The organism is Nitrospira calida, from assembly GCF_976986435.1.
In genome coordinates this window covers 3,754,177-3,808,725 of the sequence record NZ_OZ335950.1, presented here as the reverse complement: position 1 = coordinate 3,808,725, position 54,549 = coordinate 3,754,177, and the positions used below count along the sequence as shown (strand labels likewise).

62 protein-coding genes and 1 pseudogene (2 of these 63 cut by a window edge) are annotated in these 54,549 nt (G+C 63.5%); 43 read left to right on the top strand and 20 right to left on the bottom strand.

Annotation, left to right across the window (positions count from 1 at the left end; genetic code table 11):
- On the top strand, positions 1-139 hold the end of the coding sequence (locus ACWHTU_RS18620; protein WP_447860904.1) for an alpha/beta hydrolase. 581 nt of this gene lie to the left of the window's left edge; the window shows 139 of its 720 coding nt (coding positions 582-720); its start codon lies beyond the left edge, outside the window; it ends in the stop codon at positions 137-139.
- A 112-nt stretch (positions 140-251) separates the two neighbouring features.
- Here ACWHTU_RS18620 and ACWHTU_RS18615 read toward each other — a convergent pair whose 3' ends face one another.
- On the bottom strand, positions 252-839 hold the full coding sequence (locus ACWHTU_RS18615; RefSeq protein ID WP_447860903.1) for a lipid-binding SYLF domain-containing protein: 588 nt from the start codon (positions 837-839) through the stop codon (positions 252-254).
- Between the two features lie 294 nt (positions 840-1,133).
- Positions 1,134-2,468: an MFS transporter gene (locus ACWHTU_RS18610; protein ID WP_447860902.1), complete on the bottom strand. Its 1,335-nt coding sequence runs from the start codon at positions 2,466-2,468 to the stop codon at positions 1,134-1,136.
- Between the two features lie 155 nt (positions 2,469-2,623).
- On the opposite strand from ACWHTU_RS18610, the gene ettA reads away from it, so the two are divergent.
- From ettA to ACWHTU_RS18595, 3 genes are read left to right on the top strand one after another with little or no spacing between them, the layout of a single operon-like run.
- Positions 2,624-4,306: an energy-dependent translational throttle protein EttA gene (ettA, locus tag ACWHTU_RS18605; RefSeq protein WP_447860901.1), complete on the top strand. Its 1,683-nt coding sequence runs from the start codon at positions 2,624-2,626 to the stop codon at positions 4,304-4,306.
- A 9-nt stretch (positions 4,307-4,315) separates the two neighbouring features.
- Positions 4,316-5,218 carry an SDR family oxidoreductase gene (locus tag ACWHTU_RS18600; protein ID WP_447860900.1) on the top strand — a complete coding sequence of 301 codons (903 nt, stop codon included), beginning with the start codon at positions 4,316-4,318 and terminating at the stop codon, positions 5,216-5,218.
- 55 nt (positions 5,219-5,273) lie between these two features.
- On the top strand, positions 5,274-6,086 hold the full coding sequence (locus ACWHTU_RS18595; protein ID WP_447860899.1) for a DUF1295 domain-containing protein: 813 nt from the start codon (positions 5,274-5,276) through the stop codon (positions 6,084-6,086).
- 137 nt (positions 6,087-6,223) lie between these two features.
- Here the strand turns inward: ACWHTU_RS18595 and ACWHTU_RS18590 are convergent, their stop codons facing one another.
- Positions 6,224-6,559, bottom strand: a complete 336-nt coding sequence (locus ACWHTU_RS18590) for a transcriptional regulator (RefSeq protein ID WP_447860898.1) — start codon at positions 6,557-6,559, stop codon at positions 6,224-6,226.
- 93 nt (positions 6,560-6,652) lie between these two features.
- Here ACWHTU_RS18590 and ACWHTU_RS18585 point away from each other — a divergent pair, with 93 nt between their 5' ends.
- The 14 genes from ACWHTU_RS18585 to ACWHTU_RS18520 all read left to right on the top strand — a co-directional run bounded on the left by ACWHTU_RS18585 (position 6,653) and on the right by ACWHTU_RS18520 (position 19,748).
- The gene (locus ACWHTU_RS18585) at positions 6,653-7,687 is read left to right on the top strand and encodes a glycerophosphodiester phosphodiesterase family protein (protein ID WP_447860897.1); all 1,035 of its coding nucleotides are present in this window, start codon (positions 6,653-6,655) and stop codon (positions 7,685-7,687) included.
- Positions 7,688-7,974: 287 nt separating this feature from the next.
- Positions 7,975-9,519, top strand: coding sequence for a hopanoid C-3 methylase HpnR (hpnR, locus tag ACWHTU_RS18580; protein ID WP_447860896.1), 1,545 nt, complete (start codon positions 7,975-7,977; stop codon positions 9,517-9,519).
- Between the two features lie 321 nt (positions 9,520-9,840).
- The gene (locus tag ACWHTU_RS18575; RefSeq protein ID WP_447860895.1) at positions 9,841-11,298 is read left to right on the top strand and encodes a TldD/PmbA family protein; all 1,458 of its coding nucleotides are present in this window, start codon (positions 9,841-9,843) and stop codon (positions 11,296-11,298) included.
- Positions 11,295-12,635, top strand: coding sequence for a TldD/PmbA family protein (locus ACWHTU_RS18570; protein WP_447860894.1), 1,341 nt, complete (start codon positions 11,295-11,297; stop codon positions 12,633-12,635). The genes ACWHTU_RS18575 and ACWHTU_RS18570 overlap by 4 nt, the downstream gene beginning before the upstream one ends.
- 232 nt (positions 12,636-12,867) lie before the next feature.
- Positions 12,868-13,038: a hypothetical protein gene (locus ACWHTU_RS18565; protein ID WP_447860893.1), complete on the top strand. Its 171-nt coding sequence runs from the start codon at positions 12,868-12,870 to the stop codon at positions 13,036-13,038.
- A 628-nt stretch (positions 13,039-13,666) separates the two neighbouring features.
- On the top strand, positions 13,667-14,014 hold the full coding sequence (locus ACWHTU_RS18560) for a hypothetical protein (RefSeq protein WP_447860892.1): 348 nt from the start codon (positions 13,667-13,669) through the stop codon (positions 14,012-14,014).
- A gap of 220 nt (positions 14,015-14,234) precedes the next feature.
- Entirely contained in the window at positions 14,235-15,110 is an 876-nt protein-coding gene (locus tag ACWHTU_RS18555; RefSeq protein WP_447860891.1) for a hypothetical protein, read from the top strand.
- Between the two features lie 77 nt (positions 15,111-15,187).
- Complete coding sequence (locus tag ACWHTU_RS18550) at positions 15,188-15,892, top strand: tetratricopeptide repeat protein (RefSeq protein ID WP_447860890.1); 705 nt, start codon at positions 15,188-15,190, stop codon at positions 15,890-15,892.
- 112 nt (positions 15,893-16,004) lie between these two features.
- Positions 16,005-16,403 (top strand): secondary thiamine-phosphate synthase enzyme YjbQ, encoded by a 399-nt coding sequence (locus tag ACWHTU_RS18545; RefSeq protein WP_447860889.1) that lies wholly within the window; start codon positions 16,005-16,007, stop codon positions 16,401-16,403.
- A gap of 11 nt (positions 16,404-16,414) precedes the next feature.
- Entirely contained in the window at positions 16,415-16,903 is a 489-nt protein-coding gene (locus tag ACWHTU_RS18540; protein WP_447860888.1) for an SLOG cluster 4 domain-containing protein, read from the top strand.
- Positions 16,900-17,907 carry a S1C family serine protease gene (locus ACWHTU_RS18535; protein WP_447860887.1) on the top strand — a complete coding sequence of 336 codons (1,008 nt, stop codon included), beginning with the start codon at positions 16,900-16,902 and terminating at the stop codon, positions 17,905-17,907. Before ACWHTU_RS18540 ends, ACWHTU_RS18535 begins: the two co-directional genes overlap by 4 nt.
- An 85-nt stretch (positions 17,908-17,992) precedes the next feature.
- Complete coding sequence (gene msrA, locus ACWHTU_RS18530; RefSeq protein WP_447860886.1) at positions 17,993-18,595, top strand: peptide-methionine (S)-S-oxide reductase MsrA; 603 nt, start codon at positions 17,993-17,995, stop codon at positions 18,593-18,595.
- 20 nt (positions 18,596-18,615) lie between these two features.
- On the top strand, positions 18,616-18,951 hold the full coding sequence (locus ACWHTU_RS18525) for a hypothetical protein (protein ID WP_447860885.1): 336 nt from the start codon (positions 18,616-18,618) through the stop codon (positions 18,949-18,951).
- Positions 18,952-19,238: 287 nt separating this feature from the next.
- Entirely contained in the window at positions 19,239-19,748 is a 510-nt protein-coding gene (locus tag ACWHTU_RS18520) for a lytic transglycosylase domain-containing protein (RefSeq protein WP_447860884.1), read from the top strand.
- A 299-nt stretch (positions 19,749-20,047) separates the two neighbouring features.
- Here the strand turns inward: ACWHTU_RS18520 and ACWHTU_RS18515 are convergent, their stop codons facing one another.
- Both ACWHTU_RS18515 and ACWHTU_RS18510 read right to left on the bottom strand, forming a co-directional pair.
- Positions 20,048-21,409, bottom strand: coding sequence for an APC family permease (locus ACWHTU_RS18515; protein WP_447860883.1), 1,362 nt, complete (start codon positions 21,407-21,409; stop codon positions 20,048-20,050).
- Entirely contained in the window at positions 21,406-22,029 is a 624-nt protein-coding gene (locus ACWHTU_RS18510) for a class I SAM-dependent methyltransferase (protein ID WP_447860882.1), read from the bottom strand. Before ACWHTU_RS18510 ends, ACWHTU_RS18515 begins: the two co-directional genes overlap by 4 nt.
- Before the next feature lie 319 nt (positions 22,030-22,348).
- On the opposite strand from ACWHTU_RS18510, the gene ACWHTU_RS18505 reads away from it, so the two are divergent.
- Positions 22,349-22,990 (top strand): lytic transglycosylase domain-containing protein, encoded by a 642-nt coding sequence (locus ACWHTU_RS18505; RefSeq protein ID WP_447860881.1) that lies wholly within the window; start codon positions 22,349-22,351, stop codon positions 22,988-22,990.
- 171 nt (positions 22,991-23,161) lie between these two features.
- Positions 23,162-24,955: a pyridoxal phosphate-dependent aminotransferase gene (locus tag ACWHTU_RS18500; protein WP_447860880.1), complete on the top strand. Its 1,794-nt coding sequence runs from the start codon at positions 23,162-23,164 to the stop codon at positions 24,953-24,955.
- Here the strand turns inward: ACWHTU_RS18500 and ACWHTU_RS18495 are convergent.
- Positions 24,947-25,822, bottom strand: a complete 876-nt coding sequence (locus tag ACWHTU_RS18495) for a phospholipase effector Tle1 domain-containing protein (RefSeq protein ID WP_447860879.1) — start codon at positions 25,820-25,822, stop codon at positions 24,947-24,949. The genes ACWHTU_RS18500 and ACWHTU_RS18495 overlap by 9 nt on opposite strands.
- Before the next feature lie 342 nt (positions 25,823-26,164).
- Here ACWHTU_RS18495 and ACWHTU_RS18490 point away from each other — a divergent pair, with 342 nt between their 5' ends.
- Complete coding sequence (locus tag ACWHTU_RS18490) at positions 26,165-26,641, top strand: FKBP-type peptidyl-prolyl cis-trans isomerase (protein ID WP_447860878.1); 477 nt, start codon at positions 26,165-26,167, stop codon at positions 26,639-26,641.
- Positions 26,638-26,835 carry an FKBP-type peptidyl-prolyl cis-trans isomerase gene (locus ACWHTU_RS18485; RefSeq protein WP_447860877.1) on the top strand — a complete coding sequence of 66 codons (198 nt, stop codon included), beginning with the start codon at positions 26,638-26,640 and terminating at the stop codon, positions 26,833-26,835. Before ACWHTU_RS18490 ends, ACWHTU_RS18485 begins: the two co-directional genes overlap by 4 nt.
- A 232-nt stretch (positions 26,836-27,067) precedes the next feature.
- Here the strand turns inward: ACWHTU_RS18485 and ACWHTU_RS18480 are convergent, their stop codons facing one another.
- The 3 genes from ACWHTU_RS18480 to ACWHTU_RS18470 form a co-directional block, all read right to left on the bottom strand.
- Positions 27,068-27,703 carry a hypothetical protein gene (locus ACWHTU_RS18480; protein ID WP_447860876.1) on the bottom strand — a complete coding sequence of 212 codons (636 nt, stop codon included), beginning with the start codon at positions 27,701-27,703 and terminating at the stop codon, positions 27,068-27,070.
- 102 nt (positions 27,704-27,805) lie between these two features.
- Positions 27,806-29,290 (bottom strand): glucose-6-phosphate dehydrogenase, encoded by a 1,485-nt coding sequence (gene zwf / locus ACWHTU_RS18475; protein ID WP_447860875.1) that lies wholly within the window; start codon positions 29,288-29,290, stop codon positions 27,806-27,808.
- Complete coding sequence (locus ACWHTU_RS18470; protein WP_447860874.1) at positions 29,287-30,162, bottom strand: NAD(P)-dependent oxidoreductase; 876 nt, start codon at positions 30,160-30,162, stop codon at positions 29,287-29,289. Before ACWHTU_RS18470 ends, zwf begins: the two co-directional genes overlap by 4 nt.
- Positions 30,163-30,255: 93 nt before the next feature.
- Between ACWHTU_RS18470 and ACWHTU_RS18465 the strand changes: the two genes are divergently transcribed.
- Both ACWHTU_RS18465 and ACWHTU_RS18460 read left to right on the top strand, forming a co-directional pair.
- Positions 30,256-31,152 carry a hypothetical protein gene (locus tag ACWHTU_RS18465; RefSeq protein WP_447860873.1) on the top strand — a complete coding sequence of 299 codons (897 nt, stop codon included), beginning with the start codon at positions 30,256-30,258 and terminating at the stop codon, positions 31,150-31,152.
- The gene (locus ACWHTU_RS18460; RefSeq protein ID WP_447860872.1) at positions 31,149-31,598 is read left to right on the top strand and encodes a GNAT family N-acetyltransferase; all 450 of its coding nucleotides are present in this window, start codon (positions 31,149-31,151) and stop codon (positions 31,596-31,598) included. The genes ACWHTU_RS18465 and ACWHTU_RS18460 overlap by 4 nt, the downstream gene beginning before the upstream one ends.
- Positions 31,599-31,613: 15 nt before the next feature.
- Here ACWHTU_RS18460 and ACWHTU_RS18455 read toward each other — a convergent pair whose 3' ends face one another.
- The 4 genes from ACWHTU_RS18455 to ACWHTU_RS18440 form a co-directional block, all read right to left on the bottom strand.
- Entirely contained in the window at positions 31,614-32,411 is a 798-nt protein-coding gene (locus ACWHTU_RS18455) for a 3'(2'),5'-bisphosphate nucleotidase CysQ (RefSeq protein ID WP_447860871.1), read from the bottom strand.
- 105 nt (positions 32,412-32,516) lie between these two features.
- A complete protein-coding gene (leuD, locus tag ACWHTU_RS18450; protein WP_447860870.1) occupies positions 32,517-33,134 on the bottom strand; it encodes a 3-isopropylmalate dehydratase small subunit in 618 nt (205 codons plus the stop codon).
- An 82-nt stretch (positions 33,135-33,216) separates the two neighbouring features.
- Positions 33,217-34,620: a 3-isopropylmalate dehydratase large subunit gene (gene leuC / locus ACWHTU_RS18445; RefSeq protein ID WP_447860869.1), complete on the bottom strand. Its 1,404-nt coding sequence runs from the start codon at positions 34,618-34,620 to the stop codon at positions 33,217-33,219.
- An 89-nt stretch (positions 34,621-34,709) separates the two neighbouring features.
- On the bottom strand, positions 34,710-35,171 hold the full coding sequence (locus ACWHTU_RS18440) for a GNAT family N-acetyltransferase (RefSeq protein WP_447860868.1): 462 nt from the start codon (positions 35,169-35,171) through the stop codon (positions 34,710-34,712).
- A gap of 334 nt (positions 35,172-35,505) precedes the next feature.
- Between ACWHTU_RS18440 and ACWHTU_RS18435 the strand changes: the two genes are divergently transcribed.
- From ACWHTU_RS18435 to xth, 7 genes are all read left to right on the top strand, one after another.
- Positions 35,506-36,051: a hypothetical protein gene (locus tag ACWHTU_RS18435; protein ID WP_447860867.1), complete on the top strand. Its 546-nt coding sequence runs from the start codon at positions 35,506-35,508 to the stop codon at positions 36,049-36,051.
- Between the two features lie 101 nt (positions 36,052-36,152).
- On the top strand, positions 36,153-36,623 hold the full coding sequence (locus tag ACWHTU_RS18430; protein ID WP_447860866.1) for an MEKHLA domain-containing protein: 471 nt from the start codon (positions 36,153-36,155) through the stop codon (positions 36,621-36,623).
- Positions 36,624-36,915: 292 nt separating this feature from the next.
- Entirely contained in the window at positions 36,916-37,650 is a 735-nt protein-coding gene (locus tag ACWHTU_RS18425; protein ID WP_447863395.1) for a tetratricopeptide repeat protein, read from the top strand.
- A gap of 43 nt (positions 37,651-37,693) precedes the next feature.
- On the top strand, positions 37,694-37,927 hold the full coding sequence (locus ACWHTU_RS18420) for a hypothetical protein (protein WP_447860865.1): 234 nt from the start codon (positions 37,694-37,696) through the stop codon (positions 37,925-37,927).
- A complete protein-coding gene (locus ACWHTU_RS18415; RefSeq protein ID WP_447860864.1) occupies positions 37,924-38,391 on the top strand; it encodes a hypothetical protein in 468 nt (155 codons plus the stop codon). Before ACWHTU_RS18420 ends, ACWHTU_RS18415 begins: the two co-directional genes overlap by 4 nt.
- A gap of 73 nt (positions 38,392-38,464) precedes the next feature.
- Positions 38,465-39,301: a mechanosensitive ion channel family protein gene (locus tag ACWHTU_RS18410; protein ID WP_447860863.1), complete on the top strand. Its 837-nt coding sequence runs from the start codon at positions 38,465-38,467 to the stop codon at positions 39,299-39,301.
- 64 nt (positions 39,302-39,365) lie between these two features.
- A complete protein-coding gene (gene xth, locus ACWHTU_RS18405) occupies positions 39,366-40,154 on the top strand; it encodes an exodeoxyribonuclease III (protein WP_447860862.1) in 789 nt (262 codons plus the stop codon).
- 218 nt (positions 40,155-40,372) lie between these two features.
- Here xth and ACWHTU_RS18400 read toward each other — a convergent pair whose 3' ends face one another.
- Positions 40,373-40,546 (bottom strand): hypothetical protein, encoded by a 174-nt coding sequence (locus ACWHTU_RS18400; RefSeq protein WP_447860861.1) that lies wholly within the window; start codon positions 40,544-40,546, stop codon positions 40,373-40,375.
- Between the two features lie 162 nt (positions 40,547-40,708).
- Positions 40,709-41,113, bottom strand: coding sequence for a cupredoxin domain-containing protein (locus ACWHTU_RS18395; RefSeq protein WP_447860860.1), 405 nt, complete (start codon positions 41,111-41,113; stop codon positions 40,709-40,711).
- 127 nt (positions 41,114-41,240) lie between these two features.
- Here ACWHTU_RS18395 and ACWHTU_RS18390 point away from each other — a divergent pair, with 127 nt between their 5' ends.
- The 6 genes from ACWHTU_RS18390 to ACWHTU_RS18365 all read left to right on the top strand — a co-directional run bounded on the left by ACWHTU_RS18390 (position 41,241) and on the right by ACWHTU_RS18365 (position 45,763).
- A complete protein-coding gene (locus ACWHTU_RS18390; RefSeq protein ID WP_447860859.1) occupies positions 41,241-41,384 on the top strand; it encodes a hypothetical protein in 144 nt (47 codons plus the stop codon).
- 191 nt (positions 41,385-41,575) lie between these two features.
- Positions 41,576-42,076: a PilZ domain-containing protein gene (locus ACWHTU_RS18385; protein WP_447860858.1), complete on the top strand. Its 501-nt coding sequence runs from the start codon at positions 41,576-41,578 to the stop codon at positions 42,074-42,076.
- Between the two features lie 126 nt (positions 42,077-42,202).
- On the top strand, positions 42,203-42,799 hold the full coding sequence (locus ACWHTU_RS18380; protein ID WP_447860857.1) for a LemA family protein: 597 nt from the start codon (positions 42,203-42,205) through the stop codon (positions 42,797-42,799).
- 88 nt (positions 42,800-42,887) lie between these two features.
- Positions 42,888-43,733 (top strand): TPM domain-containing protein, encoded by an 846-nt coding sequence (locus tag ACWHTU_RS18375; protein ID WP_447860856.1) that lies wholly within the window; start codon positions 42,888-42,890, stop codon positions 43,731-43,733.
- A 1-nt stretch (position 43,734) separates the two neighbouring features.
- Positions 43,735-44,382: a TPM domain-containing protein gene (locus ACWHTU_RS18370; protein WP_447860855.1), complete on the top strand. Its 648-nt coding sequence runs from the start codon at positions 43,735-43,737 to the stop codon at positions 44,380-44,382.
- Positions 44,383-44,395: 13 nt separating this feature from the next.
- Complete coding sequence (locus ACWHTU_RS18365; RefSeq protein ID WP_447860854.1) at positions 44,396-45,763, top strand: flavin monoamine oxidase family protein; 1,368 nt, start codon at positions 44,396-44,398, stop codon at positions 45,761-45,763.
- Positions 45,764-45,808: 45 nt separating this feature from the next.
- Here the strand turns inward: ACWHTU_RS18365 and ACWHTU_RS18360 are convergent, their stop codons facing one another.
- Entirely contained in the window at positions 45,809-46,408 is a 600-nt protein-coding gene (locus ACWHTU_RS18360) for a tetratricopeptide repeat protein (RefSeq protein ID WP_447860853.1), read from the bottom strand.
- Positions 46,409-46,471: 63 nt separating this feature from the next.
- Positions 46,472-47,104 (bottom strand): response regulator, encoded by a 633-nt coding sequence (locus ACWHTU_RS18355; protein ID WP_447860852.1) that lies wholly within the window; start codon positions 47,102-47,104, stop codon positions 46,472-46,474.
- On the opposite strand from ACWHTU_RS18355, the gene murJ reads away from it, so the two are divergent.
- From murJ to ACWHTU_RS18325, 6 genes are all read left to right on the top strand, one after another.
- Complete coding sequence (murJ, locus tag ACWHTU_RS18350; RefSeq protein WP_447860851.1) at positions 47,103-48,881, top strand: murein biosynthesis integral membrane protein MurJ; 1,779 nt, start codon at positions 47,103-47,105, stop codon at positions 48,879-48,881. The genes ACWHTU_RS18355 and murJ overlap by 2 nt on opposite strands.
- A gap of 146 nt (positions 48,882-49,027) precedes the next feature.
- On the top strand, positions 49,028-49,510 hold the full coding sequence (locus ACWHTU_RS18345) for a methylated-DNA--[protein]-cysteine S-methyltransferase (protein WP_447860850.1): 483 nt from the start codon (positions 49,028-49,030) through the stop codon (positions 49,508-49,510).
- A 24-nt stretch (positions 49,511-49,534) separates the two neighbouring features.
- Positions 49,535-49,984 (top strand): D-aminoacyl-tRNA deacylase, encoded by a 450-nt coding sequence (gene dtd / locus ACWHTU_RS18340; protein WP_447860849.1) that lies wholly within the window; start codon positions 49,535-49,537, stop codon positions 49,982-49,984.
- Positions 49,985-50,133: 149 nt separating this feature from the next.
- Positions 50,134-50,700 carry a hypothetical protein gene (locus tag ACWHTU_RS18335; RefSeq protein WP_447860848.1) on the top strand — a complete coding sequence of 189 codons (567 nt, stop codon included), beginning with the start codon at positions 50,134-50,136 and terminating at the stop codon, positions 50,698-50,700.
- Positions 50,697-51,635 (top strand): isoaspartyl peptidase/L-asparaginase family protein, encoded by a 939-nt coding sequence (locus tag ACWHTU_RS18330; RefSeq protein WP_447860847.1) that lies wholly within the window; start codon positions 50,697-50,699, stop codon positions 51,633-51,635. Before ACWHTU_RS18335 ends, ACWHTU_RS18330 begins: the two co-directional genes overlap by 4 nt.
- A gap of 66 nt (positions 51,636-51,701) precedes the next feature.
- Entirely contained in the window at positions 51,702-52,184 is a 483-nt protein-coding gene (locus tag ACWHTU_RS18325) for a VOC family protein (RefSeq protein ID WP_447860846.1), read from the top strand.
- Positions 52,185-52,246: 62 nt separating this feature from the next.
- Here ACWHTU_RS18325 and ACWHTU_RS18320 read toward each other — a convergent pair whose 3' ends face one another.
- The 3 genes and pseudogenes from ACWHTU_RS18320 to sugE all read right to left on the bottom strand — a co-directional run.
- Positions 52,247-52,657 (bottom strand): TonB-dependent receptor domain-containing protein, encoded by a 411-nt coding sequence (locus tag ACWHTU_RS18320; RefSeq protein WP_447860845.1) that lies wholly within the window; start codon positions 52,655-52,657, stop codon positions 52,247-52,249.
- Positions 52,656-54,179 (bottom strand): annotated as a pseudogene (locus ACWHTU_RS18315) (TonB-dependent receptor plug domain-containing protein); the annotation flags it as partial. The pseudogene ACWHTU_RS18315 and the gene ACWHTU_RS18320, both read right to left, overlap by 2 nt.
- A 172-nt stretch (positions 54,180-54,351) precedes the next feature.
- A protein-coding gene (gene sugE, locus ACWHTU_RS18310) for a quaternary ammonium compound efflux SMR transporter SugE (protein WP_447860844.1) crosses the window boundary here: on the bottom strand, positions 54,352-54,549 show its 3' portion. It continues 117 nt past the right edge of the window; 198 of the gene's 315 nt are visible here — the last part of the coding sequence; its start codon lies off the right edge, out of view; the stop codon is at positions 54,352-54,354.

The following is a 54,549-nucleotide window of genomic DNA, read 5'->3' as shown; positions in this document are numbered from 1 at the left end:
GGCCGAGCGGCTGCGAGACGAATTGACAAAGGCCGGGCTCAGGGTTGACTGGCACAGCTTTCGAGGCGGGCATGAAATTCCGGACGGGATCGTGGAACGCCTCGGTGTGTTTCTCCGAACAGTCCTCAGTCGCACATGAGTGAGATCACACCGTTCACGACCAACAGCGCGGACGGCCGGCGCGGATGTTCAGTGATCGGGTCTCCACCGTCAATTCCGAAAGTTTGGCGCTGAACCCTGGTGCCTGACTGCTAGGGGTCTTTTCCCGCCGCGGCCTGCATCACCGCTTCGCGCAGGCCCGCTGAATGGGGATTGTTCACCGCGCGGCGGACGAGGATATCGGCGGGCCGGACGGTCTTGCCGTAATACGAGCTGTTCCACTCGTCCCGGAACGCGATGACCGCGCCTTCCAGCGACACGCCCGCGAAGAGCCCCTTGGCCTTCGCGAAGGAGAGCAGATCGACACTGAGGTTGGGAGCGGTCGCTCCCTCCACGCCGGCGCCCACCGGCCCGACGGCGATGGAGGCATCGGCGCCGAGCTTGAAGGTGCTGGTCAACATCGATTCGACGCCCTTCTTGGTCATGATGAGGAGGATCACCTCGGCCGCCTGCGCGCCGAACTGGAAGCCGAAACTGCCGGCCCCCATCGTATAGAACGCCGGCTCGCTCCACTCGCCGGTCTGCTCATCACGCACCAGCAACACGCCGCTGCCGCCCGCGCCGCCGAAGAAAAAGGCGGCCTTCAAAAACTGGGGCACGATGAACACGCCTTTGGCGTCCTTCACGTGATCCCGAAACCAGCTCATGTTGGAATCGGCCAGAAAGCTTTCCAAGGTCATACGCGCCCGATCCACCAAGTCTCGTTGCTCGCGGTCATCGGCCCACGTCGAATCGGGTGCCGCTCCCGAGAGCGCAGTCAGGACGACGGCGAGGACAAGCTTCGCGACGGGCCGGGCGATGGGTTTTGGAAGAAAGACTCGCAGTGCCTGTCTCTGTGGTCTGAACATGATCCCTCCATTTGCGTGCGCGATGGTTCGCCTCGCGTCACAGGACCGTTGCTTCTCAGCGTTCGGCCATTGTCGCCGACGGCCTGGCCTTGGGCAACCCCGCAGCGGAACAACGCGTTCAAGCGATCATTTCGACCATCGAGACGGAACCGTGTGTGACGGGACCGGAAGGCGCTCGAATTCCGCATCACTACGGAACCCCGGCAGGGCCCAGCGCAGCCCGGCGGCCGCCGCCAGCGTGACCACCCCGCCGAGGGCGACCGTCAGCGGCGCGCCGATCCACGCGCCAGCGATGCCGCCCAACAGGCTGCCGAAAACGGTGAATCCTAGCGAGGCGGTCGTATAAAGGCTGACCACCCGTCCCCGCATGCCGTTCGGCGCGAGCGATTGCAGCAGGGTGTTGCTCCCGGCCAAGGTGCTGACCATGGCGAAGCCGATCGCGATCAGGGCCGGGAGGGAGAGCCACAGCGAGCGGCTGGCAGCGAACAGGACCAGGCTGCCGCCGAACAGGGCCGCGGCGTGGCAGATGGATGAGGGGAGGCCGGTCACCGAGGGCCGGCGCGCGAGCCTGAGCGCGCCGGCCAAGGCGCCCAGGCCGGTCGCGGCCATCAGCCAGCCGAGCCCGGCCGGGCCGATCCGCAGCACCTCCCCCGCAAAGACGGGCAGGAGCGTGGCATAAGGCATGGCGGCGATGCTCACGACGGCGACGGCGGACAGCACCGCGCGGACATGGGGCGTCGTGCGAGCGTAAGTGAGCGCTTCGTGGAACTGGCTCGCGGCGTTCCCCGTCGGATGAGGCGGGGGCGGCGCGATCTGCATGGCCTTCAGGCAGCCCAGGACCGCCAGGTAGCTCAGGGCATTGATCACGAAACACGAGCCCTCGCCCAGCGCCGCGACCAGCACGCCCGCGATCGACGGGCCGACAATCCGGGCGGCGTTGAACATCGAGGAATTCAGCCCGATGGCGGACGGGATGTCCTGCGGCGGGACCAGATCGGTCATGAATGTCTGCCGGGTGGGGACCTCCAATGCGCTGATCAGGCCCATCAGCAACGCCAGCGCAAGAATCCAGGGAACCGTCACGAAGCCGGTCAGCGTGAGCGCTGCTAGGGTCGCAGCCTGCAACAGCAACAGAACTTGGGTGAGGACCATCAGCCGATAGCGAGGAACTCGGTCCGCCACCAGGCCTGCCGCGAGCGACAGAACGAGAATCGGCGCCCGGGCGAGGAATTCCGTCACGCCCAGGAGAAGCGGTGACTCCGTCAGCCGATAGACGAGCCAGGCTTGCGCCAGGCTTTGCATCCAGGAGCCGCACAGGGAAAACCCGTGGCCTGCCGCAAAGAGGGCGAAGTTGCGATGGCGCAGGGCGCGCCAGGGCGACGCGGAAGGCGGATGCTCGTTCAAGAGGATATCTCGGGTTGATGAAACGGAAATGGCCCTGGTCTCGCTCCTGTGTACCATATCACGTGACCGATGGACAGGGGATGCGCCTGCGCCCTGTCGTCTCTGCTGATGCTGTGTTAGACTACCGCGCTGCCGGCTCGGTCGCGAGTCGTCAAACGGTCAAACGAACGCTCTCCGAGCGTACGGCGGAAGAAAGGACTGGTTCGCCATCCATGAGCGCGAACGACAAGCAGGTGATTGTTTCCTTGATCGGCGTCGGCAAGGTCTATCCGCCGAAGAAGCAGGTGCTGCGGGACATTTATCTGGGCTTCTACTACGGAGCCAAAATCGGCGTCCTGGGGTTGAACGGGTCGGGCAAAAGCACGCTGCTGCGCATCATCGCCGGCGTGGACAGCGACTATCTCGGCGAGATCACCAGGTCCAAGGGCTACACGGTCGGACTGCTGGAACAGGAACCGCAGCTCGATCCGACCAAGACGGTCAAGGAGGTCGTCGAAGAAGGCCGCAAGGACGTGATCGCCCTGCTGAAAGAGTATGAGGACGTGAGCAACAGGATCGGCGAGGTCTCGCCTGAGGAAATGGACAAGCTCTTGGAGAAGCAGGCCCAGCTTCAAGAACGGATCGAGGCGGCCAACGGCTGGGAGCTGGAAAACGAGCTGGAGGTCGCGATGGACGCGCTGCGCTGCCCGCCGCCCGACCAGAAGATCGGCACGCTTTCCGGCGGTGGAAAGCGCCGGGTCGCGCTCTGCCGCCTGTTGATCCAGGAACCGGATATCCTCTTGCTGGACGAGCCCACCAACCATCTCGACGCCGAATCCGTTCAGTGGCTGGAGCAGCATCTGCAGCAATACAAGGGCACGGTCATCGCCGTGACGCACGACCGCTATTTTCTCGACAACGTCGCCGGCTGGATTCTGGAACTGGATCGCGGCCACGGGATTCCGTTCCAGGGCAACTATTCGTCGTGGCTGGAGCAGAAACAGGCGCGGCTGGAAAAGGAAGAGAAAGCCGAATCCAAGCGGCGGAAGACCTTGGAGCGCGAACTGGAATGGATTCGCATGTCGCCCAAGGCTCGCCAGGCCAAGGGCAAGGCGCGGCTCAACCGCTACGAAGAACTGGTGAATCAGCAACAAGAGCGGAGAGCCGAGGACCTGGAGATTTACATTCCGCCGGGGCCGCGCCTCGGCGACGTGGTGGTCGAGGCGAAAGGCCTCAGCAAGGCCTACGCCGACAAGGTCCTGTTCGAGAACCTCAGCTTCAGTCTGCCGCGCGGCGGCATCGTCGGCGTCATCGGGCCGAACGGCGCCGGCAAGACAACGCTCTTCAAGATGATCGTCGGCAAGGAGAAGCCGGACGCGGGCACGATCACGCTCGGCGAGACGGTGAAGCTCGGCTATGTGGATCAGGACCGCACGCTCGACGGCAACAAGACCGTCTGGGAAGTCATCTCCGACGGGAACGACACGATCAGGCTCGGCAAGGTCGAAGTGAACTCGCGGGCGTACTGCGCGCGGTTCAACTTCAGCGGCACCGACCAGCAGAAGAAGGTGAAGGACCTCTCGGGCGGGGAACGCAACCGGGTGCACCTCGCGCGGATGCTGAAAGAGGGGGCGAACCTCATCCTGCTGGATGAGCCGACGAACGATCTGGACGTGAACACCCTGCGCGCGTTGGAAGAGGGGCTCGAGTCGTTCGGCGGCTGCGCCGTCGTGAGCAGCCACGACCGCTGGTTCTTGGACCGCATCGCCACCCACATCCTGGCCTTCGAGGGCGATAGCCGCGTCGTCTGGTTCGAAGGCAACTACAGCGAATACGAAGCCGACCGAAAGAAACGGCTCGGCAAAGAAGCTGAACGCCCGCACCGGATTCGGTATCGGAAACTGATCCGCAGTTAGCCGGTCGTCATGCCACGTCCCGCCGGCGAGGAAGGCACGAACTCGATCGCCCTTGTCACCGGAGCCGGCGGCCTGATCGGGAGCTACCTCGTCAAGACCGCCGCGCGCTGGGCACCGGAATGGCGGGTCCAGGGGCTGAGCCGTTCCGAGGTCGATCTCACCGATATGGATCGGGTCCGCGAGCTATGGCGGACTTTGAAGCCGAGCCTGGTCATTCACTGCGCGGCCATGAGCCGGACGGAAGCCTGCGAACGCGATCCGGCTCTGGCCCGCAAGCTCAACGTCGAGGTCACGGCGCTGCTTGCCGACCTCTCCGCAAACCTTCCCTTTGTCTTTTTCTCCAGTGACCAAGTCTTTGATGGCCGCGCAGGCTGGTACATGGAAACAGACGAACCCCATCCGCTCAATGTGTATGCCGAAACCAAGCTGGCGGCCGAACGGCATGTGCTGGCGCATCCGAGGCACACGGTGGTGCGGACGTCGTTGAACGCCGGATGGTCGCCGACCGGGGACCGGAGTTTCGTCGAAGAGATGCGACGGGCGTGGCAAGCCGGGCGGAGGCTCATGCTGTTCACCGATGAATTTCGGTGCCCGATTCCCGCCGGGGTCACGGCGCGGGCCGTCTGGGAATTGACGACAAAGAATCGGCCCGGACTGTATCATCTGGCCGGCGCCGAGCGGCTGTCGCGTTGGGACATTGGCCGGCTACTGGCTGCACAGTGGTCGGAGCTCCGCGCCGAGATGGCGCCCGGGTCGGTTCGGGACTACGCTGGGCCGTACCGTCCTCCGGATTTGTCCTTGAACTGCGACAAGATCCAAGCGGTGCTGTCGTTTCGGTTGCCGGGATTCGGCGAGTGGCTGGCCGGGCGCGCGGGCCGTAATCACGATCCGTGGGACTACGAAAGCCCGTGAAGCGCGATGCGCCAAGCGTGACCGTGAGGCGCAAGTTTGGCAAGAGGAACATGCCGTGACGGGGTCCGATCCGCTTCCGCTCGTCGTGACCGCTTATGTCGCGATGGCCGCGTTCATGGCGGGGCTGTGGGCTTTGCAACTCCGCCTGCGGAACGCCTCGATCGCGGATGCCGGATGGTGCCTGGGTCTCGTCCTCATCGTCTGCTGGTACGCAGGGGCCGCCCACGGGGACACGGATCGCCGATGGCTCGTCGCGATCATGGGATCGATCTATGCCCTTCGCCTTGGGTTCTACATCTTGATCGATCGCGTGCTCGGCAAAGCGGAAGATGCGCGCTATCAGCGGCTCCGGCAGGAGTGGGGGGAGCAACAACATGTCCGAATGTTTTTTTACTTTCAATTACAGGCCGCCGCAATCGCCCTGTTCTCGCTCCCGTTTCTGGTCCTTATGCAGAATCCTCGGCCGACGTTTAGCCTGTGGGAGTTGGCCGGCGCGCTCCTGTGGCTCCTCGCCGTCACCGGCGAGTCGATGGCCGACTGGCAACTGGCTCGATTTCGCGCCAAGCCCTGGAATCGCGATCGAGTGTGCCGCGAGGGACTCTGGCGGTATTCGCGCCACCCGAACTATTTTTTCGAATGGTTGCACTGGTGGGCGTATGTCGTGATGGGTGTGGGGCTGCCGAACTGGGGGGTGACGCTGCTGGGGCCGCTGGTGATGGGATGGGCGCTGCTGAAGGTGACGGGCATTCCGCCGAGCGAGGAACAGGCTGTCGCCGGCCGCGGGGAGGAGTATCGGCTCTACCAGCGAACCACGAGTGCCTTTTTCCCGTGGTTTCCGAAAACCGAGAAAAGGGGTCGGGAACCTTAATTCGCGCTGGCGTGACGTCCGCCCTCAACGCGCCGGATGGACATTGGTCGAGAGTACCGTGGCGAGGTTGTGTGTGGCGTCAATCGGGTGTGCGTCGGCCGCACCCGCGTCGACCGGCGTCCACGACGTGCATCAGCTCACGAACCCTCTGGGCGGGTCTTGCCTCGGGAGGTTAGGAGGTCGATCCCGTACCGAGGAGCCGTGATCGCCTCACTCCGGCATCGTGGGCAACGACTTGGTTTGGTCAAGCGCGACCGGTCCCGAAAGATATAGCCGCAGTCCCGGCACTGGGACGGTTCCAGCATGAAGCGGCGCGACCGGTCGCTGGCGACGGTCTTCGCGATGTGGAGCAGGTGGTCTTCGACCTGGCGTTCAGAGATGCCGACCAGTTGCGCCAATTGCCGCGACGTCAGCCGCGTGTTGAAGAGCAAGTCCGCAATCCGCTGACGAGCGGTCTGTTCCGGCGGAAGCATGGACGGTGATGATACGCGAGACCAAAGGACAAAGCCAAGCCATCCGTTGACGTTTCTCCGCCGGCCGCGGGAACGGGCTGTCAGGAACACGGCATGAAACTGCTGATGACGGTGGTGAGCGCCGCTGTGGCCTTGGCGGGTCTCGCGCTGGCGGTGGGAGCGGCCCTGAGCGCCCCCTCGCGCGGCAAGCGGTTGGCTCAGGCCCTGCGGATGCCTCATCCCGCCGTCATCGCCCACCGAGGCGCGTCCTATTACGCGCCGGAGAGCACTCGGCCCGCGTACTTGCTCGCTCGCGAGATGGGCGCCGATTATCTGGAGCTGGATCTTCAGAGAACGCGAGACGGGGTATTGATCGTTTTTCATGATGACGATTTGTCCCGCACCACCGACGTGGCCGAGGTCTTCCCCGGCCGAGAGCGCGCACCGGTCGGCTCCTTTACGTTCGAAGAGCTGGCGCGTCTGGATGCCGGGTCCTGGTTCAACCGGCGGTTTCCGAAACGGGCGCGGCCGGCGTTTCGCAGCCTGCGCATCTTGCGGCTGGACGAAGTGCTCGCCCTCGCCGAGGGTAAAGACCCGCGCCCGGGCCTGTACATCGAAACCAAATCCGCGCACCGCTATCCGGGGATCGAGCGGCAATTGATCGAGACGCTCGCCGCGCAAGGGTGGATCGATCGGGCGGCCGTCGGTCCGCAATCGCGCGTGATCCTCCAGTCGTTCGAGCTTGACAGCCTCGCCCGGTTGCAAGCTCTGGCGCCGCAGGTGCCCAGAGTCTTCCTGATCGACGAAACGCTGATCGCCCGAGAAGGGTGGAACTCGTTGCTCAAAAAGGCGCAGACGGTGGCATCTGGAATCGGGACCTGGGGCCTTCGTCATGCGCTCAGCCCGCGCTGGGATCGGGCCGCAGCGCCGGTGCGCTACCTCACGACCTGGCCCTGGTACACGGGGGGCGCCCATCGTGCCGGCCTCGTGGTCCATGCCTGGACCGTCAATGATCGATGCGAACTGCGGGCCCTCCGTCTCTTCGGCGTGGACGGATTCTTCACCGATCGTCCCGACTTGGCGTTAGCCATGGGTGGTCGGGGCTCGGCGCTGGAGCCGGGCCGGCTGTGGGAGAAGATCGGCTACTGATGCGGAGAGGGCAGCGAGTCGCTGGTAGCGCGGAGCGAACAGCTCGCCCAACAGTGCGAACAGCGAACGGCAAAGCTCTCTAGGGCTATCGGCTCTATGCCCGCTCCAGGTTCCGCCAACCGAGGGCCTGCGAAGACGGTGGAAGCAATTTCTTCCCGTGAGGACCCCTGTGAGAACCAACCGGCGGACCCCCCTGAGATTCGTCAGTTGAACAAGTCGGCCAGGTCTGGCAGGATCATTCCCCTAAGCCGCTGGTTCTATGGAGTCTTCGAAAGAGGTTTCGACCTATGAAAGTACTTGCGGTTCATCCCGGTCCGCTCATGTACACCAAGATTTATCTCCGGCTGGAGCCGCTCGGTCTGGAATTGGTCGCGCAAGCCGCTCGGCAGGCTGGCCATGACGTCCGGCTGCTGGATCTCCAGGTGGAAACGCACCACGACTATGTGCGAGTGCTCGACGACTGGAGGCCCGACGTGGTTGCGTTCTCCTGCAACTACTTGGCGAATGTGCCGGAAATCGTGGACCTGGCGAAACTGACCACACAAAAGCTGCCTGGCTGTTTTGTGTTCGTCGGTGGCCACAGCGCGTCCTTCATCGCGCAAGAATTGCTGGAACACGGGGCGGGGGCCATCGACTGCGTGCTGAAAGGCGAAGGCGAGGCCGCCGTCGCCAAGCTCCTGCTGGCGGTCGAACACGATCGCCGCGCCATCACCATGGTGCCCGGCGTCGTCGCCCTCACCGGTGAAGGGCCGCCGCCGCAGTTCGTTGAGAGCCTCGATCACCTCCGCCCAGCCCGCGAACTCCTACGCCATCGCCGGAAGTACTTCATTGGCGTGCTCGATCCCTGCGCCTCTATCGAATTCGCGCGCGGTTGTCCCTGGGACTGTTCCTTCTGCAGCGCCTGGACCTTTTACGGGCGGAGTTATCGCGTTGTCAGCCCGGAGCGGGCCGTCGAGGATCTAAAGCGGATCGAAGAACCGGGCATTTTTATCGTCGACGACGTGGCGTTCATCCAGGCGAAACACGGGCTCGACATCGGGGAGGCTATCGCCCGCGAGGGCATCAAAAAGCAGTACTATTTGGAAACGCGCGGCGACGTGCTGCTGCGCAACAAGGAGGTGTTCCAGTTCTGGAAGAGATTGGGCCTCCAGTACATGTTCCTGGGCATCGAGGCGATCGACGAAGAAGGCCTCAAAATGCACCGCAAGCGCATCTCGCTCGGCAAGAACTTCGAGGCTCTGGAGTTCGCCCGCTCGCTCGGCATCACGGTTGCCATCAACCTGATCGCGGACCCCGATTGGGATCGGAAACGGTTCGAGGTCATCCGGGAATGGTGTCTGGAAATTCCGGAAATCGTGAACATCAGCGTCAATACGCCCTATCCGGGAACGGAAAGCTGGCGCACTGAGGCGCGGAAGTTCCAGACGCGGGATTACCGGCTCTTCGACATCCAGCACGCGGTGTTGCCGACGCGGCTGCCGCTTCCCGAGTTTTACGAGGAGCTGGTCAAGACTCAACAGGTCTTGAACAAGAAGCACCTGGGCTGGACCGCTCTCAAGTCCACGGCCAAGATTGCAGTCGGCCATCTCCTGCGCGGACAGACGAATTTCGTGAAGATGCTGTGGAAGTTCAATAGCGTGTACAACCCCATGCTGCAGCTCGCCGATCATCAGAAGCCCGTCAAGTACCAGATGAAGCTGCCCGAAACGACCCCCGAGAGGTTCAGTTCCAAGCTACTCTATATCCTCCCGCCTCCCGGCCGTCGTGGTCGGGCCATCGATGACTCGACCGAGCAGTTTGTGGACGCCACCCGGACGGGAACGGGCGTCTAGCCGACCTCCTCGGGCCTGTTTTGAAAAATAGCCAGCGGCCAATGGTGAATAGCTAATCGCTTCACCCCCTTTCCCTTCGAGGGGAGTGGGGTGGGGGCGATTGTGGGGACACGCTTGCGATTCAGTGGCAACGGGTGAAACAGGGTGGCCCAGAAGGCAATGGAGACTGTGCGAGCCAGACCGATAGTCGGCAGCAAGTCGCTCTGCGGTGCTGGCCGTTAGCTGCGTGCTATGTGCCAGGTCCATATATGGCGAACCCAATGAAGACTGCTATACTAGCTCCCCGGCCACACCTTTTGACGACGCATTGAGTCCGGAACAGTGAAGGCGGCGAACTGGGATGAACTGGCCGAGCTGGCCTTGTCGCGCGTCCGGGCGGTCGGCGCGGAGTACGGCGATATTCGCATTCTGGACAGCGTGACGCAGACCGTTCACGGCGAGGATCGGCGGATTGCGCAGGTGCGGGACAGCCGCGACAGCGGCTTCGGCGTGCGCGTGCTCTACCGTGGCGCCTGGGGATTTGCGGCCAGCTCGATCCTGTCCCTGGAGGAGGTGCCGAAGGTCGCCGAGCTGGCGATCGAGATCGCCAAGGGGTCGGCCGCTCTGCTCAGCGAGCCGGTGCGCCTAGCGGACGAGCCGGTCCATCGAGACCGGGTGATCACGCCTCGGCGGAGCGATCCCTTCTCCGTGCCGCTGGAAGACAAGGCGATGCTGCTGCTGGATGTGATGGAGTACGTCCACCGGCAGCCCGGCATCGTCCGCAGCCGCGCGAACCTCTGGGCCCGTCGCGATCTCAAGTTGTTCGTCTCCACCGAAGGCTCGCGGTTGGAGTTCGATCTTTTGGCGACCCAAGGGGACTTCGAGGCGACCGCAGTCCACGACGGACGCTTCGCTTCGCGCAGTTTCAGCACGCCGCACCTCCGCACCGGCTACGAGCTGATCGCCGAGGCCAACTTCTTGGCCGAGGCGCCGCGCATCGCTGCGCAGGCGGTGGAGAAAGTCAAGGCTCCTCCGGTGGCTCCAGGGTGCTACGATCTCGTGCTCGATCCGGAGCATCTGTCGCTCACCATCCACGAATCCTGCGGCCATCCCAGCGAGCTGGATCGCGCGCTGGGCTATGAGGCGAACTATGCGGGGACGAGTTTTCTCACACCCGACAAGCGCGGGACCTTCCGCTATGGGTCGACGCATGTAAACCTCGTGGCCGACAACACCGAGCCGGAGACGCTCGCCGCCACGGGGTACGACGACGACGGAGTGACCTGCCAGAAGTGGGACATCGTGCGCGAGGGGATCTTCGTCGGCTACTGCACGAACCGCGAAATGGCGCCCAAGATCGGCGAGCCACGCTCGCGCGGGTCGAACCGGGCGGACGGTTGGGGCAGCGTGCCAATCGTGCGGATCGCCAACATCGGGCTGGAGCCCGGCGCAGCCACGCTGAACGATCTCGTCGCCGACGTGAAACGCGGCATCTACATCGAAGGGCACGGCTCTTACAGCATCGACCAGCGGCGGTACAATTTTCAGTTTGGCGGCGATGCCTTCTGGCTGATTGAGCACGGGCGGCGCACGCACATGCTCCGGGATGTGATCTATCACGGCATCACACCGGAGTTCTGGGGCCGGTGCGACGGCGTGGCGGACCGTTCGCACCGCCGCCGCTTCGGGTTCGTCACCTGCGGGAAGGGTCAGCCCGGTCAGTCCGGTTGGATGACCCACGCCGCCGTGCACGCGCGCTTCCGGAACGTGGACGTGATTCGAGGACAAGCTGCGTCATGACCAAAGGCTCGGCCGCCGTACCCAAACTGACCGACCGGGACGAATTCCGATTCCTCGCCGATCTGGTGTTCAAACACTCGAGCGGCGACCACACGTTCGTCTCGCTGCACGATCAACGCGGCGGCACCGTCCGCTTCGCCAACAATCAGGTCGTCCAAAACGTCGACACGCGGCGAATCTCGTTCAGCGTCACGGTCGCGTTCGGCCGCCGGCATGGATCCGCCGGCACGACGGACCTGACCGCGGGTTCGGTGCAGGAGACGCTCAAACGCGCCGAGCGCCTCGCGCGGGTTTCTCCCGAGGACCCAGAATATCTGCCGCCGGTCGACCCGCAATCCTACCCAGCATGGCCTGCGGCGCGGCCGGAAACCGCGGCGGCGGGCCCGGCCGGGCGCTTGGCGTACGCACGGGAGGCGATCGAGTTGTGCCGGGGCGAGCGGCTCACGGCGGCTGGCATCGTGTCGTCATCCGCCGCGACCGTCGGCGTGGCCGCGAACACCGGTCTCTTCGCTCACGAGGAACGGACTGAGGCGCGGTTCAGCCTGACGGCGCAGCATGGCGAAGCGAGCGGCTGGGCCTCCGCAGCGCACCGGTCGATCGATCGGCTTGCCGTGCGTGAACGGACGCAGATCGCCATCGACAAAGCGAAACGGTCCGTTGGAGCGAAAGAGATACCGGCCGGCCGCTATGCGGTCATTCTTGAAGCGCCGGCAGTGGCCGGTCTTCTGACCTGGTTCATCTGGATGTTGGACGCCAAGGCGTTCTACAGGGGAACCAGCCCGTTCAGCGGCAAGCTGGACCGACGGGTCGTCGACCCGCGGCTATCGCTGAAGAACCGGCCGGACCATCCTGATTTACTCGGCTATGGATTCACGAGCGAGGGGCTCCCTGTGAACGCGTCGACGTGGATCGACGCGGGCGTGCTCCGACAACTGTCGTACGATCGGTTCACCGCCAAGGAGCACGGCATCGACCACATTGCGACGTTGGAGTCGCCGCTGCTGTCGGGAGATGGGTCGGCGAAGCCCGGTCTCGAAGACCTGATCCGCAGCACGGCCCGCGGCGTGCTCGTCACCAACTTCTGGTACATCCGTCCAGTGAATCCCACCGATCTGACTTTAACCGGCATGACCAGGGATGGCACCTTCTTGATCGAGGACGGCCGGATCATGACGGCGGTGCGCAACTTCCGGTTCCATGATAGTCCGCTGCGGGCCTTCAACGAGATCGATGCGTTCACCCTCCCCGAGGAGGCGGTCACTGCCGAGACCGGGAAATTGCTTGTGCCTGCTATGAAAATCCGGGACTTCAATTTCTCCAGCGTGACGCGATTCTAATTCGATCTGAGGTCCTCCGGATGGACACCTGACTCGACTTGTGTAGGGTCCTGCCTGCACTGTGCACACATCTTCGCCAGAGCCGCACTTGTGCTCGCCAGTCTGTTGTGCAAGTCCTTGGAACTGCGCCGGGTTGTAGAAACTGTGCGCGATCGGTGCGGCTGATGCTATGGCATAGTCCTTGCCGAATCTCCTTCCGTGGCAGTTCATAACAACAAGGGAGGTGTCATAAATGACACGATCGCTGCTTTTGGTGTTCGCCGTTCTGACGGTGTTGATTTTCGCCACGCCGGTTATTGCCCAAGGCCCGCCGTTCACGCCGCCTGGTCCTCCCAGACCTGTTCCCGCGCCGTTGCCGGATGAGGCATGTGCGCAGGTGCCGGAATTGTGCGTAGCGCAGTAGGTGCGCCGCGAGACCGGCCGCTTTGGCTGCATGGAAGCGGCCGGCCCGCCCCCAGTTTTTCGCCGTCCCGGCGCATTCACGAACGTGTCCGCCGTTCTCCATCCTGGGTTCTGCCGTTCGAACCAGACAACGCGCCTCGTCCCCGGCGGACTCCCATTGACTAAGGCGTCGGGCAAGCGTACACAGAAAGTCAGTCGTGCCTGCAGTCTGCACAAACCCTAGCCGGCTGTTCGCGGCTGGCTTCAGGACGTCATGACGTTCCTCGCTCGATCCCGAGACGGCCTGGCCGTTCCTGAACCCTTTCGGCACGGATACGATCCACCATTCGGGCGCGCAAGCTCCGTGACGTTCCTCTGGTCCTGACCGATTCGTCTCCTTTCATCCTCTTCCAATTCGAACGGCGGCCTGAGACCATTTGAGAAGCTCGCCGCATTGGAGGTGCTGTCATGGCGCGAATGTTCAAAGAGGCTCCCGTGAAACTTGTCCGGATTCTTCTTCCTACGGAACGCCCGTCGCCCGGATGCCATCCGTTTTCGCGAACCCTCGTCTTGTTGAAACTCGAGCGGGGAGCGGCCGCCGCCCGAGGCCGGATGGCGTGCGCCGCTCAGCGGTTCAAACGGGTCGGGACATGGGCCGCGCACGGGCCATGCTGCTCCGAACGATGCGGGAACGGTTTGCCTCCCGATGGGCGACAGCGGTGGAGGCCTTGCGCTTCGCGGCAGCGCTCTGCCGAGCGCAAGCGGTGGCCGCAATGCGGCGCGTGGTATCGACGGCCAGCCGTGGGCTCGCGGCATGGCCGCCGAAGCCGAACGGCATGCGGCGCGGCATCGCGGAGGCGAGCTACGGGCTGATGCGATGGCTTGTGGATCGTGCGCAGGCGATGCGCATGGTGAGAGGCGGCAAGACTCTGATCGCCCTGCGGGAGCGGGTCAAGGCTCAGCAGCGGGAGCTGGCGCAGATCACCGCGCAAGTTTGAGACCTCCAGGCGATGATCCGCTCGCAGCAGGAAGTCCTGATTCGGTTCGGCGACGAACTGGACCAAGTGGCGATGCGCGTGATGCCGTCGGCCCGGGCGAGGCCGCGAAGTCCTGAAAACCGGGCGGTGAGGTGCTCGAAACCCAAGCGGCGCGGCGTAGAGCCAGACGTCGCGGCAGCCAGCGCGGACGTGTCGTTATGAGCATATGGGGAGGGTGAGCGTGGCGTCTCGATCTGTGGTGTGGGGGAGTGGGGCTGTCCTGTTTGCGGCGCTTTTTTCTGGAGCGTGTTCGAGCGCGAGACAGAACGTCTCGGAGCAGGTGTCCGCAGGAGTCCCGCTGTACGACAATCTGGGCGCCCTGCATCACCCGATCACCACGGCATCGGCGAAGGCTCAGCAGTATTTTGATCAGGGACTCCGGCTGGTGTACGCCTTCAATCACGAGGAGGCGATCCACTCGTTCGAGGAAGCGGCACGATACAATCCCAATGCGGCCATGGCCTATTGGGGCATCGCGCTGACGCTGGGGCCGAACATCAACGCCCCCATGGACAGGGCACAGGAACGCCGGGCGTATGAGGCCCTGCAACAGGCCCTGTCGCGGCGCCAGCGCGTCAGCTCAAAGGAGCGCGCCTACATCGAGGCACTCGCCGCCCGGTACTCGTCGGACCCGAACGCGAAACGGGAGACACTGGACCGAGCTTACGCGAAGGCAATGCGGGAAGTCTGGGAGCGAGACCCGGATGACAGTGATGCCGGTACGCTCTTCGCCGAAGCGCGCATGGACCTGCAGCCGTGGAACTTTTGGACTCCTGACGGGTGCCCCAAGGGAAACACGGAAGAGATCGTCGCGATCCTCGAGCGCGTCTTGACGCTGAACCCTGACCATCCGGGGGCGTGTCACTATTACATCCATGCCGTTGAGGCGTCGCAGAGGCCGGAACGCGCACTTCCCTGCGCCGAACGGCTCCCGAGGCTGGTCCCGGGTGCGGGTCATCTTGTCCATATGCCCGCCCACATTTATCTGCGACTGGGGCGGTATCGGGAAGCAGTGGAGCGAAACGTGCATGCGGCGGCGGTCGATCAAGAATATTAAAACACCGGCATCTCACCGGCATCTATCCGACGGGCTACTATCCGTACAACCTCCACTTCCTCTGGGCGGTGCTTGCCATGGAAGGGCGAAGCCGGGAAGCCATTCAAGCCGCTCGCGAACTCCACCGAGTGGTCTCGTGGGACGAGGCGCGCAACGATCCCTCGACGGAAGAATTCACCCCTATGCTCCTCTTTGCGCTGGTCCGGTTCGGGAAATGGAGCGAGGTATTAACCGTGCCGTCGCCTCCGGTCGAGTTGGTATATACGGCGGCGATCTGGCGCTACGCGCGCGGATTGGCCTACGCGGCGATGGGCCGGTTCGACGAGGCGGATGCGAAACAGGCGAGACTGGCCGAAGCGGTCAAGTCCCTGCCTCGAGCCAGAACCCTGGGCGGGAGTCAGGTAGCGGTGTTGGCGCGGATTGTGGAGAAAGTTCTGGCGGGAGAAATTGCCGCCCGACGCGGCGATCGAGGGCAGGCCGTCTCGCGCTTGGCAGAGGCGATCACGTTGGAAGACGCGTTGCGCTACTATGAGCCTCCGCTCTGGTATTATCCGGTCCGCCATTCTTTGGGGGCCGTCTTGCTCGAAGCGAGCCGCCCGGCCGAGGCGGAGCGGATCTACCGGGAGGACCTGGCGCGACACCCGGAAAACGGCTGGGCGCTGTTCGGACTGGCCCAGAGTTTGAGGAAGCAGAACAAAACGGACGAAGCCGCGGCCGTGGAGCAGCGATTCAAGAAGGCCTGGGCGCGCGCCGACGTGACGCTGACCTCGTCGAGATTCTGACTATCGGCTGCTTCTCCGATCGTCGCCCGGTTGACCCTCCCGCCCAAAGCTGCCACCATACGTTCACGCATCGCCCTCGGCGACCGTCTTCGTTTTCGCGCAAGGAACGGAAGTGGGACACATTGTTCGGGTCGCGACGTCGCAGCGTAAGCAAATCGTCGATCTGACCGCTCGGGTGAACGAGCTGATCCGGCAAGCCAAGCTCAAGGACGGCCTGTGCGCATTGTTCCTCGCCCACACGACCGCCGCGCTCACGACCGGCGAAGTGGGAGAGGGGACGGAAGACGATTTGCTCGATGTGGTGGAGCAGATGATCCCGAAGATTCGGTTTCGGCATGCGCATGATCCGGCTCATGCTTGGTCCCACATGGCGGCGTCGATTCTGGGGCCATCGCTCACCCTGCCCGTCAAGGACGGGGCACTGGTGTTGGGGACGTGGCAATCAGTGCTGTTGGTGGAACTGGACGGGCCGAGGCAACGCGAGATCCACGTTATGTGGTCGCCGTCGTGAGGCGCAGACCGGTGATTGGGGTCATGGGGCCGAGCCAGGCCTCCCGGGAACATCTGAGGTTGGCCTCGGAGCTCGGCGAAGGGATCGCCCGCAACGGCTGGGTGTTGTTGACCGGCGGCCGCGCCGCCGGCGTGATGGACGCGGTGAACCGGGGAGCGAAACGGATTCCCGGCAGCTTGACGATCGGGGTTTTGCCGACGGCTGGCACGCGCGTGTCACGCTTCGTGGATGTGGCAATCATCACCGATATGGGCAACGCCCGGAACAACATCAACGTCCTCTCCAGCGATGTGGTGGTGGCCTGCGGACCCGGCGGGCCCGGGACGATTTCCGAAGTGGCGCTGGCGCTGAAAGCGCGAAAGCCGGTGATCCTGCTGGGCGGAGATCCGTTGGAGGTAAAGATGTTCACGAAACTTGGCGGCGGGCTGGTTCGCTCGGCGCGCACGCCGCAGGCGGTCGTCGACATGATCAGACGGCATCTGAATCGGAGGAAGGCATGAGCAGCGTGCTGAACCTGATACTGGCGGCGGGATGCGTGGTGGTCGTGGCGAGCATGGGCGGGGTCGGGGCCGGCATGGCGTCCGCCGAAACGGTCAGCGGGATCGAGCGGGCGAAACGGGCCACGGTCGGCATCTTCGCGCCGGAGCACGAGGCCTACAAGCAGACCGGCAAGGGGCATTTCGTCATGCAGGCCTCGGGAGTCCATCTCCATGACGGCTACATCCTGACGGCGCACCATGCGGTCGAGCGGGACGAGCGGGGGAAGCGCATCGTGCAGGAGGAGATCCGGGTGCTGACGACGGATGTGGAAGAATTGCCGGCCAAACTAGTTGGGGTTAGCGCATTTCTGGACATCGCAGTGTATCGCCTGACGGATGGCGCGGGCCGCTTGCCGAATGTGGGCTTTGCGGAGCGCGAGCCTCAAGCCGGCGACGCCGTTCTGACGATCGGCTATCCGCTGGGGTGGGGCCCGGCCTTCGGTTTCGGCCGGATCGGCAATCCGAACACCTTTCTGCCGACGGCGGAAGGTCGGCTCATGCAACTCGCACTCCCGGCGTGCAGCGGAAACTCCGGCGGCGGGCTCTTCGACGAGCAGGGGCAGTTGGTGGGCGTCATGCACGCCATCATCGAGACAGGAAAGGAGGATGGGCCGGGGCGCTGCAGCCAGTTCGCCTTCGCCGTGCCGGGATCACTGGTGCATCGGGTGGTTGCGGCGCTGATTCGCGGCGAACAGCCGACGTTTTCGCGACTTGGCATCGGTCTCACGGCGGTTCAGATGGGGACCCGGTGGCGGGTGGCGGCCTCCGAAGTGATGGGGCCGGCGCGCGATGCCGGTATTCAGAAAGGCGACGTTATTCTGGCGATCGACGGGACCGAGATCACCGCCGGTGCGCAGTTGAAGAATTATCTAATCGAGCGGACGACGCCGGGCCAGAAAGTGACCGTCAAAATCTTGCGCGGGCAACAAGAACAGACCGTTGTCGTCACGCTGGGGAGATCCTAACCGTTCGAGCGGTTTGGAAAAGGCGAGCTGGAGGGAGAAGAAACGCCTTCGGCCGCCGACCGCCGGGCAAGGGAGGGAGAGACCCATGAAGATCCTGTCGCTGCTGCGGCTCTCGATCGTTGCGGTCGTGGTCGCCGGACCCTTCAACGTGCCGGCGGCAAGCCCGTTGGCCAAGGCCACCTTCGCCGGCGGGTGTTTCTGGTGCATGGAGGAGGTGTTTGAGGCGGTGGACGGCGTCGCCTCGGTCATCTCGGGCTACACCGGCGGGAGGCAAGCCCATCCGACTTACGAGGAGGTGTCGGCGGGCGGAACCGGCCATGCCGAGGCCGTCGAGATTCTCTTCGACCCGGCGAAGGTGAGCTACGAGAAGTTGTTGCAGGTGTTCTGGCGGAACATCGATCCCACCACGCCCGATCGCCAGTTCTGCGATACCGGCCATCAGTACCGCTCCGCGATTTTTTATCACGACGAGATGCAGCGCAAGCAGGCGGAGGCATCGAAGCTGGCGGTCGAACAAACGAAGCCGTTCGAGGAACCCATCGTCACCGAGATTGTCCCGGCCTCGCCGTTTTACCCGGCCGAAGACTATCATCAGGACTTCTACAGAAAGAATCCTATCCGTTACAAGTTCTATAAATTCAACTGCGGTCGAGCTCAGCGGCTCGCCCAGCTCTGGGGCAAGAGGTGACCGGGGGCGGGGAACGGAGTATGTCTCGCACGATTCGGTCCTTCCGATTGTTCGGCTACGCGTGGAACACCGTGGCAGGTATCGTGTGGGCGGTGGAACTGGCGCGCAACGGGTATCTGGTGATCTTCCGGCCGATCCCCGACCTCATTCTCGCCGCCCAGCGGTTGTGCCTGCCTTGGGAAGCGCTCTGGCAACCGCTCGACGAGCTGTTCGGCGTGGCCATCGTGGGCGCGACGATCGGCGTCCTGCTCTTCACGCCGGGATTCGGTGCGCTGATCTTGGCCACGTGGCTTGAAGACCGAACGCAGGCGGCAAAGACTCTCCCTACACCCCACTCTGACACCCCCTCTGTCTGACCGGTGTTCAGATTCCCTCTTTGGAGACCAACGGTGGGGGCAAAAATCTCTACGGTGGTCGCTCCGTGTGCATCTCCGCACTGCGGCGGCATTGCAGGCAACAAAATTTCTCAAGCTGGGTCGAGAGGTTAGCATGAGAACCGGAATCGGCACGAATTTTGAGAAAAAGCGGCTATCAAGCAAGGACAGTGGAGGGATCAGGCGATTGGCGGAGTATGGCCGCAGCAACCCCCAACCACCGACTTTTCAGGGCAGGTTTCAGGCGTGGGTTGTGTGAGTCTCTGGTCGTGGGCGCGCTGCTGCTGGCCTTCCCCACGACGACGCAGTCGGACTTGGACGGACGGCCGCGCTACACCCGCCAGGAGCTTCGCCGCGCCATCAACTGGTATGCGAAACAATATCGGCTCGATCCGGCGCTGCTGTGCGCCGTCATCAAGGCCGAGTCGGATTTTCGTCCTCGAGCGATGTCCCACAAAGGGGCCATCGGGCTCATGCAGCTCATGCCCGGGACCGCTGCCTCCCTCCGCGTCGCTGATCCTCTTGATCCCATCCAGAATATCCGCGCCGGCGCCAGGCAGCTCCGCCGTCTCTTGAACCGCTACGACGGCGACCTGCCACTGGCCCTGGCGGCCTACAATGCCGGCGTGCACCGCGTGAAAGGGCGCACGCTGCCGCGCATCCGCGAGACCCGCGCCTACGTCCGCAAGGTGCTGCGGTACTACCAGGCTTTCAAACCGGGCCGGCTCCACCACGCGGGCGAGCAGAAGGTGCAGGGTTCGCCCGTCAAGCCCCGTTGACCTTGGCCCCGTCCTGTGCTTGGCGATCAGCAGCATAACCGCGCCTGAAACGGTTGCCATGAGATCGCCACGACGGGCATCTGGCCGCCCACAGGATCGAGCCCGAAGCGAATGCCGCTGTGGCAGGCGAAATGCAGTATCTGGCAGATGGGCGAGCAATTCGGCTTGCCGTTCCTTGGTGCGCCTCAGCGCTATGGAAATATGGCGGTCCCGATCGATCGGTGGGAGAGATCTCGATTCAATGCATAATTTTTTTATTACACAAGCTCACGCCGTGTGTGTAAGGTGAGCGGTGGGGTCTATGCCCGCTGCTGCTCGGGTGATATGCGCCAAACAAAGTAGAGCGGAATCCCGGCCAGCACGGTCGCGAAGCCCAGTGCAGACTCGATCGGTCGTTGGATCAGGCTATAGCCGACAATGAGCAGTGAGAGCACGACCAGCAGGCCGGGCAATGCGGGATAGAGCGGCACCCGATAGGGACGCGGCAGGTCCGGTTGCCGGCGTCGGAGCACGATCAGTGCCCCGACGGTGAAAGCCGTAAAGACCGCAAGGACCAGCCCACCGTAGATCACCAGTTGCTCGAAGGTGCCCGTAAGAATCAACAACGAAGCCCAGCCGCTCTGGAGCAGGATGGCCCGCACGGGCACCCCGGTCTTCTTGTCGAGGGCGGCGAACCAGGGGACGAACACTCCATCCCGCGCCATGGCCCAGTACACGCGTGGACCGGCCCACACCATGGCGCTCACCGCGCCGGCGATCGACAGGCAGAGTAGCGCCGCGACGAAGCGTCCGCTCGCCGGACCCCAAAGGGCGGCAGCGGCTTTTTCGGCCACCGGCAGCACCGGCGGCTGCGCCAGCGAGGTGACTGGCAGGGCGTACAGGTACACGAGATTCAGCAGCAGATACATCGCGCCCACAAAGGCGGTGGCGCCGATCATGATCCTGGGAAGGGTCCGCCCTGGCTCGGCGATTTCACCCGCGATATACCCCGCGACGTTCCACCCCAGGTAGCTGTACATCACGAAGATCAGCGCCACCATCACGGTGCCCACGCCGGGATCGGCGTCGGGCGCCCGCACAGCGAAATTCTTCCAGCTCCCTGAGCCGAGCGAGAGTCCACCCAGGGCCAGCGCAAGGATGGCGAGGACCTTCGTTGTCGTCAGCATCCGTTGTAGCCGCCCGCCGGCGCCTACGCCCGCGACATGGACGGCGGTCAGGCTCCACAGCAGAAGCAAGGCGAGTCCTTTGGCCGCCCACCCGTTGTCGTCGGCGATCGGGGCGACGCGCAGGAAGTAGGAGGCGAAGCTCACCGCCGAAGCCGCGATGGCTGCGCCGAAGCCGATGGTCAACGAAGTCCATCCGCTCAGAAACCCGGCCAACGGCCCGTACGCTCGGCGCAGATAGATGTAGTCGCCGCCGGCCTGCGGCAGCGCTGCGCCGAGCTCGCCGTAGGCCATCGCTCCGGCCAGGGCGAAGCCGGCGCCGACCACCCAGAGCGTCAGGATCAGGACCGGGTCGCCCAGGTCGCGTGCCATGAACCCAGTCGTGGTGAAGATTCCGCCGCCGATGATGTTGCTCACCAGCACACAGGCGGCGGTAAACCAGCCGACTTGATGCCGGCCGGCCGGTTCATAGCGGTCGGCTGAAGACGACCGATTCATGAGCGGATCGGGCTGAACACCAGGAAATGCTGCTGGGGCAGAAAGTCGAATTCCTGGATCACGCGATAGCCCGCCGCTTCCATTTCGCGAAGCACTGTCTCCTTCGGCGTCGCATGGCCGAAGAGCCAGCCGCTGTCTTTGTATTCGATCACGGCGATGCGACCGCCGGGCCGCAGGGCGCGTGCGAGCGACCTGAAATAGGCGGTCCGATCAGGAAGGTGATGGTAGGTGTTGCAGGTGAAGATCAAATCCACGCCGGCGGCGGGCAGGCGGGCGTCGGTCGGCGTCGCCCGGATCAGTTCGACATCGGCTACTCCGCGCTGCGCCGTCTCCCGCTCGATGAGGCGAAGCGCAGTCTCGTCCACATCCACCGCGTAGACTTTGCCCGCCGGGCCGACCGCCTCGGCCAAACGCCACGTGAAGTAGCCGCCGCCCGCGCCCAGATCGGCGACGCGCGAGCCGGGGGCGATCGCCAGAGCCTGGATCACCATCTCGGGCTGCTGCCAGGCATCCCGCGACGGATCGTTCATCCGCTGGTAGGTCCACTCGGCACAGCCACCGGCCACGACCAGTAGCCACAAGGTCGCCAGGTGGAACGCAAAGCGCGGTCGGCTGATCATGGAGCGCTTCCCTCCGTGACGGAACAGCCAGTGAACTTGTAACACAGCGAGCGTGCGTCAAGAAACCCGTCCGCGGCCGGGCCGTTGCTGAACGCCTTCTTTCGCGGTGCCAAGGATTGCGCCTACATCTGCCAAAACGCGGTCCTGTGGCGAAACGCCTTCCTCCAAAAGCAGGGGAAGCCCCTCTTCGCAACGTCCTGTTTTTTCGCCGCTGAACATTCTTGTCCCTCCGATCGTTACGGCACGGAATCTGATCCTCTGCCGGGTAGGCCGCACAGGGAGCCGCCATTCAGCGAAGGGAGACCCAGGTATCGGGAATATGGGTAACACCACTCCAGACAAGACGGGCAAGAGCCTGGCCAGGTCGATGGGACGGGGCTGGGGGGTCGCGCTCATGTTGAGTGCGATGGTGCTGGTGCCACCCGCCGTGACCAGCGAGGTGTATCAGGCGCTTCAGCCGGACGGGACGCCCAAGTTGACCAACGTGCCCGCCGATCGACGCGATCAACCGCTTCCCTTCGGAACCACTTCCATCGGAACCCGCATCTCTCAGCGCGAATTGGAACAGGCCATTGCCTGGTATGCCCGGCGGTATGGGTTGCATCCCGCCCTCCTGCGGGCGGTCATCAAGGCCGAATCTGATTTTGACCCCGCCGCCGTCTCTCGGACGGGGGCGCAGGGGTTGATGCAACTGATGCCGCGTACGGCGGCGTCGCTCAAGGTGCACGATCCCTTCAACCCGATCGAGAATATCCGTGGCGGCGCCAAGCATCTGCGCTATCTGCTCGACCGCTTCAACGGCGACCTGACGCTCGCGCTGGCTGCGTACAATGCCGGTGAGTATCGGGTGAAGCGGCATCAACAAGTGCCGCCGATCCGCGAGACCCGCTTCTACGTCAAAAAAGTCCTCACGTACTACCACGCTTATCGGACCGGTAAGGTCCAGCCCGCCTACAGATAACATCGATCGGGTGCGAACCCGCCTGTGCCAACGATTCAGCGTGCCATCGGCCTGCCCAGGGGGCGCAGGGGTTAAGAGCCCTGCACCCCCGCGTCATAGGAGGCCAGGCTTGACCTCTCCGTGCGCGTATGTCAGGAAAGAGGGCGGCCTTAGAGCAAAGGAACATGTCGGATGGCGCGCGAAGGCAATCGGCGTATGGCGAAGCTGACCCAATCGGAGATTCGGGCCATGACCTCGGCCTGCGCGCGGGTACAAGGCATCAACATGGCGCAGGGGGTCTGTGATACCCCGGCGCCGAGCCTGGTGATCGAGGCGGCCGACCGGGCGATGCGACAAGGCATCAACACCTACACCCGCTCTGATGGCCTCCCGGAGCTGCGCCACGCGCTCGCGCGCAAGCTGGCGGAGTACAACGGCATCACGGCCGATCCCGAAACGGAGATCACGGTGAGCGCCGGCGCCACCGGCGCGTTTCACTGCGCCTGCCTGGCGTTGCTCAATCCTGGCGACGAGGTCATCGTGTTCGAGCCCTATTATGCCTACCACATCAGTGCCCTGATCGCGGTGGAAGCGATCCCCCGCGTCGTGCGCACGCAGGCCCCGGACTGGACCTTCTCGCCGGCCGACGTGGAGCGGGCCATCACGAGCCGGACCGCGGCCATCGTGGTCAACACACCGGCCAATCCCTCCGGCAAGGTGTTCAGCAGGCATGAACTGGAAGCGATCGCTGAACTGGCCGGCCGCCATGACCTGTTCGTGTTCACCGATGAAATCTACGAATATTTTCTCTTCGACGACCGGAAGCACGTGAGCCTCGCGTCACTACCCGGCATGGGGGAGCGCACGATCACGATTTCCGGTTACTCCAAGACCTTCAGCATCACCGGCTGGCGGATCGGCTACAGCGTTGCGCAGGCCAAGTGGGCCTCGCTGATCAACGCGATGAACGATCTGCTCTATGTCTGCGCGCCGGCGCCGCTTCAGTTCGGCGTGGCCGTCGGCATTCAGGAATTGGGGGCGTCGTTCTATCAGGGCTTGGCCCGCGAGTATCAGGCGAAACGGGACCGATTCTGCCAGGCGCTGAGCAAGGCCGGCCTGCCGCCCTCCGTACCGCAAGGCGCCTACTATGTGCTTGCCGACGCGTCGCGCCTGCCCGGCGCGACAGGAAAAGACCGCGCGATGTACCTGCTCGAGGGGACCGGCGTGGCCGGTGTGCCGGGCGAAGCGTTCTTCGAGGGACCCGAGGGTCACCGTTTCATCCGCTTCTGCTTTGCGAAGACGGACGCCGATCTGGACGAAGCTTGTCGCCGGTTGGACAAGTTGTCTTGGCTCACCGCTCTGCGACTTCCCGTCAAAAATTCTTGTGTAGGAATGCCGATCATGCTAAGTAGCGAACTTGTCCGGTGCGGCGATATGTCCCGCGGACGATTCGGTCATGGAGAGGGTGAAGTGAAAACTTCTTGGGCTTGGATCACCGGGCTGATGTTGAGCGCGGCTGCGGTGAGCGCCTGTAGCCAGCCATCCGCCATCCTGCGCGCCGACACGAGTTCGAACGTCAGCGAGGCGCCCAACCCGCCGGACCGTTTAAAGGTGCTGGAAGGGGTGTGGGAATACGAAGACAGCGGCGTGGTCGTGACCCTGAAACTCGATGAACAAGGAAACGGAACCTATCCGTGGAACGATGGCGAGCTCCTGACCCTCGCGCTTTCCGATCACACCTGGACGGGGACGTGGAGACAACCGGGAAACGGCCGCGAAGGCGGTTTCGAGGTGAGACTTTCAGACGACTACTCGGAAGGCGAAGGCCGCTGGTGGTACACCCGCATCGCCGATGACACCGCGCCGACGCAACCCGGTGGCGCCTTCCACCTGACGAAAATCGAGGACGCCGGGAGCGAAGATACCGCCGCGGAACCGGAGCCGTTCTCTCCTCAGCCTGTTTTGTTCCCGTCCGATTCACGCTAACCTTCCCGCTTCATCCTCCGGACTCTCGACCGGCGCGTGCGGTGGCGGGTTGTTGTGGTTGGGTCTGGGCGTCACTGTGTAGTGGATGCGATCAGTCGCGCGCACGGCGCGCGGCCTGTTCTTGATCGGGTCCAGGTTGCGGCTGATGTCCGCCTGCGGATCAACCAGCGCATCGAGCGTGGCGAGGGCGTTGCGGTTGATCGGGCACCCGACCGCCAGCGCCTTCTTCAGCATCCACCGCAGCGCGATGTTGTTCAGCCCGAGATTGCCGTTCCCGCCGCTGATGTCGGAATGCACGCCGCGGAACCACACTTCGTAGCCGCCGCGAACCCGGGTCGGCCGGAACGCCTGGCGGCGTTCGTCCAGCGCCAGAGCATGAAAGCAGTAGGTCACGTTGCCGGGCAGGCTGAGCCGATAACCCAAGTTGATCCGACCGAACGGGATGCCGAGATCGATCGGGATGCCGAAGGCCGCCACCACGTCCCACAGACCGAGAAAGCGGATCACAGGTCGCGCTTCGATCACCCGGCCGTCCCGATCCCGCACGCCGCGGCTCGCGATCGTGTTGGCGAAATGAAGAGCCAACGCGGCGCCTCGGCTGAACCCGACGATGTCGATGTCACGATCGCCAGCGGCAAAGTACTGCGCCAGTTGCTCCGCCGCCTGGTTGATCCGGTCCTTACCCCCGACGCCGAACGCGCCGCCGAAGAGTTTCCCGACGAACCCATATCTGGTGCCGACCCCTTTCGTGTAAAACTCAGATCTGCCCTCGTAGGCGTCGCGGAATTTCACCACGTTGGTGTTCTTGCCGTACTCCCCCGCGTCCTTTTCTTCATTCCAGGTCCCGTCGAACGCGTACAAGGCCATCGCGCACCTCCTTTCCAGTCGGGAATAGGGTTAGAAAGCCGGACGCACCCGAGGTTGAATGCGCGCCGAGGATGCGCCCTGTCCATTACTACATCGCCCTAAGGAATTGCCCGATTCTCGCCGGCATGGACGATCATACCGTACTTCGTCCGGGCGGTCATCCGTTGGGTGCTCGGCGACGCCCTGCATCCCGCTTTCCTGTGCGCTCTCGCCTCCCGCAAGCCTGCCCAACAAAGGTGTTGTGGGCGTCCGGGCGGGTGTCCTATGCTAGCGCTTCGTGATCGTGCCGCAGAGTGCCTGCAGCGTTGCCATGCCGAACCTCCTCACAAGAAAGGATGACCCATGCGCGTTATCGGCTTTTCCATCTTAGCCCTGCTGTGCTTCACCGTTTCTGTCGCCATCGCCGCCAGACCGGATCCCGTCACCGATGAGCAGAAAGCGTTGTATGCCATTGGCTTGGCCATCAGCGACTCCCTCGGCAGTTTCACGCTCAGCGAGTCCGAGCTGGAGTTCGTGAAGGCCGGTCTCACGGATGGCGTCCTCAAGCGGCCGCGCAAGGTGGATCTTCAAGCGATGACGCCCAAGATTCAGCAATTGCAGCAGACGCGAGCGGCGGCGGTCGCCGAGGCCGAGAAGAAAGCCGGGGCCGCGTTCCTCGCGAAGGCGGCGGAGTCAGGAGCGAAGAAAACCGCGTCCGGTGCGATCGTCACGACGCTGAAGGAAGGGAGTGGCGCAACTCCGAAAGCGACGGATACGGTGAAGGTTCACTATCACGGGATGCTCCTCGACGGCACGGTGTTTGACAGCTCGGTCAAGTGAGGGGAGCCAGCGACGTTTCCCCTGAATCAAGTCATCACGTGTTAGACCGAGGGCCTGCAACACATCAAAGCGGGGGTAAGAGCCGTCTGGTCTGTCCTGCCGACCTGGCCTACGGGGATCGTGGATCGCCGCCAAAGATCAAGCCCGGCGCCACGCTGATCTTTGAAGTCGCACTACTCGACATCGTGAAGTAGCCGAGCGCGCCGATATCCATCCTGCAGAGCGCCTGTATCCCGATTCGAAAATGCGGGTTCTGACGCCGACCGGCCGGGTTGTGAAGGCTGATAGTAACGGGCGAAAGCGCACACCCGTCCGCTGTAAAGGCCTCGCTGCGGGCCAGGCAGGCCTGAGCTTCGCGTGAAAAGATTCCCGACTTTTTTCTTTACGGCCCCCCTTTTCTTTGCCCCGGATCCTTCATCACCTTGTTCACTCGAACAAGCTCCGAAACGCCCGCTTGATCTGCTCCAGCCTTTCCCGCAGGTCGCTTTCCAGGGCATCGGCTTTGTTCTGGACCATCCGGCGTTTCTCCTTGAGCTGGTCCTTGAAGGCCTGTAGCTTGGCCAGGATCTCCTGCTTTTTCTCCTCCAGCTTGGCCTCCTGCTTCGCCTTCTCGCTCTCAAACCGGTTCTTCAGCGCCTCGAATTCCGCTTCAAGAATGCTGGCCCGGTCCACGAGATTCTCCCACAGCTTGCCCGACTCGAAGGCGGCCCCTTTCAATTTCTCGTCTACGATGGATTCGAACTCGCTCAGGGCCTTGAGAATCCTGGTCCGCTGCTCCTCAAGCGCCTCGCGGGCTTCCGCCTTGCCGAGCGCCAATTGCACTTGAAGATGCTCCAGCTTGGCCTGAACCTCTGTCTTGACCTGTGCAGCGAGCTCTTTCGATTGCTGGATCTCGACCTGCACCTGCTTGAGCAGCTCCCGGAGTTGCTGCTTCCGTTGCTCCAGCCGCTGGAACGCCTGTCCCTTTGTCTGGGTGAGCTGTGATTCCAACGCCAGCGCCTGGTGCTCCAACGCGTCCAGCTTTTTGTCGATAGATACTCTGAGTTCTTTTATGCGAGACATAGGTCCCCCTCTGTTTTGCTGATGGATGAATCGTCACTGCCGCCAGGCAATGTGTTGCCGGCGGTTGCGTCGGCGCACCGGAGGAATGAGGGGCGAGCCCTCTCACCATCCCAACTGCCACTGATGCCCGTACCGCGCCACCAATTCATCGGCCTCGCTGGGGCCCCACGTGCCGGCGGTGTAGAAATGGATAGTCTTCTCGCCTTGCAGCAAGGGGTCATACAGGCGCCAGGCCGTTTCGGTGAATTCTGCGCTCACGAAGAGTGTCTGGTCGCCGATCATGATGTCGCGAAGCAGGGTCTCGTAGGCCTCGGGCAGTTGGCCGAAGGCTTTTTCATAGTCGAAATGCAGCGCATGGTCGGCCAGGCGGAATGGCCGTCCCGGACTTTTGACTGAGAAACAGAGGGAGAAGCCTTCGCTGGGCTGGAGCGTGATGACCAGTTTGTTGCGAGCGATACTGCCCGGTTCGAGTGACCGGAACACCTGCGTCGGCGCTTCACGGAAAGTCACCGCGACCTGGGTCAACTTGCGCGGCAGCCGCTTGCCGGTCCGAAGGTAGAATGGCACGCCCTTCCATCGCCAGTTGTTGATATCGACTTTCAGCGCCACGTAGGTTTCGGTCAGCGAATCTCCCGGCACTCCGGCCTCTTCGCGATAGCCTTTGATCGTATGCCCCGCGATCTGCCAGGCGGTGTACTGCCCGAAAACCACGTCCTCCCGCGCAATGGGTGACACTGAATGGAGCACTTTCAAGCGTTCCGCCTGAATCGCGCCGGCCTCGAAGGAGACCGGCACCTCCATCGCGACCACCGTCATGAGCTGGGTCAGGTGATTCTGGACCATATCGCGGAGCGCGCCGGCCTGTTGATAGTAGGCTCCGCGGTGTTCGACCCCGATGTCTTCCGCAACCGTGATTTGCACGTTCTCCACCGTGTTGCGGTTCCACAGCGATTCGAAGATCGGGTTGGCGAAACGGAACGCCAGGAGGTTCTGCACCGTCTCTTTCCCCAAGTAGTGATCAATCCGATAGATCTGGGGCTCTTCCAGGTACCGGTGCAGCAGCGTGTTCAAGGCACGGGCGGAGTGGAAATCATGGCCGAACGGTTTTTCGACCACGACCCGGACCCAGCCGTGACTCTTGAGGAGTACGGCGTGGTCTAGCCCTTCAATCGCGTCGGGCACGGCAGCCGGAGGCAAGGCCAGGTAAAACACGCGATTTTCCGGCAACCCGTGCATCCGCTCCAGCCGGCGCACGTAGGCCGCTAGCGCTTCATAATCCTGCTCATTCCCGGTGGGCAGCGCGTGATAGTACAGACACTCCTCGCACCATGCGCGCAATGCTTTGTCGCTCGGCCAGCCTGCTTTGCGCAATCCCTCGAATGCCCAGAGCCGGAACCCCTCTTCCCCGATCTCGGGCAACGCGGCGCCAACGATCAAGGTATTGCGCTTTTCCAGGACTCCCTGATCTCGCAGGCGGTACAGCGCGGGCAAGAGCTTGCGCCGTGTGAGATCACCGGTCGCGCCCAAGATGATGAAGATGTGGGGTTCAACGGGCTGATCGGCCATGCCGAAAGGTCCCCGAATCACGCACCATTCCCCTGAGCGGGGTTCACGGCCTCGTACACGGCGGAGTAATCCGCCTCGGCCAGGCCCAAGCCGACCGTCTTCTGCAACAAGCTGCGAATCCCGTCCAGGTTGCCCGTGTTGAGCCGGCAGCCCTTCGCCTCGCCCAGAAAGAGCTCGACGTCCTTGAGCAAGTGTCGCGTCGAGAAGTTCGGATTGGCATACTCGCGATGGAGCAATCTGGGGAGTTTCTTGTCATAGGTGGGCGCGAACAGCGCGCTCTCGCGGAGAATAGCCATGAACGTTTCCACGTCGATCCCCTGCCGCTGCACGAATCCCAGGCTGAGAGCGAACGCGGCGATTTGGGCGGCGATCAACTGGTTCAGCGCCAGCTTGAGCGCAGCTGCCTTGCCGACGGGGCCGATCAATCGCGGTTCGCGGCTCAGCGACCGGAATAGGTCCGCCCACCGGACAAATTGCTCCTGGCTGCCGCCGACCATCACCTGAAGCGTCCCGGCCTTGGCCTCCGCGATGCTTCCCAAGACCGGCGCTTCAAGATAGTCGCCGCCGATCGCACAGACCTCTTCTTTCAGCGTCTGGCTCTCCGATGGGCCGATGGTCCCCATCTGGATGACGGTGCGGCCGGCCAGTTCCTTCCTCACCGGGTCGGCCGACAGGACGCTCCGGATCGCCGCCGCGTCCGCCAGCACGAGCACGATACACTCGGCGGCTCGAACGGCCTCTTTCGGTTGCAAGGCGACCTGGATTCCCAGCTCGCGCAAGGGCTCAGCCCTGGCCCGAGTACGGTTGTACACGACGACCTGGTGGCCGGTCGCCTTGAACCGTTCGGCAATCGGCCCACCTAGGAGTCCGGTTCCCATTACCGCGACACGCATGCGTGTCGCCCTCCCTATGAAGACGGATCATGTGATAGTACCATAGGCCAGCCGATTTCCCATGCCGGCGCGGCAAGACGGAGGCGAGTGGCTATGCAGATTCGGGAGATTCCCACCGGAACCATTCTGAATCCCACCGGCGGCTATCTGGGAGAGGGTTTCACCCATACGATCAACTTGTACCGCGGGTGCGCCTTGGGGAACTCGCTCTGCGGCCTCTACTGTTATGCGCAATGGAATCCGCATCACACGCTGGGCCGCGTGTGGGGACGCTTCTTGGACGTCAAGACTGGCTTCGTGGAGGCCTATCGGGCCCAGTACAATCGGCTGAAACAGCCGGTCCGCGGCGAACCCAAGCCCCTTCGGATCTTTCTCTCCAGCGTGACCGAGCCCTATCCGCCGCAGGAGCGCACGGCGAGACGGATGCGCCGCCTGTTGGAGGAGATGCTCACGCGGCCGCCGGATCGGCTGGTAATCCAATCCCATACTCCGCTGGTCATCGAGGATCTCCCTCTCCTGCTCGCGTTGCGCCAACGGTGCCGGCTGGAGATCAATATCACGGTGGAGACGGACAAGGAGGCCTTGCCGCCACCGTTCCCCCGTCATGCCTACCTGCCGGCCGCGCGGATCGCGGCTCTCCGCGCCCTACGGCAGGCGGGACTCCTCACCGTGGCCGCCGTGAGTCCCCTGCTCCCGCTGGACGATCCATTGACCTTCGCGCGACAACTCGAAGCGGCCTGCGACCGTGTGGTCCTCGATCACTATCTCCTCGGCGACGGCAGTCGCGAGGGACAGCGGACCAAGCAGACGAAATTGCCGATGCTGCTGAACGCCAACGGGTGGAACGCCTGGACCGGGCTGGCACCGTTTGACGAGGTCGTCAAGACGTTCCGCCAGGTCTTCGGCGACGCCCGGGTCGGCATCAGCCGGGCGGGATTCAATGTCGCACACCGCGACTTGCCGGATATCCAGGTGCAGGATTCCTCATGAAGGCGACTCCGCTCCAACCGTGCATCACGCTGGTCACATGGGAGGAATTGGAATCCATCATTCGCGGCATCCGCGAACTCGTGTTTGTGCGCGAGCAAGGCGTGCCGGAGGAGTTGGAATGGGACGGCCTCGACCCGGCTTGTCTCCATATCCTGGCTCGGAATGACAGCGGCATCGCGATCGGCACCGCGCGCCTGCAGCCGGAGGGCAAGATCGGCCGCATGGCGGTGTTGAAGGAATGGAGAGGCCGCGGCGTGGGTCGGGCAATGCTCCGGGCGCTGCTCAAGGTTGCGAGTGAGCGCGGCCTCACGAAGGTCGAATTGGCCGCGCAGACCCAGGCGATCGGCTTCTACGAACGGGAAGGCTTTCGGGCGATCGGCGAGGTCTTCCTGGACGCAGGCATTCCGCATCGGAGAATGGTGCTGGACTTATTTGCGCGTTCATGAAGCGGGAAGGGAGGATTAGGTCCGTGTTTTGCTGCGTTGCAGAGCCATCAGCCTGTGGATGAGGACCTCCACTCGCCCGGCCGACCCGGGTGCCACGGCCACTGTGCCTTGCATCGACGGCCGCGGCTGGTTGAAACGGAACGGTTTGCCGGCTCCGTCCGTCACGGTTCCGCCGGCCTCTTGGATTAGCAGCACGCCGGCCGCCAGGTCCCATTCATGCTCGCGCTCGAACGTGAGTGCCGCGTCGACCCGCCCCGCAGCCACCAGCACTAACGCATAGGCGATCGAGTGCATCGGGCGGCACACAGCGACTTCCCGCAAAGAGTCGAACCGGCCGGTCGAGAGTTCCCAGGGATTGACCAGAATGACCGGTCGCCCGGCAGGCTTCGCCGGTGGTGGTGGATTTCCGTTCAGCCGGAATCCCTGTCCGCGGACGGCGGTGAACAGTTCATTCGTCACGGGATTTAAGACGGCGCCAACGATCGGCTGATCGCCTTCCACCAGAGCGACCGAGATGCAGAATTCCGGCAACCCCTTGATGAAGGCGTTGGTGCCGTCGATCGGATCGACGATCCAGACCCGCTTCTTCTCCAAGCGGGCCGGACTGTCGGGCGTTTCCTCCGAGAGCCAGCCGTCGTCTGGGAAGGCTCCTAGCAGCCTTTCTTGCAACAGCCGATTGACTTCCAGGTCCACCGAGGTCACGGGGGACCGGTCGGCCTTCCGGTGTGTGTCGAACCCGTTGCGCGCCAGTTCGAGAGCTCGTGTCCCGGCGAGCCGAACCGTGTCTAGGAGCAGGTCAAGTTCTCGTTGCATCGGGATTGGGTTCCCAGGTGAAGGATGTTCGCTCGGCTCCTTCGGCGACGGCGCGATCCATAAAAAGATGGCTCATGGGCTCGTCGGCCGTCGGCGCCTCGAAGGTCAGAGATCCGTAAATAGCCAGGGCGCCTCGGTCTTGCGACGGGCTTCGTAGGCGGCGATGGCCGGCTCGTGCTGCAAGGTGAGGCCGATGGCGTCGAGTCCTCGGTAGAGGCAGTCCTTGCGGAAGGGATCCACGTCGAAAGAGTAACGCGCGCCTTCTGGAGTGGTGACGGTCTGCGCGGCAAGATCAACGGTGATCTGATAGCCGGGCCGGGCGAGGACGGATTGGAACAACGCCTGCACTTCGTCGGGTTTGAGCACCACCGGCAGGATGCCATTCTGAAAACAGTTGTTGTAAAAAATGTCGGCAAAACTGGGCGCAATGATGCAACGGAAGCCCTGATCGAGCAGCGCCCAGGGCGCATGTTCCCGCGAAGAACCGCAACCAAAATTGTCGCGCGTGAGCAGGATCGTCGCCCCCTGATATCGCGGCTGATTGAGGAAAAAGTCGGGGTCTGGGGAGCCGTCGCGCTTTCTCCGCCAATCGTAGAAGAGGCCTTCCCGCAGTCCTGTCCGCTCGATCGTCTTTAGGAACTGCTTCGGGATGATCTGATCGGTATCGACGTTGACCCGATCCAGCGGGGCGACGAGGCCGGTGTGCGTCCTGAAAGGCTGCATCCTCAAAGTCCAATAAATATTATAAGTTGTGAGTGCTGAGTTCTGAGTTCGGCTCGATCAACTCCTCACTCAGCACTCCAGGTCATGGCCAGTTTCGTATGTCCACAAAGTGCCCTTCGATCGCGGCGGCCACGGCCATCGCCGGCGACACCAGATGGGTGCGGCCGCCCGCCCCCTGCCGGCCTTCGAAGTTACGGTTGCTGGTGGAGGCGCAGCGCTCGCCCGGTTGCAACACATCGGCGTTCATTGCGAGACACATGCTGCAGCCCGCCTCCCGCCATTCGAAACCGGCATCCTTGAAGATCCGGTCAAGTCCTTCCTGCTCGGCCTGTTGCTTCACGAGCCCAGACCCGGGCACCACCATGGCGTGGACACCTTTCGCCACCTTCTTGCCTTTGGCAAAACCGGCGGCCAGCCGGAGATCCTCGATGCGGGAATTAGTGCAGGAACCGATAAAGACCTTGTCGATTCGGATCTCGGTGATCGGCGTGCCGGGTTTGAGCGCCATGTATTCCAACGCCCGTTCGGCGGCCTTGCGGGTTTTCTCGTCGGGCATCTCGCTCGGGTCCGGCACTCTGCCGTCCACGCCGACCACCATGCCGGGGCTGGTGCCCCAGGTCACTTGCGGAGCGATATCCTCGGCCTGTAGGAGGACCGTCCGATCGTACACCGCGTCGGGGTCGGTCACCAGCCGGCGCCAGGCCTCGACGGCCTGGCGGAATAGGGTGCCCCTCGGCGCCATCGGCCGCCCCTCGATGTACCCGATCGTCTTGTCATCCGGTGCAACCATGCCTGCTCGCGCCCCGGCTTCGATCGACATATTGCACAGGGTCATGCGGCCTTCCATACTCAGATCGCGGATCGTCGAGCCGGTGTACTCCACCACGTAACCGGTGCCGCCCGCCGTTCCGATCTTGCCGATGATCGCCAGGATCACATCCTTCGCCGAGCAGCGATCTGAGAGTTTCCCGTCCACCCGGATTTCCATCGTCTTCGGCCGTTTCTGGACCAAACACTGGGTCGCCAGCACATGTTCCACTTCGCTGGTCCCGATCCCGAAGGCGAGCGCGCCGAACGCGCCGTGTGTGGAAGTGTGAGAATCGCCGCAGACAATGGTCATGCCAGGAAGCGTGAAGCCCTGCTCAGGCCCGATCACATGGACGATGCCCTGGCGCACATCGTTCATGCCGAACAGCGTGATGCCGAACTCTTTGCAATTCTTCTCCAGCGTGTGAATCTGTTTTGCGCTGACCGGATCGGCGATCCCGAAGCGGCGGTCGGTAGTCGGCACATTGTGGTCGGGCACGGCCAGCACCGCCCCCGGACGGCGAACGCGGCGACCCGCCAGTCTCAAGCCGTCAAAGGCCTGCGGCGAAGTCACTTCGTGGACCAGATGCCGGTCGATGTACAGCAAGGTCGTGCCGTCCGGTTCTTGCCGCACGACATGCGCATCCCAAATCTTTTCAAAGAGGGTCTTGCCGGACATATGAAAAACCTCGACACGCGAACCGATCAAGCAACGAGAACGGTAGTATAGCAGCTTCACCGCAGAGTCTGGAAGCGGCGGCCGGGCGGTTATAGGCCTTGGGGATACTTGGCGAAGCAGATCATGTCCATCCGGTTGTAATGGTTCGGCAGCAGCGACTCGGGCCGGTACCCGAGCTTCAAGAACAGGTGCACGTTGCGGGAGGTGCGGAGCATCGTGCAGACGTAGAGTTTGTGGGCGCCCGTCGCCCTTTGCTCGATTTCCCTCATCAGCGCCTGACCGATCCCACGTCCTTGGTGGGAAGGCTTGACGGATAGCAGCCGGATGACGCAGACGCCCCCAACCACCCAGAAGCGCACCGAGCCGACCACGGTCCCCTCCCATTCCGCGACGAGAATCTTCTTCTCCTGCGCGTCCCGCTTCAGGTCGTCCAGGGTCTCGGTCGTCCAGGCGCTGGTGGCGTAGAGTCCGGCGTACTCGCCGAAGGCTTCCCGTTGGATCTCGAGGATGGAGTCGAAGTCCTTCTCCATCGCCGGGCGAACAGTTAGCATCGCTTCTCCTGCCTTCTGAACACGGTGAACGGCAGGTCGTGGTCGTGGCCGCAAGGCGGCCACCGCCGACGGCGGCTCCATGATGGTGCGCATCGGAGCCGCTCGACGTCAAGTCGTCTTGTGCACCCGGCGCCCGTGGGCTGCCCGGATCGTTCAGCGATCGCGCGCTTTCTACCCAGCCCGCCTGTTCCCCGGTCCAGACTCCGTTCGGCCGCCGAGCCCGGCTGATTCAATGCTCGCCCTGATTTTCCGACGGCTTAGATTCGTTTGCTATTTTTGATAGCGACGGCCAGCGAACGATCGGTCGCTGGCGGGACCGAAGGGAGGAGTGGCAATGCGAACACGAATGACGATAGCTGTTTTGTTTGTCGGTGTCCTGTTGATACCGGCGTTCGCCGGCGCCGGTGAGAGTCGGGCGACCAAGCCGGCGACCGGACGGGCCGCTGCGGGCAACCCTTTTTCCCGCTTCTGCAAGGCCCATGATCTCGTCGGGACGTGGCACCTGGTGAAGTACACAACGCCCTATGAGTTCAAGGACCCGAATGCGCCCTATCTGCTCCCGTATCAGGTGTTTCAGTTCACTGCCGACGGGAACATGAAATCGGCGCATTCCCCCAAGCCGTTCCGGGAAAATCCCGGCAAGATGTTCCAGGCGATTCCGGCGGTCGTGACGTACGGCTTCGAGCGTGACGGCCTGGTGACGGTGCGGGCCAAGGGAGCCGCGGCCGCAGCGGAGACTTGGCATTGCGTCGCGATTACGCAGGATCGGAACGACGAAGAGCACCAGGTCTTCATGAAGCGCGGAGACCTCGTCATGACCCTGGTGGGCAAGAACGGTCAGCCGTTGTTTGTGCGGCAGCTCCGCAAGAGCGGAACGTGACAGGGTGTTGAATCCGCCGCTCTGCGCGTGCTACGTACGACGGCCGCGTGAGCGCCAGGGCTCACGCGCCCATCGCTTTTTCGGTTCGCGAGACGGCGACCATGGGGACTGCTCTGGAGTGGAGATCGCCTGCCCTCATCAACTGGTGCCGGTTGCTGCTGGATAGTTTTTACCGGTGGACCGGACGCGAGTTACTGGAGCGGGTGGGCACGGCGGAGGATCAGGCGCGGGCCTTGTTCACGGCCCCGTTCGTGGTTGTCTCACACGGGACGGAGGACGATCCGGTCCTCAATTATGGAAACCAAGCGGCCTTAGACCTCTGGGAATATACGTGGGAGCAGTTGACAAAGACTCCGTCGCGGCTCACGGCCGAGCCTGGCGAGCGGGCCGAGCGGGAACGCATGCTCGCCGAAGCGGCGTCACGGGGCTACATCGACGACTATCGAGGCGTGCGTATCTCCCGCAGCGGCCGCCGGTTCCTGGTCGAGCACGCCGTCGTCTGGACCGTCATCGACCAGGCGGGTGTGTGCCGGGGTCAGGCTGCGACTTTCTCTCGCTGGAGCTATTTGTGAGCCATTGAACTTAAAGCGCCAACCGTCCCTCCACCGCACCGTTTCGAGAAACATCGTCTTCGGCCTGACCGACGGATCGCACTCTCCGTCCGGCGCGCGAAAGAAGCCGAATCTCTCGTCCGTCTCCGGGCGCCGGTGCGCCCGATGACCTCTAGCGCTTGTCCTTCGAGCAGCGATAGCGACCGGGGTTGACTATGGTGTACCATGCTCGCCGGAAGCGAGGCGCGCCGTTCTCAAAAAAGGATCCTTGTCTGCCCGAAGGCAGCGAGCGGAAAAGGCGTTGTTCGTGTCTATGGAGAACCTCGCATTATGCGCGCGACCGAGCACGGCGTTTCTGTTTTACGCGGTTTGGCTGCTGGCGTGCACTCTGTCCGCCTGCGCCCAGGAAACCTGGGAGTCCGCCATGCAGGCCGGCCACCGGGCTATTCAGCGCGGCGATTACGCCGAGGCCGAGCGCATTTATGCCGCCGCCGTCGTGAAGGCTGAGGCGTTCGGGCGCAAGGATCGCCGCGTCGCCGTCACGCTGAGTCAGTTAGCGCAGGTCTATGCGGCGCAGGGCAAATATGTGGAAGCGGAACCGGTCTATCTCCGAGCGCTCGAGATTTACCAGGACGTGCACGGGGAAGAACATCCCGACGTGGCAGCGACGCTCAATAACCTGGGCGTGCTGCACCGGATGCACGGTCAATACGCTCAGGCGGAGCCGCTCCTCGAGCGGGCCCTGACGATCAAGGAAAAAGTCCTCGGTCGGGACCATCCCGATGTCGCCTTGAGTTTGAGCAACCTGGCGAGGTTGCACATGGCCCAGGGGCATTATGCGCAGGCCGAGCCGCTGTATCAGCGGGCCCTGGCGATCAGAGAAAAGGCTCTGGGGGGGGACCACCCCGATGTCGCCAAAAGTCTGGAGGACTATGCCGCTCTGCTGCGGAAGGCGCGGCGAGAGGAAGAGGCAGTGAAACTGGAAGAGCGGGCGGCCGCGATCCGGAGCAGGCAGAGCCGGGCGTCCGTGGCCAAGCCGCTGGGTTGAAGTCCGGGAGGCACCCGGTGTAGCGTACCGGCGCGGCCGCGCCATGGATGAAGAGCCAAAGCGACACTTTCGGCAACGCGCCGCGATCGCCCGTTCAGTCGGCGTTGTCGCGATCGCCCTGGGATTCGTCAGCGGCATGCACGGATTGGAACATCCGGATTCCATCTGGCTCAGAACCGCCCTGGGGTTGCTCGTGACCGGCATGATGGCGCAGGGGTACGCCCTGTACTGCACGCTTCGACGGATGAGGGAGAAACACGATTCGAACACGCCATGACGCGACAGCGATCCAGCAAACCAGTGAAGCGAGCGAGTTGGCCGGTGGCCCTGTGGGCCTTCATTCCCTTTCTGTGCCTGATCCTGGCCGCCTGTGGAGGGCCATGGCGTGACACCTATTTGAAACGGGGGATCAACCGGCTCACCCAGGAAGAGATCGCCGAGAAGCTCGGGCCACCTCATACTGCCAAGACCCCCGTGCTGGGCGGCGAGAGTGTGTGGACCTATCGGTTTCCCATGAGCGATAAGGAGTTGCGTCCCTGGAGCCTCGACACCATGACCAGGGGAGCATTGAATGTGACCCAGCAGGCCGCCGCACTCATCGGCAAGGGCGGCGGCGAGGGTGCGCGTGAGACGCTTTACTGCTACCGCTATGTCCTCACCTTTGACGAAGCGAAGGTCTTGAAGAGTTGGAGACGGGAAGATTGCGTGCCGAGAAACCACGAGAAAGCGGCGTCGCAATAGGAGGAGACGCTCGCCGCGGCAGGCGGCCGTCGCCCTCTCGTTCGCTGAATCGCCCTGCCTGAATGATTTGATTATGGGTCTCCTCCAACAATGGTTTCCGAACCTCGACAGTGCCTTCCTGGCCGACGTTGCGAAATCGCTGGCTCTCTTGTTCGTCCTTCTGATCCTGCGGGCCGTCCTGGTTCGGTCCATCACCAAAAATCCCCGCATCTCGACGGACTCCAAGCTGCGATGGATCGTGACCGTCCGCAACACGGTCGCGTTCGTCTTCGTGATGGGGTTGTTTTTCATCTGGGCCCACGAGCTGCAGGCCTTTGCAGTGTCCCTGGTCGCCATCGCGGTGGCGCTGGTCCTGGCCACCAAGGAACTGATCCTCTGCGTCAGCGGGGCCGCGTTGCGTGCAGGAGCGAACGCGTACTCGGTGGGCGATCGCATTCAGATCGCCGGGTATCGCGGCATCGTGCTCGATCAGGACCTGTTTGCGACGACCCTGTTGGAGATCGGGCCGGGTCAGGCGTCGCATCTTTCCACCGGTCGAGCCGTGGTCTTCCCCAACAGTCTTCTCTTCACCCATCCGTTGGTCAATGAGACCTACACCGAGGAGTATGTGTTGCATGTGACAACGGTTCCGTTGCGAAGCGAGGACGAGTGGCAGAAAGCGGAACAGGTTCTGCTGGAGGTCGCCAAAGCCGAGTGCGCGCCGTATCTCGAAGACGCGAAGCGGCACATGCAATCTTTGGAGGAAAAGAACCTGTTGGAAGCGCCGTCGTTGGACCCGCGCGTGATTGTGCAGATCCCCGAGCCGGGCCGCATCAACCTGCACCTGCGTTTCCCGGCGCCGGCCCGCGGCCGGTCGCGCATCGAACAGGCGATCCTGCGGGGGTATCTCTCGGCGATGGCCAAGAAATGAACGCTCGCCGCGGCCATCTTCCCGCGCGCTATCCAATCACTCCTGTTTTTTAGCAGATCGGTGCATGAAGATCGCCACGTTCAACGTCAACTCGATCCGGAAACGTTTACCGATCGTCCTGGACTGGCTCGACCGGCACAAACCCGACGTGCTGTGCCTGCAGGAGACCAAGGTGCAGGATGCAGAATTCCCGCTGCTGGCGCTGACGGAAGCCGGCTATGCGGTCAGTTTTCGCGGGATCAAGGGGTACAACGGCGTAGCGGTGCTGAGTCGCACCAAGCCGGATGCGGTCTTCTACGGGTTCGACGACAACGGAGATCCGGACGACTCACGGCTCATGCGAGTCATCGTCCGTGGCATTCCGATCATCAACACCTACGTACCCCAGGGATACCAAATCGACTCGCCGAAGTACGCCTATAAATTGCGATGGTTCGACCGGCTCCGTCGCTACTTCGCCAAGCATCTGTCGCCAGAGCAGCCGGCTATCTGGTGCGGAGACATGAACGTCGCGCCGAGGCCGATCGACGTGCATAGCCCGGAAAAACATCTCAAACACGTCTGCTATCACCAAGACGCGCGGAAGGCGTATGAGGAAGCGGTGAAGTGGGGATGGCAGGACGTGTTCGTCAAGCTCTATCCGGAGCGCCAACAGTACACGTTCTGGGACTATCGGGCGCCGAGTTCGCTGGAGGCGAACAAGGGGTGGCGGATCGATCATATCCTGGCCACGGCGCCGCTCGCCGCGACGTGCGTCAAGGCGGACGTGGACATCGCGCCGCGGCGCGCGAAGGATCCTTCGGATCACACCTTTCTGTGGGCGGAGTTCTCCCTCTCGCACGTCCCGCATTGACTGGCTGCAAGTCCTGAACGAGCAAGAGGCGATCGGCCGGCGCGGTTTGGCGGAAAGAAAAAAAGAAGTGGACATCGGGCTCAGGGGAGCGAAGGACTCCTCGGATCGCACTATCGTGTCGGGAGAGGAGTTCGGTCTTTCCAGAAGCGCGATGTCCACGCAGAGAGGAGGTCTTCGGCAGGGCCGACGGCGTTCGTCGCCGGCCCCGATCCGTCATCTCAAGCCGCGCTCAAGGTTGGCTGCTTGACCATGCGCTGGCTCAACAAGCGGTTGTGCTCGATCAACGGATCAGTGATCGCCCCGCAGTTGATGCACCGCCAGATATAGGACTCGGGTGAGAAGTCCGGACGCCATTCCTCTACCATCAGCCCCTGGCAACGTTCACAGGTCATGGCAGCCACCTCCTTGGGTTGTGCCCAGGTCCCCTCGGGGCCCGTCCTCACGCTTAGGAGGCTAACATCGCAAGATTAGAGCGATGTTAAGGGTAGGTTAAAAGTGTCTAATCTGGAGATCGACGACGAGGCGCCGGATGATGGTGGGAAGGGCTCGCGCTTTCAATGAGATAAGGGCTCCTCAACGAGCAGGATCCCGGTCATGCCTTTGTGCCCGCGGACTCGGCAATGAAACGGATAGGCGCCCGGAGGCAGCCGGAGCGTGAGTTCCAGGGACTGGCCGGGCAGAATTCGAATCCCGTCCGGACGAGCGACGGCGTCTGAGGACGAATCCATGGTCAGGCGAATCCGCAGATCGGACAAGATGGGACCGGCGAATTCGTGCGGCTCTCGGCCTTCGTTCACGATTTTCAGGCGAAGCGGTCTGCCCGCGGGAGCCCGCACTTCCGCCGGGTCGAAACGAAAATCCTGTGCGGCGATCCTGACGATTTGCACGTCGGGATCGCAGGCGACAACCAGGATCACCAGTCCTGCAAGCCAACCGAGGCGTTTCGCACGGGGGGTCATGGTCGTTCCAGACGCCGAGCAGAGGTCTTGTACACTTACACTCAGGGCGCGGAGTGTGCAACTGCAGGTCTGTCTCTTGGTCGACGCTCTGAGAGGTTTGCTCTCTCCTGGACCGTGGTGTGAGTGAATGGCTGAGGAATTTTCGGCAGAGAAGTCCAAGGTCACGCTCCATGTGGGCCGCATCGGTGATGACCCTCGCGCGCGCCGGATTCTCGACGCGATGCGGGGCACTTCCCCTTCCGCGCAGGCGCCCACCCGCATTTCCCTTTGATATGGCTCGCGTTCCTCGCTCTTCCGGAGACTCACCGCCTCGGTTGCAGAACCGACGCTTCCGCTTGACAGGACTTTGACGATCATTTATCGGTGAAGGGCCTTACCGGCGATCCCCAGGAAGGCGGCAACGGACTCCTCCGTCTCGCCGGCCGAGCGGCCGGGACGAGTGACCATCGGAATCGTTGAGCCATGACCCCGCCGCTGCGTTGTCCCCACTGTGGAAAGGACGGCGTGCTCCGGTCACGCTGTCGGTCGGTGTGGGAATACCTTGCCAGCCTGCTCTTCGTGTCCCCGTTCCGCTGCCAGTTCTGCAACCATCGGTTCTTGGCGGCCCGTCTCGGGCGGGAGTATCCCAAGCATCTAATCGACCGGCGGGAGCATCTGCGTATTCCAGTTCGCTTGTTCCTCTCGTTTTCGGGCGGGCGGGTGCGCGGCGAAGGCACCGTCATGGATATCTCCATGGGCGGCTGTATCATTAAGAGCGACACGCAAGTCCATGTTGACGATATTTTCTATCTGCAGATCGCGCTCGATGAGCGAGAGCCGCCCCTCGAACTCGCCGCCATGGTCCGATCGGTCAGTCCGCGGGGAATCGCCTTTAAGTTTCTCCGCAAGGCCCAGGAAGACAAACGGCTGCTGGCCTTCGTTCAGGCGAGAAGCGTGGGGCAGGCCGCGCGGGCGAACGGGTGAAGGGAAGCGGCCGGCGCGAGGGCTCCTGCGCTGGCACGATGACGGCCCCGGATGGTGCAGGGACTTGATCACAGCGGGACCGTGTCTATCTCGGATAGCGCGTCAAGACAAGAGAGGAGTTGGCCCATGAACGCACGGCGAGGGATGTCGATGGTCGCACTGGCGGGAGCCCTGCTGATCCTGTCGGGTTGCGGGTACAACGAGTTGCAAGGACTTGACGAGGAGACCAACGCCGCCTGGAGCGAGGTGCTGAATCAGTATCAACGCCGAGCCGACCTGATTCCGAATCTGGTCGAAACGGTGAAAGCCTATGCGGCCCATGAACGCGAGACCTTGGAGAGCGTCACGCGGGCGCGCGCGCAAGTCGCCGGCCTCCAGCTCACTCCGGAAGCGCTCAGGGACCCGGCGGCGTTTGAGAAGTTCCAGGCCGCGCAGCAGGAACTCTCTTCCGCCCTGGCGCGCCTGCTGGCCGTGGTGGAGCAGTATCCGGACCTGAAGGCCAACGAAAATTTCCGCGATCTCCAGAGCCAACTCGAGGGCACCGAGAACCGCATCGCGGTCGCCCGCAAGCGATACATCGAGAAGGTAGCCGAATACAACAAGGCGGTGCGCTTCTTCCCGACCAATCTGACCGCCAAGTACATCCTTCACCTCGACGTCAAGCCCAATTTCACCGTGGCGGACGAAAAGGCCGTCGCGAAACCGCCCGACGTCAAGTTTTAGGTACAGGTTGAGACCGAGGAGCAGTCAGAGAACGACCCAGGGAGGGATCATTGTCACTGCGGTCGTTTGCTCAACCTTCGCGTTGCTTTTGATCTGCCTCTCGGCCGAGCCCTCTTTCGGTCTTGACGTCCCGCCGCTCACCGGCCGCATCGTGGATCAGGCGCGCCTCTTGCCTCTGGATCTAGCCGCCGCGCTGTCGGCCGAGCTGGAAGTCCATGAAGCCAAAACCGGCAACCAAGTCGCGGTGCTCACGATTGCGTCCCTCGAGGGCGAACCGCTCGAAGAGTATGCCCACCGGGTGGTGACGACCTGGAGGCTTGGCCAAAAAGGAACGGACAACGGCGTGCTGTTGCTCGTGGTCATGCGTGAGCGGAAAGTCCGGATCGAAGTCGGCTATGGATTGGAAGACGTCCTCACGGACGTGCGCGCGTCGCGCATCATCCGGGAGGAAATCGTCCCGCGGTTTCGGGCGGGCGATTTTCCAGGTGGAATCGCGGCGGGGCTGCGGGCGATTGTGGGCACGATCGAGGGCACCTATACCGCCCCGACACGCCAGTCTGCTCCGCCGACCGTGGCCGGCTCCTCGGCGATCCTCACGCTGCTGCTCGCCGTGCTGGTGGGGACCGTCGTCGGGCTGCTGCTTAGCGCCCGCCGTCAGAGCGCAAGGGGACTGCTGGGAAGCGTCTTCTCGTTCTTCATCGCCCAGTCGGTGAGTTTCCTGCTCGGCGTACTCGCCGCGTTGGCGACATTTGCGGTGATCTTCTGGCTCGTCTCGCTTCCGCCCAGCCGGCGCCGCCGGGCGCGCAGCGGGTTCGACTTCGACTGGGGACCGCCGATGGCCTTTGGCGGCGACGCGATCGGGTCCGCCGGCGAGATCGGGTTCAGCGGCGGCGGCGGGGATTTCGGCGGCGGGGGCGCCTCTGGGGACTGGTAAGATGATTCGCTTTTCAGCCGAAGATCTCGACAAGATTCGAAACGCCGTGCGGGCGGCGGAACGCACAACGCGCGGCGAGATCGTGCCAATGATCGTCCCCGCTTCTGCGCGCTATCGTGACGTCGGCTATCGGGTCGGGTTGGCCTCGGCGCTGCTTGTGCTGACCGTGCTCCTGGTGGTCGACAGCAAATGGGCGCCGTGGGGCTGGCATGCGGCCAACGCCGGCTGGCTGTTGTTCGCCGTCGTTGGCGCGTACGCGATGGGCCAATGGGCGGGAACTTTTCCCGCCGTCATTCGGCTCTTCACATCGCCGGAACGGATGGCGATGAAAGTCCGCCTCCGCGCCGAACAGGCCTTCTATCGGCACGGGCTCCACAAGACCAAGGACCGCACCGGCATTCTGATTCTGGTCTCGCTGCTCGAGCATCGTGTGCACGTGCTGGCGGACAAGGGAATCAACGACCGGGTGCCCCCTGGCACCTGGGATCGGATCGTGGCGGGCCTCGTTGACGGCATCCGCGCAGGCCGCCCGACGGAGGCGCTGTGCGAGGCGATCGCTCGCTGCGGAGAGGTGCTGGCCCGGTTCTGTCCGGCCGGTCCCGGCGACAACCCCAACGAGTTGTCCAACGAGCTGATTCAAGAGGCCTGACGAAGGACCGTCGATGCCCACCGAAGCACGATTGCGCGGCCGGTCTGTCATTGTCGCGGGGGCGGGTCTTGCAGGCCTGGCGGCGGCCGTGGACTTGCACAGCGACGGCGCACGGGTCACGGTTCTGGAAGCGCGGGAGCGTGTCGGCGGCCGTGTGTGGACGTTGCGGCACGGTTTCCTGGAAGGCCAGCATGCCGAAGCCGGCGGGGATTTGATCGAACCCGATCAGGAAGCCATTCGGGATCTCGTGGCGCGGACCGGGCTCTCGCTGGCACCGATTCTCCAGGGAGGGTTCGGATTCGTTCAGGGAGGTCCCGGCCGCCGCCGTCCGATTCCGGCCGCCTCCTTTCGCGATCTCTGGGCCAAACTCGCCGTCCCTTGCCAACCGTTGATCCGGGCCTATTGTCTGACCGAGCGTCGATGGGACGGTCCGATCGCGCGGAGCCTGGCCCGCCTGTCTGTCTCCGACTGGCTCGACCACATCCGAGCCGATCGAGAGACGCGCGCGCTCATCCGAGGCCTACGAGGGCTGTTCCTCGCCGATCCGGACCACCTCTCGTTGCTCGCGCTGGTGGATCTTCTCGCGTCCGACATGCCGGGCGGCGGGCGATTCTACCGGATCAAGGGCGGCAATGATCAATTGGCGATCCGCTTGGCTGCGCAGCTCGGCGAGCGGGTCTGCCTGCGGACGACGCTGCTGGCGGCCACGCAAACCCGGGATCGGGTGCGGGTCGCCGTCCGCGGCTCCGCTGGCGAGCGGATTCAACTCACCGCCGACTATCTGATCGTCGCCCTGCCCGCCACGGCGATGCGGCGCATTGTCTTCAGGCCCCCGCTGCCTCCGCTTCAACGCAAGGCCTGCGCGGCCCTGCGATACGGGCGGGCGACGAAGACACTGCTGCAGTTCGAGCGACCGTTTTGGCGGCGGCGCGGGCGCCCGCGCGCGTTTGGGACGGATCTGCCGATCGGCGCGGTTTGGGATGGCAACGAAGAGCAGCGTGGCCGTGCTGGCATTCTGACGTTGCTGGCGGGCGGATCGGCCAGCGCGGAGACCCTCAAACTCGTCGGCGAGCGGGGGATCGAGGCTCTCGTCGAAGCCCTGGCTTGGCTCGGTGCGAAAAAGACGGCGCTGCTGGCGTCCCGGCTGGTCTGCTGGGAGAAAGATCCGTGGGCGCAGGGTGGGTATGCGTACTTCGATCCTGGATATGACCCGGAATTGCGGGCGTGGCTGGCGAGACCCCATGGGCGGATTCTGTTCGCCGGCGAACATACCAGTGAGCGCTGGCAAGGCTACATGAACGGCGCCGTCGAAAGCGGGTGGCGAGCCGCCGAAGAAGTGCGGGCGTTGGAGTCCGGAAGCAAGCGGCGTGCGTACACATGAAGGACCCTGCGCCGGGAGGCGGAACGGCTTCCGTTCCGCCTCGCGTCAGTCCGGACAGATCGGCAGGGCCGCCGCCCCTTTATCGGTTTTGGCCCGCGCCGCTAGAAACGCATCCGCCTCGTTGGCGCGGTTGGTTTCGCGCAGGAGCGCGGCATACTCATAGACGATCACCAGAGTATCGGGGTGGGTCGGTCCTAGCGCCTTGTCATGGACGGCCAGCGCCCGCCGGTAGAATGAGTCCGCGGCTGCATACTCGCCGAGACGGTGATTCAGCTTCGCCAGGCGGTGCAAGACCACGGCCACTTGCGGATGAGCCGGCCCCTGGGTGCGCTCGGTGACGGCCAGCACCCGTCGGAGGAGCGGCTCCACCTCGCGGGGCTTCCCCTGCGTGTCGTAGAGCTCGATGAGATCGGTCAGGGTGATCAGCAGTCGCGGGTCATCGGGCTGGAACCGTTCGGCCGCCTTCAATGCCGCCACAAGACGGGATTCGGCCTCGGTATAGCGGCCGGCCTGTCGCGCTTCCAACGCTTTCGCATGGTCCCGTTCCCAGTCCGAAGCCGGATCGGAAGAGCCCGCGCATCCGGCGACCAATGACGCACAGGCGATCGCGCCGTACAAGGTGGATCGGAGCCGGGATCGTCGCATGGCTGAGCTGAGCATTTCGCCGGCGCCAGCGGGAGGCGTAGGAAGAAGGGAGACGCGACCGGCCTACATGTCCGGATACAACTCTTTCATGCAGGTCGTGCAGACTCCGTGGCTGAACTCGGCGTCCGAATGGTCATGGAGATAATCTTCCAACCGCTGCCAGGCGCCCTGGTCGTTGCGAATGCGCTTGCACTTGACGCAGATGGGGAGGAGCCCGTGGAGAATCTTCATCTGCCGCAGCGCCCGTTGCAGGTCTTCATTGCTCCTCACGAGCTCCCGCTCACGGGCCTTCCGACGCTCCCGCTCGCTTTTCAAGGCCAGGGCCGACGACACGCGAGCCGCCAGTTCAACCGGGTTGACCGGTTTGCGGATGTAGTCCATCGCGCCGGCGTGGAAGGCAGTTCGCAGGTCCTCCGGTTCGGTCTTGACGGTGATGACGATGATCGGGACGTCCCGCAACTGGTCGCGCTGCTTGATCCGCCTGCAGGCTTCCAGGCCGTCCATCTCCGGCATGAGGAGGTCCATCAGCACGAGATCGACGGGCGCTCTCTCGGCACTTCGCTCCTCGAACCCGAGGAGGCGGAAAGCCGCCGCGGCGGAGTCGGCGGCGAGGACGTCCCGGTATCCCTCTTTCTCGAGGAGGGCCCGCAGCAACTCCCGTTCATCCGACGAATCATCGACGATGAGAATGCTCATGATGGACGTTCTCCTCAATGGCCGCACGGAGACCAGACATCCCCCATTGTACCGTTCGGAAACACGCGACCCAAGAAGAAGTTGCGATCGCGCCGTCGTCGCGTCGATCGCGGACCGTGAAGCGCGTGGACTGCTCGCGGAGGTTCCGCTACAATCCGCGTTGATGTCTGATCCCACCACGGTTGTCGCCGCGGCGAACATCCAGGACGAGAACCATTCGGTCGTGCGGGCCGCCGGGCTGATCGGCGCGGCGACATTATCCAGCCGCGTCCTGGGCTTCATCCGAGACATGGTCCTTGCGCGGCTGTTCGGCGCCACGCCGGCCGCCGACGCCTTCTTTGTTGCCTATCGGATCCCCAACCTGCTCCGCGAGCTGTTCGCGGAAGGATCAATGTCGTCGGCGTTCATTCCGGTCTTCACCGAATATCACGCGCTGCACACCAAACGGGATGCCTGGGAACTCGCGAGCGCCGTGTTCACCACCCTCCTGACGGTCGTCACGCTCATCACGCTGCTCGGCATCGCCGCCGCACCCGGGATCGTTTGGTTGATGGCTCCTGGGTTCCACGACGATCCGGCCAGACTCTCGACGACCACGGTGCTGACCCGGATCATGTTCCCGTATCTCCTGTTCATCAGCCTGGCGGCATTGGCGATGGGCATGTTGAATTCGGTGCGGGCTTTCGCCGCGCCGGCGTTCTCGCCGGTCTTCTTCAACCTCGTCATCATCGGCTGCGCGCTGTGGCTGTCGCCGGCGCTGCCCGAGCCGATCATCGGCGTCGCGATCGGTGTCGTGGCCGGGGGAGCCGCGCAGTTCGCCATGCAACTGCCGGGACTCAGGCGGCGCGGGATGCTGTTCGGCTTCCGCTTTCAGCCAAGTCACCCCGGCGTCCGGCGGATCGGCCGGCTCATGGTGCCCTCGCTGCTGGGCCTCTCGGTCACGCAGGTCAACATCACCGTCAGCACCATTCTCGCGTCCTTTTTCGACGGCGGGCCGACCTACCTGTTCTACGGCATGCGCTTGATTCAATTTCCTCTCGGGATCTTCGGCGTCGCGCTTGCGACCGCCATTCTGCCGACGCTCTCGGCGCAGGCCGCGCGGGGCGCGCTGGACGAACTGCGAGTCACCTTGGGATTCGGCTTGCGGATGATCCTGTTCATCATTTTGCCGGCGATGGTGGGTTTGATCCTGCTGCGCGGGCCGATCGTACACCTCTTCTTCGAACACGGGTCGTTTACCGCCGCCGATACGGCCGCGACGGCGACGACGGTGCTCTGCTACGCGGTGGGGCTGTGGGCCTTCGCGGGTGTGCGGATCATCGTGTCCGCCTTTTACTCGCTTCAGGACACAAAGACGCCGGCGCTCACCGCAGCCGCGGCCGTGGTCGCCAATGTGGCGCTGTCGCTGGCGTTCATGGGACCGTTGCGGCATGCCGGCCTCGCGCTGGCGACGGCCGTGGCCGCAATGCTGAACGGCGGCGTCCTGGTGGCGATCTTGAATCGGCGGCTCGGCGGCGTGGACTGGACTGCGATCGGCAAGTCGTCCATGCGCACGGCGATCGCGGTCGTGCCCCTTGTCCTTGCCTGTGTGTGGGTCGCTGGGGCGCAGGTGTGGGTGCGCGAGGGCGAATGGGTCGCCAAAACGGTGATGCTGGCGGTCGGCATTGGCTTGAGCGTGAGCGGTTATCTCGGCGCTCACGCACTGATGCGCTCCGAGGAGTTGGATGTGTTGTGGGGGATCGTCAAACGAAGGCTGGGCAAGGGGCCAGAGACATGAGAGGATAGGCGATCGGAGAGACGATGGGCGCGCGGGCCAAGACAACAAGCACTCGGGCAACCTCTCGCCAGGCGACGAGGATTTTTCGGACTGCCTGGGGCTGGGTCGGGCTCTCCGCTTCGGCGCGCGGGATACGGACTGTCGTTTTGCCGAAGACATCGCGACGGGAGGTCGAGCAGGCGCTCAGCGAAGAGGCGCCGTCCGCTAACGGAACCCTTTCACCCTTCGCCCCTTACCCCTTGCCGGAAACCGCACCGGTCTTGCGCACTGCGCAGTCGCAGATCGCGGCCTATTTGGCAGGCAAGCGCCGCGACGTCGATGTCCCGATCGACCTCTCCGGTGGATCGGCTTTTCAACGGCGGGTCTGGCAAGTGATTCGGCGCATCCCCTATGGGCGCGTCCGGTCGTACAAGTGGGTCGCCTCACGGGTCGGCGGCGCGCGATACGCGCGGGCGGTTGGCCTGGCCCTCGGTGCCAATCCTGTCCCGCTCGTCATTCCCTGCCATCGGGTCGTGACCTCCGACGGATCGCTCGGCGGCTTCACCGGCGGAGTGTATCTAAAACGACGGTTGCTGGCGCTGGAAGGGGCATTGGCACGACAGAGCAGGGCGCGAGGCGAGAGACTCTAGCCTATCGCCGCATCGCCGGAATTTATGCGGGCCGTTATTCAGCGTGTCACACGGGCCTCCGTCGAAGTGAACGGCGCGATTGTCGGCAAGATCGGGCCAGGCCTGCTGGTGCTGCTCGGCGTCGCGCGCGGAGACGGCGAGTCGGACGCGCGCTATATTGCGGACAAAATTCTGGGGCTGCGCATTTTCCCTGACGAGGCCGGCAAGATGAACCGGTCGTTGAGGGACTGCGGCGGGTCGGTGCTGCTGGTGTCCCAGTTCACGTTGTTGGGCGACACGGCGAAAGGCCGGCGACCGGGGTTCGACCGGGCGGCCCCTCCCGAACTGGCTCGGGCGCTCTATGAAAAGGTCGCCGCCGACCTGCGCGCGCAGGGCACGCCGGTGGAGACGGGTGTGTTCGGCGCGCATATGGCGGTCGAACTGGTCAATGACGGGCCCGTGACCTTTGTGCTGGACAGCCGGAGGAACGGGTGACTGGGGCGACGGGCTCAAGTTCCCAAGCCAGGGCACTGATACGGACCGGAGCGATACGGATCGGAGAAGGTGGGCGCCATCTTGTCAGACAGGCCTCTGATATACTACAAATAAAATAAATCATCAGGTGTTGTAGCCAGGAGGTGGAGATGGGGAGTCCGGTGCCTCATAATCACCCACTACGTCGGCTCTTCGGGGCTTTGACCGAGAAAAGTTTTACCGAGAAATTGGGTTGGCCCGATCTCAACGTCACCGCGTACGTCTCCAATCTGCTCGTCGATTTCACCCATGCCGATCAACTCTACAAAATCCGGAACCGGCAGGGCCAGCCGATCGATACCGTGGTCGAGCTGTTGTTCGAATCCGAAGTGCTACTCGAAGCCCACTCGTTCGACCGTGAACGGGAGGTTCATCGCCACATCGGCGATTTCACGCTGTTCATGGCCGGTCTGTTCCCGGAGTATCTCCGGCGGCTCAAGTCGGCCGGCATGATCTACCATCCGGATTTCCTGGTCGACTACGTCAAAACTGGCAAGCGTTCGTACGGTATTGTCGCCCAGTTCGGCGACGTCGAGTCGGAAAACGACCCGCCGCTGTTCCGCAAACTCTCCGACAACTTCGAGCTCTGCGTGACGGGCCTCGGCTTCGTTCGTTCCGATCTGGACCGCATGCAAGATCCGACCTTTCGTCGAGCCAAAGATCTCTTACTGAATTGACTCGTTCCCGCCCGATCATCCTCGTCCATGGCGGGGCCGGCCTTCGTGGAATGAACGAGGCGCAGGCCTCGTGTCTGGCCGAAACACTTCGAGCCGGCTATGCGTTGTTAAACGCTGGGGCGCCCGCCCTCGATGCGGTCGAAGCGGCGATCCGCGTCTTGGAAGCGTCCGGCCTGTTCAACGCCGGAGTCGGCTCGCGGGTTCAACTCGACGGGGTCAGGCGGATGGATGCGTCGATTATGGAAGGCCGACACCTGCGGGCCGGCGCGGTGGCGGCGATCGAACGGATCGTCCATCCCATCACGGCCGCTCGGCTGGTGATGGACGAAACCTCCCATGTCCTGCTCGTCGGCCGGCCCGCCACGCGCTTCGCGTATCATTTCAAGTTGGAACGGCAGTTAACGGCCGGGCCTGCGGCCCGCCGCGTGCGAAGGCATGGCTTGGCTGCGGCCTTCACCGCCAAGACGCTCCGCCTGTACAAGGCGATGGCTGGGACCGATGGCCCAACTCGCCGGCGACCGGGGCGGGAAACTGTGGGAGCGGTCGCGCTGGATTGGAAAGGGACGGTCGCAGCCGGTGCCTCCACCGGGGGCATCGATTGCATGCTGCCGGGACGTGTCGGCGACACGCCGTTGATCGGTTGCGGCGTCTACGCGGATGACCGGGCTGGCGCCGTCTCGATGACGGGTCTGGGTGAAGCCATCATCCGGATCGCCGTCGCCAAAGAAATCACGGATCGATTGGCGGAAGGACTCGCTCCAGGCGCCGCGGCGCGGGTCGTGCTCACGAAGCTCGTGAGCCGCATCCGTGGCGCGGCCGGCGCGCTGGTGCTCTCCCCGGACGGTCGGTTTGCGATCAAACACACCACGCCGCGCATGGCCGCCGGATATTGGAATGGAACCGGGAAACCGGTGGTGAGAGATCAATTCGCGTGAGCAATTCGCGACTTGGCGATCTGATCATTTGATGAGTGACGCAAGACGGGTGTAAGCTTCAAATGGATGAAATCTCGGCTTGTAGTCCATCAATCAAAGGGATCGTCGGATCAACAGGTGTCTAAAATTCTCTTCCATCTCGCTTTTCCTGTCACCGATCTTGAGGCCACGAAGAAGTTCTACGTGGACGGGCTTGGCTGCGAGCAGGGGCGAGCATCGGAATCTGCCGTGACGCTCGGCTTGGCCGGGCATCAACTCGTGGCCCATCTCGTCAAAGAGTCGCCGGCCAACCAGAAGGGAATTTACCCACGGCACTTCGGGCTGGTGTTTACCGACGAGAAGGCCTGGCGGGCGCTGGCGGATCGGGCCAAAGGCCGGGGTTTGAAGTTCTACCAACAGCCTCGCGTGCGCTATCCGGGGACGAGGATCGAGCACCGGACGTTCTTTCTGGAAGACCCTTCCGGCAACCTTCTCGAGTTCAAACACTACACCCACGAATCGGCGATCTTCGGGGAAAAAGAAGTCGCCCAGATCGGCGACCCAGAATAGACCGCGAGACGGGTAGGTGGGCGCGACTAGCCGGATCGTCTGGTGCACCGGTCTCGCGTACTTTAGTACTCCATCTTCAATCCCCCCATCACCAAGAGCGGCGCGCCGAGGGTTTTGACCGGGCCGGTCTGCGTGGCGATGTACTGCCGATCCGCCAGGTTCTCGCCGTTGAGAAAAAGCGTCATGCCCGTCAGGATCCGTTTCTGGAGCGAGGCGTCCAGGACGATGAAGTCGGCGATCGGTTGGGTGTTGAGATCGTCCGCATATTGGCGGGAGAGATACCGGCCCAGCAGCGTCGCCTGGATAGAGTCGGGATGACCCGCCGTGAGGCCCATCACCACCTGATGCCGCGATACGTTTGGTACCCGCTTGCCGACGCGCAAGGGGTTGCCGGGAAAATCCTTGATCGCGGAGTCGGCGTAAGGCGTAGCCGAGGTTGAGGCTGACTCCGTCCACGGGTCGGAAGACCACATCGAGCTCGCCGCCGTAGGTTCTCGTCCGCCCCACGTTCTGTCGTTGCGCGGCCAACGGGCTCTGGGTGACGAAGATGATCTGGCCCTTCACCTCGTCGTAGTGGCCTGAAATCCGCCACGACAGCCTGCGGTTGGGGAGGAAGTCGCCTTCCAATTTGACTTCTCCACCGGGCAACCGCTCCGGCGTTAAATTCTCATTGGGCAGAAAATTGAACCCGCTGAAGCCGAAGCCGCGGTAGAGCTCATTCAGCGTCGGCGCCCGAAACGCCTGATAAACCGCCGCACCGGTCCGCAGGCGATCCGTCAATCGGTAGTGAACCGCCAGCTTGGGGTTGAGCACGTGCTCCACGTTGTCGCGCGGGATCGTCACGGCGCCCTGGGTCGACTCGATCCGCGCGTCGAAATTCTTCCACCAATCGGACCGGAAACTGGGGATGACGGTCAGCCAGTCGGTGAGGTCGGCGATCCATTCGCCGAACACCCCCCAGCCGACTTGCTGGCCTTTGGCGAGGGCCCGCCCCGCCGGGCCGGTCGCGGTGAACACCTGATCTTCCGACTGTGCGATGATCGCGCGTGCGTCGCCTCCGAACATCAGCCGGTGCCGCAACGCGAGCGGGGCCGTCCATTGCACGGATCCGCCGAAGTCGTTGCTGGGGATGGTCTGGATACGGTCACGGGCTTCGCTCAGCCTGACCGTCGGGGCCGGCGTGATCTGGGATGTCAGGTTACGGAACGTCTGCCACTGGGCGAAGAGCTTCGTCTCCCAACGGTCGCCGTGGGACGTCTCGCCCTCCAGTCCGAGCGCGGCGTTGCCGATCGTTCGCGCGGCGAGGCTGAGCGGAGTGCCGAACGAACGGTCCTCGCGGAACAACGACCCGGCAAGGGTCAGCGTCGTCCGGGAATCGAGAGCAACCGACACCGCTCCCGTGAAGTGTTCGTGTCGTGAGTCGTTCAGTTGATCGATCGGACCTCGCTGATCGGCCGGCGTGGGGATGAAGCCATTCGTGTGAAACCAGCGGTAATGCAACGAGAGCGCGGCTCGCTGGGTTCCGTAGCGGGCCGAGACCGTTTGTTGATACGAATTCAGATTGCCGGCTTGGCTTTCCGCTCGAAAGCCGGGTCCCGCCATCGGCGGTTGGGTGATCAGATGGACGACGCCGCCCATCGCCCACGTGCCGTAGAGGTTCGATCCGCCGCCCGGCACGACTTCAATGCGGTCCAGGTTGTTCGGGACGAGGCCCCAGTTGATCCAGCCGCCGAAGCCATCGTTGAGCGGCACGCCATCCAGCAGCACCAGGGCGCGCCGGCTTCCCAGCCCGCGCAGGGTGATCGCTTGAGCGGTCGGATGGTTGTAGCGACTGCTGAGATTGCTGGATTGAACGCCTGGTACGTAGCGGAGCAAATCGTCGACCTGATGGCCGTCGGGGAACGGCGAACGCTCGATCCGTTCGCGGGTGAGGACCGACGCAGAGGCCGGGATCCGATGCGCCGGTTCCGGAGTGCGGGTCGCGGAGACGAGCACTTCCTCGGTTGTGACGGAATCGACGGTTGCGGCGGTTGCAGGGGTGGCCGTCTCCGGCTCATCGGCCTGTGCGATCGATCCCCCCGTCGACGCACCAAGGACCGACCAAGCCAGCGCGAGCAGGATGACCCGTCTCACGATTCGCGCGTCGCAATGCCACGGGAGGGGATCATTACGCCGACAGTTTCAAGCCGATGATACCGGCCACGATCATGGCGATGCAGGCGATCCGCGTCGGGTCGCGGGATTCGCCGAACAAAATCATGCCCAATGCGGCGGTCCCGGCGGCGCCGATTCCGGTCCAGACGGCATAGCCTGTGCCGACCGGGATGGTCTTGAGAGCCTCGGCCAGACAGAGCACGCTCGCGAT

Coding starts and splice junctions, on each gene's coding strand:
- ACWHTU_RS18585 (WP_447860897.1), top strand. CDS start 6,653: ATGAAACTGCTGATGACGGTGGTGAGCGCCGCTGTGGCCTTGGCGGGT.
- ACWHTU_RS18470 (WP_447860874.1), bottom strand. CDS start 30,162: ATGCGTGTCGCGGTAATGGGAACCGGACTCCTAGGTGGGCCGATTGCC.
- ACWHTU_RS18400 (WP_447860861.1), bottom strand. CDS start 40,546: ATGACCTGTGAACGTTGCCAGGGGCTGATGGTAGAGGAATGGCGTCCG.
- ACWHTU_RS18600 (WP_447860900.1), top strand. CDS start 4,316: ATGCCACGTCCCGCCGGCGAGGAAGGCACGAACTCGATCGCCCTTGTC.
- ACWHTU_RS18425 (WP_447863395.1), top strand. CDS start 36,916: ATGGAGAACCTCGCATTATGCGCGCGACCGAGCACGGCGTTTCTGTTT.
- ACWHTU_RS18510 (WP_447860882.1), bottom strand. CDS start 22,029: ATGATCAGCCGACCGCGCTTTGCGTTCCACCTGGCGACCTTGTGGCTA.
- ACWHTU_RS18415 (WP_447860864.1), top strand. CDS start 37,924: ATGACGCGACAGCGATCCAGCAAACCAGTGAAGCGAGCGAGTTGGCCG.
- ACWHTU_RS18360 (WP_447860853.1), bottom strand. CDS start 46,408: ATGCGACGATCCCGGCTCCGATCCACCTTGTACGGCGCGATCGCCTGT.
- ACWHTU_RS18500 (WP_447860880.1), top strand. CDS start 23,162: ATGGCGCGCGAAGGCAATCGGCGTATGGCGAAGCTGACCCAATCGGAG.
- ACWHTU_RS18490 (WP_447860878.1), top strand. CDS start 26,165: ATGCGCGTTATCGGCTTTTCCATCTTAGCCCTGCTGTGCTTCACCGTT.
- ACWHTU_RS18610 (WP_447860902.1), bottom strand. CDS start 2,468: ATGGTACACAGGAGCGAGACCAGGGCCATTTCCGTTTCATCAACCCGA.
- ACWHTU_RS18460 (WP_447860872.1), top strand. CDS start 31,149: ATGAAGGCGACTCCGCTCCAACCGTGCATCACGCTGGTCACATGGGAG.
- ACWHTU_RS18570 (WP_447860894.1), top strand. CDS start 11,295: ATGACCAAAGGCTCGGCCGCCGTACCCAAACTGACCGACCGGGACGAA.
- ACWHTU_RS18615 (WP_447860903.1), bottom strand. CDS start 839: ATGACCTTGGAAAGCTTTCTGGCCGATTCCAACATGAGCTGGTTTCGG.
- ACWHTU_RS18325 (WP_447860846.1), top strand. CDS start 51,702: ATGAAATCTCGGCTTGTAGTCCATCAATCAAAGGGATCGTCGGATCAA.
- ACWHTU_RS18430 (WP_447860866.1), top strand. CDS start 36,153: ATGGGGACTGCTCTGGAGTGGAGATCGCCTGCCCTCATCAACTGGTGC.
- leuD (WP_447860870.1), bottom strand. CDS start 33,134: ATGCAGCCTTTCAGGACGCACACCGGCCTCGTCGCCCCGCTGGATCGG.
- leuC (WP_447860869.1), bottom strand. CDS start 34,620: ATGTCCGGCAAGACCCTCTTTGAAAAGATTTGGGATGCGCATGTCGTG.
- ACWHTU_RS18505 (WP_447860881.1), top strand. CDS start 22,349: ATGGGTAACACCACTCCAGACAAGACGGGCAAGAGCCTGGCCAGGTCG.
- murJ (WP_447860851.1), top strand. CDS start 47,103: ATGATGGACGTTCTCCTCAATGGCCGCACGGAGACCAGACATCCCCCA.
- ettA (WP_447860901.1), top strand. CDS start 2,624: ATGAGCGCGAACGACAAGCAGGTGATTGTTTCCTTGATCGGCGTCGGC.
- ACWHTU_RS18410 (WP_447860863.1), top strand. CDS start 38,465: ATGGGTCTCCTCCAACAATGGTTTCCGAACCTCGACAGTGCCTTCCTG.
- ACWHTU_RS18435 (WP_447860867.1), top strand. CDS start 35,506: ATGCGAACACGAATGACGATAGCTGTTTTGTTTGTCGGTGTCCTGTTG.
- ACWHTU_RS18535 (WP_447860887.1), top strand. CDS start 16,900: ATGAGCAGCGTGCTGAACCTGATACTGGCGGCGGGATGCGTGGTGGTC.
- ACWHTU_RS18370 (WP_447860855.1), top strand. CDS start 43,735: ATGATTCGCTTTTCAGCCGAAGATCTCGACAAGATTCGAAACGCCGTG.
- ACWHTU_RS18390 (WP_447860859.1), top strand. CDS start 41,241: ATGGCTGAGGAATTTTCGGCAGAGAAGTCCAAGGTCACGCTCCATGTG.
- ACWHTU_RS18560 (WP_447860892.1), top strand. CDS start 13,667: ATGGGCCGCGCACGGGCCATGCTGCTCCGAACGATGCGGGAACGGTTT.
- ACWHTU_RS18565 (WP_447860893.1), top strand. CDS start 12,868: ATGACACGATCGCTGCTTTTGGTGTTCGCCGTTCTGACGGTGTTGATT.
- dtd (WP_447860849.1), top strand. CDS start 49,535: ATGCGGGCCGTTATTCAGCGTGTCACACGGGCCTCCGTCGAAGTGAAC.
- msrA (WP_447860886.1), top strand. CDS start 17,993: ATGAAGATCCTGTCGCTGCTGCGGCTCTCGATCGTTGCGGTCGTGGTC.
- ACWHTU_RS18455 (WP_447860871.1), bottom strand. CDS start 32,411: ATGCAACGAGAACTTGACCTGCTCCTAGACACGGTTCGGCTCGCCGGG.
- ACWHTU_RS18515 (WP_447860883.1), bottom strand. CDS start 21,409: ATGAATCGGTCGTCTTCAGCCGACCGCTATGAACCGGCCGGCCGGCAT.
- ACWHTU_RS18590 (WP_447860898.1), bottom strand. CDS start 6,559: ATGCTTCCGCCGGAACAGACCGCTCGTCAGCGGATTGCGGACTTGCTC.
- ACWHTU_RS18335 (WP_447860848.1), top strand. CDS start 50,134: ATGGGGAGTCCGGTGCCTCATAATCACCCACTACGTCGGCTCTTCGGG.
- ACWHTU_RS18550 (WP_447860890.1), top strand. CDS start 15,188: ATGGAAGGGCGAAGCCGGGAAGCCATTCAAGCCGCTCGCGAACTCCAC.
- ACWHTU_RS18525 (WP_447860885.1), top strand. CDS start 18,616: ATGTCTCGCACGATTCGGTCCTTCCGATTGTTCGGCTACGCGTGGAAC.
- ACWHTU_RS18440 (WP_447860868.1), bottom strand. CDS start 35,171: ATGCTAACTGTTCGCCCGGCGATGGAGAAGGACTTCGACTCCATCCTC.
- ACWHTU_RS18385 (WP_447860858.1), top strand. CDS start 41,576: ATGACCCCGCCGCTGCGTTGTCCCCACTGTGGAAAGGACGGCGTGCTC.
- ACWHTU_RS18395 (WP_447860860.1), bottom strand. CDS start 41,113: ATGACCCCCCGTGCGAAACGCCTCGGTTGGCTTGCAGGACTGGTGATC.
- ACWHTU_RS18465 (WP_447860873.1), top strand. CDS start 30,256: ATGCAGATTCGGGAGATTCCCACCGGAACCATTCTGAATCCCACCGGC.
- hpnR (WP_447860896.1), top strand. CDS start 7,975: ATGAAAGTACTTGCGGTTCATCCCGGTCCGCTCATGTACACCAAGATT.
- ACWHTU_RS18365 (WP_447860854.1), top strand. CDS start 44,396: ATGCCCACCGAAGCACGATTGCGCGGCCGGTCTGTCATTGTCGCGGGG.
- ACWHTU_RS18355 (WP_447860852.1), bottom strand. CDS start 47,104: ATGAGCATTCTCATCGTCGATGATTCGTCGGATGAACGGGAGTTGCTG.
- ACWHTU_RS18380 (WP_447860857.1), top strand. CDS start 42,203: ATGAACGCACGGCGAGGGATGTCGATGGTCGCACTGGCGGGAGCCCTG.
- ACWHTU_RS18420 (WP_447860865.1), top strand. CDS start 37,694: ATGGATGAAGAGCCAAAGCGACACTTTCGGCAACGCGCCGCGATCGCC.
- xth (WP_447860862.1), top strand. CDS start 39,366: ATGAAGATCGCCACGTTCAACGTCAACTCGATCCGGAAACGTTTACCG.
- ACWHTU_RS18495 (WP_447860879.1), bottom strand. CDS start 25,822: ATGGCCTTGTACGCGTTCGACGGGACCTGGAATGAAGAAAAGGACGCG.
- ACWHTU_RS18320 (WP_447860845.1), bottom strand. CDS start 52,657: ATGTGGTCTTCCGACCCGTGGACGGAGTCAGCCTCAACCTCGGCTACG.
- ACWHTU_RS18480 (WP_447860876.1), bottom strand. CDS start 27,703: ATGTCTCGCATAAAAGAACTCAGAGTATCTATCGACAAAAAGCTGGAC.